Below are 55824 nucleotides of genomic sequence, written 5' to 3'. Positions count from 1 at the left end.
CGTCGAGCTCGCCGTCCCCCGCTTCTCGCAGATGATCCACACCGGCCACTACCCGCAGTGGGGTGGCGGCGGGGAGGCGTGGTGCTCCCCGACCTCCACCTCGATGGTGCTCGGCCTCTACGGCCGCCTGCCCGCCCCCGGCAGCTACGCCTGGGTGCCGGCCGGGCACCCCGACCCGTGGGTCGACGCCGCGGCGCGCTCGACGTACGACCACGCCTACGAGGGCACCGGGAACTGGCCCTTCAACACTGCGTACGCCGCCCGCCGGCTCGGCCCCGGCGGCGAGGCGTTCGTGACCCGGCTGCGCGACCTCACCGACGCCGAGCTGCTGGTGAGGGCCGGGATCGCGCCGGTCATCTCGATCGCCTTCGGCCGCGGCGAGCTCGGCGGCGCCCCGATCTCCGCGTCGAACGGGCACCTGCTCGTCGTCGTGGGCTTCACCGCCAGCGGCGACGTGGTCGTCAACGACCCCGCCGCGGCGAGCGCCGACGGGGTACGCCGGACCTACGCCCGCGCACAGCTGGAGAAGGTCTGGCTGCAGGCGTCCGGCGGGACGGCGTACGTGATCCACGACGCCGCCCACCCGCTGCCGGCCGCGCCGGGCGGAAACTGGTGAGGTTCAGCTCGACGCGGTGACGTCGATGGTGTGCCACCCGGTCGCGCCGTCGGGGACGACGTCGGCGACCGCGCCGGTCTGGGTGCGCGCGTCCCGGTCGATGGCGCGCACGCGCAGCTGGTGCTCGCCGGGCGTGACGTCGACGACCGCGCGCCACTGCACCCAGGTGTCGGCGTTGGGCGTCGTGGCGAGGGTCGCGGGCTGCCAGCGCCCGCCGTCGAGCTGGACCTCGACGCCCGAGATGCCGGTGTGCTGGAACCATGCGACGCCGGCGCAGACCAGCTCACCGGCCGGCACGTCGGCGCCGTCGGCGGGGACCTGGATCTTCGAGGCGATCTTGACCGGGCCCTGCTCGGACCAGCCCTTGTCGGTCCAGTAGGCGGTGATGTCCTCGAACCGGGTGACCTCCATGTCGACCACCCACTTGCAGGCCGACACGTAGCCGTAGAGGCCCGGCACGATCGTGCGCACCGGGAAGCCGTGCTCGATCGGCAGCGGCTCGCCGTTCATCGCCACCGCGAGCATCGCGTTGCGCTCGTCCATCAGCGCGGCCAACGGGGTCCCGCAGGTCCAACCGTCCTGCGAGGTCTGCAGCACGGCGTCGGCGCCGGGCAGGGGTTTCGCCTCGGCGAGGATCGCCGCCAGCCGCACGCCACTCCACCACGCGTTGCCGACCAGGTCGCCGCCGACCTCGTTGGACACGCAGTTGAGCGTGATCCAGTCCTGGGTGATCTCGCGGCGGACCAGGTCGGCGAAGGTCAGCCGGATCTCGCGCTCCACCTCCCCGTGGATGCGCAGCTCCCAGTCGACGGGCGCCACGGTCGGCTTGATGATGGCGGTGTCGATCAAGTAGAAGGCGTCGTTGGGCGTCTGCCACGGCGAGACGCCCTCGACGCCGACGGCCACGCCGTCGGGCACGGCGGGCGCGGTGACGCCCTCGATCCGCAGCAGCCGCCGGCTCTGCTCGGCCTTGCGCCGCGCGTTGCCGGCGATCCGCCCGGTCAAGCCGCCGAGCACGCTCACCGCGGCCATCGCACCGGTGATCGCGAAGAAGCGGCGCCGGGTCGGCAACGCGTCGTCGGCCGGACCGGGGACGTCCTCGGCCAGCTCCCAGCGGCGCAGCCACTCGGCGAGCAACGCGAGCGCGACCAGCCAGCCCAACAGGCCGACCACGACCGGCGCGAGGTCGGTCAGGCTGGGGGTCGGCTTGGCGAGGACCGCGACGACGGCGACACCCGCCAGGACGACGTACCCGGTGACGGCGGCCCACCACTGCCGGCGCGCGAGCAGCCCGAACCAGCCGAACAGCACAGCGAGGACGGCCAGGATCCCGACGACGAGCACCAGCTTGTCGGAGGTGTCGAAGGTGTCGATCGCCCATTTCGCGACCGGGCCGGGCGTCAGCGCGATGACGCCCTCGGCGACGGCGACCACCGGCGAGTCCCGCACGTGGAGCAGGGCCGCGGCGGCGTAGCTGAGCGCCAGGCCGACCGCTCCGGCGATCAGCCCGGCCAGCGGCCACCAGACACGGGTGCTCTTCACGGGTCCGATTGTTACTCAGGCATGATCGGAGCGTGCACTCACAGGGGTTACGGATCGGCATCGGCTCCGACGTCCACCGCTTGGTCCCCCGCGCCCCGCAGGACCCTCCGCTCGCCCTCGGCGGTCTGACCTGGCCCGACGAGGATGTCCGACTCGACGGCCACTCCGACGCCGACGTCGCCGCCCACGCGGCCTGCGACGCCCTGCTCTCGGCCGCCGGCCTCGGCGACCTCGGCAGCAACTTCGGTACGGCGGAGCCGGAGTGGGCCGGCGCCAGCGGTGCCGCGCTGCTCGGCGAGACCCGGCGCCGGGTCGAGGCGGCGGGCTTCGCGGTCGTCAACGTCGCGGTGCAGGTGATCGGCAACCGGCCCAAGGTCGGCCCCCGCCGGGCCGAGGCCGAGGCGGCGCTCAGCGGCGTGCTCGGCGCTCCGGTGTCGCTCTCGGCCACGACCACCGACGGGCTCGGCCTGACCGGGCGCGGCGAGGGGGTCGCGGCGATCGCGACCGCCCTGCTCTCCTCCTGACCCGGCACGCGCTCACTGGCTGGTGTCGACCGCGCCCCATGCGAATTGGTCGCAGATGGCGGCGAAGCACGACCAAACCGCATGGGGCGCCGTACTCACTAGGCTCAGCGGGGTGAGCACCGCTGCGACCGCCGCACCGACCGCCGCCGTCGTCGTCCTCGCTGCCGGCAGTGGCAGCCGCGTGGGCGCCGAGGTCAACAAGATCCTGCTGCCGCTGGCCGGGCGCCCGGTGCTGGCCTGGTCGGTGCTCACTGCGCTCGAGGTACCGGGCGTCGACCCGGTCGTCGTGGTGCACCGCCCCGGTGAGCGTGCGGACGTCGGCGCCGCCCTGCTGCCGGTGATCGGGGAGCGCGACGTGCTGCTCGTCGAGGGCGGCGCGACCCGGCAGGACTCGGAGCAGGCGGCGCTGGCCGCGCTCGCTCCACGGGTGGGCGACGGCAGCATCGACGTCATCGCTGTCCACGACGGTGCGCGTCCGCTCGCGAGCGTGGCGCTGTTCGAGGCGACGATCGCGACCGCACGCGAGCATGGGGGCGCCGTACCGACCCACGAACTGGCCGGCCTGCTCCCCCGCGACCCGACCGCGGCCCCGGCACCCGGTGGGACCGGCACCCGGCTGGTGGGCGTCGCCACCCCGCAGGCGTTCCGGGCCGCGCCCCTCCTCGAGGCCTACCGCGCCGCGGCAGCAGCAGGCTTCGACGGCACCGACACCGCGGCCGCCTTCGCGCTGTTCGCGCCCGCCGAGAACGAGGTGCGCGCCGTGCCCAGCGGCCCCGGCAACCTCAAGGTCACCTTCGCCGAGGACCTCCAGGTCGCCGAGCGTCTGCTCTCCTGAGCGGTCGCCGGCAGGCGCACCTCGCCTGCAGTCCGTCACCTGCAGTCCGCCGCGGGGAGGTGTCAACCCGGGCGAGGCGGCCCCGACCCACGATGCGCGGAACCGATGACCACCCCAGCGGGCTCAGCGAGGGTCGGTCAGCGCCTCGAGAAGGGGGAGGTCGGCCTCCGTGGCGACCCGGCGGGCCTCGGGCGGCGCCTCGACGAGGAGCACCCGCTCGGCGCCGTACCGGTGCCGGAGGGCGGCCACCAGCTCCACGAAGTCGGTCGACGGCAGCGCGCCACCGTCACCGAGCAGGTCGGCGACCAGCGACGCGGGCAGCACCACGGGCGAGCAGACGGCGACGAGGGCGTCGCGGTCGACGGTCGTCCCGACCGCCTCGCCGCCGGGGGCGGGGTGCAGCTCCTTGACGGTGTCGGTCACCGGGCGCACGCCGACGACGACCCGGTCCTCGACCGCAGCACGCTCGGCACAGCGGCGCAGGAACTCCGGCGGGGTCATCGGGCACAGCGGGTCGTGCAGGAGCAGCGGCTCCTCGCGCTCGACGACCGCCTCCCAGGGCACGGTCTGGTCGAGCAGGTCGACGCCGGCCTCGCCGGCCGCCCACGCGGCGGCGGCAACCAGCGACTCGCCGTGGACCAGGTGGAACGGGAGGGCGCCTCGGCCCTCCTCGACCACGATCCCGGCGACGGGGGCGAAAAGATCGACGGCGTCATACGGATGCGGGTTCATCGGAACCCACCGTATGACGCCGTCGGCGTGGATCTAGAGGCGCGTCAGGACGCGAGCACCTCGTCGAGGATGGTCTCGGCCTTGTCCTCGTTGGTGTTCTCGCAGAGCGCGAGCTCGGAGACCAGGATCTGGCGGGCCTTGGCGAGCATCCGCTTCTCGCCGGCCGACAGACCGCGGTCACGCTCGCGGCGCCACAGGTCGCGGACGACCTCCGCCACCTTCATGACGTCGCCACTGTGGAGCTTCTCGAGGTTCGCCTTGTAGCGCCTCGACCAGTTGGTCGGCTCCTCGACGTGCTCCGCGCGGAGCACTCCGAAGACCCGGTCCAGCCCGTCCTTGTCCACGACATCCCGAACACCCACGAGATCGAGGTTGTCGGCCGGAACGCGGACCACGAGGTCCTGCTGGGCGACAATCCGAAGCACGAGGTACTGCCGTTCCTGGCCCTTGATCGTCCGCATCTCGATGTTCTCGATGACAGCGGCCCCGTGATTGGGGTAGACGACCGTTTCGCCGACGGTGAAAGTCATATGAGCAAAACCCCTTCCTAGGTGACCTATCTTACCACGCCTTCAACGACTCTCCGAATGCGTTTGCGCAGGTCAGGGGCATAATCGACGGCTTGACAACGGGTCGGACGTATGGTCCGGCCGGGGGGCGCCGTTGTGGGGCACGTCACCCGGCGGGGCACGACGGCCGGTCCCGCCCGATCGGCGGGCCCGCGCCCATGCTGGTCGGCAGTGGTCAATACTGCTCGCCATGGCGAAGATGCAGCGCTGGCGGCGCGGCCGCTCTGCCGGGGAGGGAACCCTGGTCGAGGAGGCCCCGGAGCAGGCCGCGGAGGCGGTCCCCGAGGCGACCCCCGAGGTGGAGCTCGACGAGCTCGAGGCGACCCCCGAGGCGGAGCGCGACGGCGTCCCCGCAGACGTGGCTGCCGCGGAGGAGCTCGAGGCCGAGGATGCCGACGACGTCGAGGCGGATCAGCCCACCGACGAGGAGCTGGCCGCGGAGCTGGTCGAGGAGACCGACGCCGAGCGTGCCGAAGACGTCGACGACGCCGACGACGCGGATCCGGACGACGTCGAGCCCGAGGACGTCACCGAGGACGACACCGAGGACGACACCGAGCTCGAGCGTCCACCGCTGCCGCACGTGCCCGACCGGACCGGCTTCACCGGCTGGCTGTTCGGTGGCCGCAGCCCCGCCGAGATCGTCTCGATCCAGCTACTGCAGGCGGCCCACGCCAAGCAGGCGATCACCACCGCACTCGCCATGGGCCTGGTCGCCGCCGTCGCCGGGCGCCCGGCGCGCGAGGCGGGCGTGGTCCTGGTGACCGTGCTCGTCGGCCAGACCATCCTCGGCTGGCACAACGACATCGTCGACCGGCAGCGCGACCAGGCCCACGGCCTGACCGGCAAGCCGATCGGCGCCGGCCGGCTCGACGTCGGGACGGCCTGGTACGCCATCGTCGTCGCGTTCCTGCTGCTCGTGCCGCTGGCGACGACCACCGGGGTGCGCGCCGGGGCCTACTACCTCGGCTCCGTGGCGGTGGCCATGCTCGGCAACGTCGTGCTGCGCACCGGCTTCTTCTCCTGGTGGTCATGGGCGGCGTCGTACGCCCTGCTGCCGGCGTACCTGTCCTGGGGCGGCTGGGGCGGCAAGGCCGTCGGCAGCGCCCCCGAGCCCGCCATCGTCGCGCTCGCCGCGCTGCTCGGTGTCGGCATCCACTTCATGCGCGCCGTGTGGGGCCTGGTGGCCGACCACGAGGACGGCTGGACCTACCTGCCGCTCAAGCTCGGGCTCAAGCTCGGCGCGACCCGGTTGCTGGCGCTCTCGACCCTGTTCAGCGTGGGCGTCGTCGTCGCGCTGGTCGTCGTCGGTGCCCGGGTCGGCCTGAGCCGCTGAGCGACCCGCGGTTGCGCAGCGCTAGAGTGAGCCCGCTTCGACCCCACCTGACCCGGAGGCCTTCCGACATGCCCCACCTGCGCCGATCCGCGCTCGCCGGCCTGCTGCTGGCCGTCGTCCCCGCCACCGCCCTGAGCGCGTGCGGCTTCGACTACCCGACCGACCGGGTCAACACCATCTCCTCCGGCGTCAACGACCGCTCGGGCGACGTCGACGCGCTCGGTATCCGAGTGCTCGCGACCGCACAGGGCGAGGGCCGCCTGATCGGCTCGCTGTCCAACAACCTGCGCGAGGACGCCTCGCTCGAGGCCGTCTCGTCGACCGCGGGCGTGTCTGCCGGCAAGTTCGCGCCGGTCGAGGTCGCGGGCCGCGGCACCGTCAACCTGGCCACCGCGCCCGCCGTACCGCTGACCGGCAACTTCACCGCCGGCGACGTCATCCCGCTCGACCTGACCTTCAGCGACGGCACGACGCTCAGCCTGGACGTGCCGGTCGTCAAGCCGTGCTTCCAGTACACCCAGGTCCCGACCGAGGGCACGAGCGAGTCCGCCTCGGAGGAGGGCACCGACGGCGCGGCCGCCGAGGCCGCCGCCGAGGAGGAGGGCGGCGAGGCGCACGCCGAGGAGTCCGGCGACGCGACCTTCAACTGCGCCGACGACGCGCCCTCCCCCGAGGGCGAGCACTGATGACGTTCACGCTGGTCCTGCTCCGCCACGGCGAGAGCGAGTGGAACGCGAAGAACCTCTTCACCGGGTGGGTCGACGTCGCCCTGACCGAGAAGGGTCGCGGCGAGGCCGTCCGTGGCGGTGAGCTCCTCAAGGAGGCCGGCATCCTGCCGGACGTCGTGCACACCTCGCTGCAGCGCCGCGCGATCAACACCGCCGCGCTCGCGCTCGACGCCGCCGACCGCCACTGGATCCCCGTGCGCCGCTCCTGGCGCCTCAACGAGCGCCACTACGGCGCACTGCAGGGCAAGGACAAGGCGCAGATCCGCGAGGAGTACGGCCAGGAGCAGTTCATGCTCTGGCGCCGGTCCTTCGACACCCCGCCGCCGCCGCTGGCCGACGACGACGAGTTCTCCCAGGTCGGCGACCCGCGCTACGCCGACCTCGGCGACGAGCTGCCCCGCGCCGAGGCACTCAAGCAGGTCATCGAGCGGCTGCTCCCCTACTGGGACGCCGGGATCGTGCCGGACCTGCGCGCCGGCCACACCGTGCTCATCGCCGCCCACGGCAACAGCCTGCGCGCGATCGTGAAGCACCTCGACCAGATCAGCGACGCCGACATCACCGAGCTCAACATCCCCACCGGGATGCCGCTGGTCTACGAGCTCGACGAGGACACCCTCGCGCCGCTCGTGCGCGGTGGGCGCTACCTCGACCCGGAGGCCGCTGCCGCGGCCGCTGCGGCCGTCGCCAACCAGGGTCGCTGACCCCAACAGCCTCACGAGGTAACAAGTTTCACCGGCTGGCCGGTGAAACTGTCTTTTCAGCCCGCCAGCACCCCGTCAGCGACGACGGCCAGCATCGAGCGAGCGGCAGCCGCGTCGAGCTCGCTGTTGTCGACGACCGCGGCCACCCCGCCGACGAGGCGGCACAGCTGGAGTGCGTCGACGTCGCCGCGCAGCGCGCCCTCAGCGCTGAGCGCGTCGATGACGCGCTGGTTGGCGTTGAGGTAGGTGCGGCACTTCGCAGCGAAGGGGGAGCCTTCGTCACCGAGGGCGCTGGTGATCCGCCAGGCGGCGCCCTTGTGACGGGTGAGGAACTCGACGTAGGCGTCGAACCAGGCGAGCATCCGCTCACGGGGGCTGCCCTCCCCCGCGAGCGCGTTCTCGGCGGCCGCGTTCACGGTCTCGACCCACGCCTGGATGGCGGCGTCGTAGAGCGCCTCCTTGGTCGGGAAGTGGCGGTAGAGGGTCCCGATACCGACCCCGGCGGTCCGGGCGACCTCGTCCATCGAGACGGCGTCGTAGCCCTTCTCCCGGAACAGCTGGCGCGCGATGTCAGCGATGCGTTCACGGTTGCGTACGGCGTCGGCGCGCACCGGGATCACCTTTTCCCTTGCTAAACGGAGGGACCCTCCGTATCGTGGTGGATAACCGGAGTCATCCTCCGATAAGTGTACGTCGGCCCCCCCGGGCCAGAACAGGACGCCACCCTTGTCTTCCTCCGCACCCACCACTGCACCCACCTCCGCAGCCACCACGGCGGCACCGCAGGCGACCGCCCGCACGACCACGTCCGCCGGCATCTGGATCGTTCTCCTCGCCCAGCTGATGCTGGTCCTCGACTCCGCCGTGATGAACGTCGGACTGCCCCACATCGCCACCGACCTTCACTTCGGCCCCGCGTCGCTGTCCTGGGTCCTCAACGGCTACGCGCTCGCCTTCGGCGGCCTGCTGCTCCTCGGCGGCCGGCTCGGCGACGTGTTCGGGCGGCTGTCGGTCTTCTGGATCGGCCTGGCCGTGTTCACCGTCTTCTCGCTGCTCGGCGGCCTGGCCACCGAGCCGTGGATGCTCGTCACCGCCCGCGCGCTGCAGGGCGTCGGCGCCGCGATCGCCGCACCCTCCGTGCTGGCGCTGATCACCACGACCGCACGCGACGACGCGGCCCGCAACCGGGCGCTCGCGGCGTTCACCGCCGTCTCCTCCGGCGGTGCCGCGCTCGGCATGCTGCTGGGCGGGGTGCTCACCGACCTGCTGTCGTGGCGCTGGACGCTGTTCATCAACGTGCCGATCGGCATCGCCGTGCTGCTCACCGTGCGCCGCCACGTCGCCGACACGCCCCGCCGCCCCGGCCGCTTCGACGTCGTCGGTGCGGTGACCTCCACCGGCGCGGCCGCGACCCTGGTGTGGACCCTGATCAAGGCGCCCGAGCACGGTTGGACGTCCGCGCCGACCCTGGTCGGCCTGGCCGTGGCCGTCCTGCTCGCCGTCGCGCTGGTCGTCACCGAGGCCCGCCACCCCCACCCGCTGCTGCGCCTGGGGCTGCTGCGCAGCCGGACCCGGGTCGCCACGCTCGTCACCATGGCCGCGCTGTACGGCGGCATGCTGGCCACCTTCTTCGTGATGGTCCAGTACTTCGAGGAGGACCTCGGCTACGGCCCGCTGCAGACCGGGTTCGCGTTCCTCCCGATCCCGCTGAGCGTGTTCACGATGTCGCGGATCACCCCGCGACTGGTGGCGCGCTTCCGACAGCCGCCGATCATCGCGACCGGCGCAGTGGGCGTGCTCGCGGGCTTCCTGTACCTCCTGCAGATCGACGCGTCGACGAGCTACTGGACCGGCGTCTTCCCGGCCCTGCTGGCGCTGGGCCTGAGCATGGGCGGCAGCTTCATGCCGATCACCTCCCTGGCGCTCCAAGGCGTCGAGCCCGAGCACGCCGGGTCGGCGTCCGGCCTGCTGCAGACCATGCAGCAGCTCGGTGGCGCGGTCGGCCTGGCCGTGATCGCGTCGGTGTACGCCTCGCACGCCGTGCCGGGCGACTTCCTGGCCGGCGCGCACGCGGGCTTCGCCGCCGCGTCCGTCATCGCGGCCCTCGGGCTGGCCAGCGCGGCCTCGCTCCTCGCGCGGCCCCGCGCGCTCGTGGTACCGGCCGACGCGGCCGACCCGGCCTGACCCACGAAGAGACGGATCGGCCCGCCCCGGGAAACCGGGGCGGGCCGATCCGTGCGTCCGGGCGGGCTCAGGCGGCCGGCGCCGGGTTGTGGCCGGTGACCACGAAGATGACGCGGTTGGCGACGGAGACGGCGTGGTCGGCGATCCGCTCGTAGTAGCGGCCGAGCAGGGCGATGTCGACCGCGGCCTCGACGCCGTGGGCCCACTCGTCGCCGAGCAGCTCGGTGAAGCTGCGGCGGCGCAGCTGGTCCATCTCCTCGTCGTCGCGGCCCAGCGCGATGGCGGCCTCGACGTCACGCCCGGAGATCACCTCGGTGACTCGGCCGACCATGTCCTCGGCGACCTCGGCCATCCGGGCGACGGTCGGGCGGACCTCCTCGGGGACGGCGACGTCGGGGACGCGGAGGCGGGCGATCTTGGCGACGTGGACGGACAGGTCGCCCATCCGCTCGAGCTCGGCGACCATGCGGAGCGCGGCGACGACGGTGCGCAGGTCGCCGGCGACGGGCTGCTGCAGGGAGAGCAGGGCGAAACAGGAGTCCTCGACCTTCTCGCGCGCGCGGTCGATGTCGGCGTCCTGGCTGATCACCTTCTCGGCGACCGAGGAGTCTCCGGTCATCAGGGCCTGGGTGGCCTCGCCGACCGCGGTCTGGACGCGGCGGGAGATCCCGGCGAGGTCGTCGAAGATCGCGTCGAGCTGGTCGGTGTAGGCGTCACGCATGGACCTCAGCGTACGGAGCGGAGGTGTCCAGCAAGCGAGGCGCGGTGAACGGGGGGTGAACATCGCGAAGCATGCCCTCGGCGATGCGGAGCGCGGAGCGGCGCTCGCCGTACGATCGGGACGTGGATCCGACGACGCAGGCCTTCGTGGCCGCGCTCCTCGGCGCCCTCGTGGCGGGCGGGGCCATGTTCGCATGGCACCTGAGCGACCGCCAGCAGCGTGTCTTCCAGGCGCCGGACGAGCCGCTGCTGCCCGACGGGGTGGCCGCCGTGCTCTCCGTGCTGCGCAGCAGCGCGGTGGTCGTCGACGAGTCCGACGCCGTCGTCAAGGCGTCCGCGCCGGCGTACGCCATGGGCTTCGTGCGAGGGACGACGCTGCTCTCCGACGAGCTCGGGGGCCTGATCCGGCAGGTGCGCCGCGACGGCCAGATCCGCGAGACCGAGCTGATCGTGCCGCGGGCGGCCGGTACGCCGCGCCACGTCACCGCACGGGTGGCGCCCCTGGGCTCGCGCCTGGTCCTCGCCCTGGTCGAGGACCGCACCCGCGAGCGCCAGGTCGACGCGGTACGCCGCGACTTCGTGGCCAACGTGAGCCACGAGCTCAAGACCCCGGTCGGCGCGATGCGGCTGCTCGCCGAGGCGGTCCAGGACGCCGCCGACGACCCGGACGCGGTCTACCGGTTCGCCTCGCGCATGCTCACCGAGAGCGACCGCCTGTCCCGGCTGATCCAGCAGATCATCGAGCTCTCGAGGTTGCAGGGCGACGAGCCGCTCGACTCGCCGGTGCCGGTCTCGATCGACGACGTGGTCGCCTCCGCGGTCGACTTCGTCGACATGAACGCCAACGCCAAGGACATCCAGCTCATCGCCGAGGGCGAGGAGGGGCTCAAGGTCCTCGGCAGCGAGAAGCAGGTCGGCGCCGCCGTCGCCAACCTGGTGGCGAACGCCGTGGCCTACTCCGAGCCCAACTCCCGCGTCGTGGTGACCCGCAAGCGGGTCGGGCCCAACGTGGAGATCTCCGTCATCGACCAGGGCATCGGCATCCCCGAGGCCGAGGTCGAGCGCATCTTCGAGCGGTTCTACCGGGTCGACCCGGCCCGGCACCGCTCGACCGGCGGCACCGGTCTGGGGCTGTCGATCGTCAAGCACGTGGCCGCCACCCACGGCGGCGAGGTGCGCGTGTGGTCGGTGGAGGGCCAGGGCTCGACCTTCACCCTCACGCTGCCGCAGCACCCGGACCACGAGGCGGACGGGCCGTACCTGCGGCTCGCACCGCTCGCGTCCACCCCGGAAGCGCCGGGCGGACGCACGAAGGATCAGGAGGACGCATGACCCGGGTACTTGTCGTCGAGGACGAGGAGAGCTACAGCGACGCCCTCGCGTACCTGCTCCGCAAGGAGGGGTTCGAGGTCGCGATCGCGGCCGACGGGAACGAGGCGCTCAAGGAGTTCGACCGCAACGGCGCCGACATCGTGCTGCTCGACCTCATGCTGCCGGGCATTCCCGGCACCGAGGTGTGCCGCACCATCCGGCAGACGTCGAACGTCCCGGTGATCATGGTCAGCGCCAAGGACGACGAGGTCGACAAGGTGGTCGGGCTCGAGCTCGGCGCCGACGACTACGTCACCAAGCCGTACTCCCCCCGCGAGCTGGTCGCCCGGATCCGCGCCGTCCTGCGCCGCGGCATCGGCGACGAGCTGCTGCCCGACACCCTCGAGGCCGGGCCGGTGCGCATGGACGTCGAGCGCCACGTCGTGACCGTCGACGGCACCGAGCAGCGGCTGCCGCTCAAGGAGTTCGAGCTCCTCGAGATGTTCCTGCGCAACCCGGGCCGGGTGCTGACCCGCGGCCAGCTCATCGACCGGGTCTGGGGCTCCGACTACGTCGGCGACACCAAGACCCTCGACGTGCACGTCAAGCGGCTGCGCGCCAAGCTCGAGCCGGAGCCCAGCGAGCCGAAGTACCTGGTCACGGTGCGCGGCCTGGGCTACAAGTTCGACGTCTGAAATCCGCACGACCGCGGAGGCCCCAGCCCGTAGCGTCGTCACGTGCCCGCCTCCGACCTGCCCGTGAGCGCAGGCGTTCGCCTACCGAGCCGCGGCCGCGCGTCCGGGCGCAGCGGGCTGCTGCCGCTGGCCGCGGTCGCGGTGACCCTGCTGCTGTGGGCCAGTGCCTTCGTCGGCATCCGGCATCTGGCTCACGACTTCTCCGCGGGGGCGTTGTCGCTGGGCCGGCTGACGGTCGGCGCGCTGGCTCTCGCCCCGGTCGCGCTGGCCCAGGGACTGCCCCGCCCGACCCGGCGTCAGTGGGCCTCGATCGCGACGATCGGCGTGCTCTGGTTCGCGATCTACAACCTCTCCCTCAACGCCGGCGAGCAGCGGGTCGACGCGGGGACGGCGTCGATGCTGCTGCAGGTCTCCCCCGTCCTCATCGCGGTTCTGGCGGCCCTGTTCCTCGGCGAGCGGTTCACGGCCCCGCTCGCCGCCGGGTTGGCCCTGGCGTTCTCGGGCGTCGTCGTGATCGGCCTGTCCACCTCGGGCGGGGACAACACCGGCGACCTGCTGGGCATCGTGCTGTGCCTGGTGCCCGCGGCGGCCTACTCGGTGAGCGTGATCGTGCAGAAGCCGCTCGTCGCCGAGCTCTCCGCCGTGCACGTCACCTGGCTGGCCTGCACCGTCGGCGTCGTGACCTGCTTGCCCTGGGCCGGCCGGCTGGTCAGCGAGGTCGGCGCCGCACCGCTGTCGTCGACGCTGTGGCTGGCCTACCTCGGCGTCTTCCCGACCGCGATCGCGTTCACGACCTACGCCTACGCCCTGCGGCACATGAGCGCCTCGACCCTCGGCGTGACGACCTATCTGGTGCCGCCTCTGACGATCGTGCTCGGCCTGATCCTCCTCGACGAGGTCCCGCCCGTCGTGGCGTACGCCGGCGGCGTGCTCGCACTGCTCGGCGTCGGCGTGGCCCGCAGGGCGCCGGCCCGGAAGAAGCAGGGCGTCGCCGCGCCCGCGGCGCTCGGTCAGGAGCCGGAGGGCTGAGGGTCCGCCTCGACCGTAAGCACGACGTCGGCGCCCGGCTCGCTGCTGGCGACGGTCGTCGCGTCGGCCTCGGCGGCGCGTCCGCCTGCGGCCACGACGCAACCGATGAGGATCAGCGGGAACCCGACGAGCATGCCGGTGGTCAGCTCCTCGTCGAGGAGCAGCACGCCCAGCACGATCGCGACCGCCGGGTTGACGTAGGTGATGATCGTCGACCGGGTCGGGCCGGCGACCTTGATCAGCTCGAGGAACACCACGAACGCCAGCGCGGTGCAGACCAGGGCCAGCACGACGACGCTCAGCCACGCCTTCGCCGGGAGGTCGGTCGGCGGGTCGACGATCCCGAAGGGTGTGTAGACGACCGCGGTCAGGGTGAGCGCGCACGCCATCACGCCGAGCCCGGACACGTCGTGGAACGAGCGCGCGAGGATGATCGGGCCGGTGGCGTAGCAGACGGCGACGCCGAGCATCTCGACCACGGCGAGGACGTCGATGTGCCCGATGTCGAGACCGACCAGGCACGCCACGCCCGCGAACCCGAGCGCCAGCCCGCCGGTCTGCGCGACGGTGAACCGCTCGGCGTGACGGGTGACCAGGAACGCCAGCGCGCCGAACAGCGGCACGGCGGCGACCAGCAGGCCGGCCAGCGACGAGGAGATCCGCTGCTCGGCGTGGCCCAGCAGCACCCACGGGATCATGATCTCGATGACCGCGAACAGCACCAGCGGCCGCCACCGGGTGAGCACCGGAGCGACCTCGCGTCGTACGAGCGCCAGCGGGAGCAGCACCAGCGCGGCCAGCGCCGTGCGCAGGAACACCAGGCCCGCCGGCGACACGTGGTCGACCGCGATCCGGATGAACAGGTAGGGCAGCCCCCAGATCAGGCACATCGCAAGGAACAGCGACCATCCACGCTTCGTCACAGCAGAACCCTAGGGACCCGCACCGACATCGGCGCCCGGATTTCCTGCCGGTCGATGTCGAGATCACCCCGACGGCTCCGTCTCCGGGGTGAAGGCGGCACGATGGCCGTCTCGGACCAAGGAGAACACCATGGCGAAGTACCTCTTGCTCAAGCACTACCGCAGCAGCCACGCGATCGCGAAGGACGAGCTCGTCCCGATGGACCAGTGGACGCCCGACGAGGTCACCGCGCACATCGACTTCATGCGGAGGGTGGCCGACGAGCTGCGTGAGCGCGGCGAGTTCGTCGACGGCCAGGCCCTGTCCCCCGAGGGCACCTTCGTCCGGTACGACGGTGAGGGCCGCCCGCCGGTCACCGACGGCCCGTTCGCGGAGACCAAGGACCTGATCGCCGGTTGGATGATCGTCGACGTGGACAGCCAGGAGCGTGCCTACGAGGCCGCGGCCCGGCTCTCGGCCGCGCCCGGCGCCGGCGGGGAGCCGATCCACGAGTGGATCGAGGTGCGGCCCTTCCTCGGCGAGCCGCCGGTCGTCACGGAATGACCGACCAGCCCGACCAGCCCGGCCAGCCCGGCCAGCCCGACCAGCCCGGCCTGGGCGAGGTCCTGCGCGACCTGACACCGCAGGTCCTCGGCATCCTCGTGCGCCGCGGAGCCGACTTCGCGGCCGCCGAGGACGCCGTCCAGGAGGCCCTGGTCGAGGCGCTGCGGCACTGGCCGGAGCCCGGCGGCCGGCCGGACAACCCGCGGGCCTGGCTGGTCACCGTGGCCGGCCGGAAGCTGGTCGACGCCCAGCGCTCGGCGCACGCCCGCGCACGCCGCGAGCTGCGGGTCCACCTCGAGCCCGGGCCGGGGCCGGCCGCGCAGGCCGACGACACCCTGCTCCTGCTCAGCCGCTGCTGCCACCCGGCGCTCACCCCGGCGTCGGCGATCGCGCTGACGCTGCGGGCGGTCGGCGGCCTGACCACCGCTCAGATCGCGGAGGCGTTCTTGGTGCCGGAGGCGACGATGGCGCAGCGGATCACCCGGGCGAAGCGGACCGTGAGCGGCCAGCGGTTCGACCGGCCGGGCGAGGTCGGCGCGGTGCTGCGGGTGCTGTACCTGGTGTTCAACGAGGGGTTCAGCGGCACCGTCGACCTCGCCGAGGAGGCGATCCGGCTGACCCGGCAGCTCGCGGCCGCGACCGACGACCCGGAGGTCGACGGGCTGCTCGCGCTCATGCTGCTGCACCACGCCCGGCGCCGCGCCCGGCGTACGCCCGCGGGGGCGGTGGTGCCGCTGGCCGACCAGGACCGCTCGTCGTGGGACACCGCGATGGTCGCCGAGGGCGTCGAGGTGCTGCAGGCGGCGCTGGCCCGCGACGCGCTCGGCGAGTACCAGGCCCAGGCCGCGATCGCCGCGCTCCACGACGACGCCGCCACCGCCGAGGAGACCGACTGGCCCCAGGTCCTCGAGTGGTACGACGAGCTGATCCGCCTGGCCCCCAGCCCGGTGGTCGCGCTCAACCGCGCGGTCGCCGTCGGAGAGGTCGACGGCCCGCTCGCCGCCCTGCGCCTGGTCGAGGGCCTGCCCGCCGACCTGCCCCGCCGCGACGCCGTCGCGGCCTGGCTGCACGAGCGGGCCGGCGACCGCGACGAGGCCGCCCGGCGGTACCGGCTCGCGGCCGAGCGGGCGACCAACCTCGCCGAGCGGGACCACCTCACCCGGCAGGCGAGCCGGCTGAACCGCGGGCCGGGGCCGCGAGCCGGGTAGGGCCACCGGGTAAAGAAATAGGAGAAGGGTCTCCATTTCTGCCCCGGGCGGGCTTAGATGGAGTCGACCTTCTCGGGCCGCCCTTGGGTCGGGCCCGAGCCATCTCTGGAAGGACTCGGCCATCCGTCGCCTCGCGCTCGTGACCGCCTGCCTCATCGCCGCCAGTGGCCTCGCCACCCTTCCCCTCTCGACGCCGGCTCACGCCGACTCCCGCACGAAGAGCAACACCGCACCCATCGCGATCCCTGATGGGAACCACGCCTCCTCGGAGATGGAGGTGACGGGTCTCGGTGGGGTCGTGACCGATGTCAACGTCGTGGTGAACAACCTCTCCCACGCCTGGCCGGCCGACCTCGACCTCTACCTCCAGGGGCCGGAGGACGCCAACGCCATCGTGGCCCTCATGTCCGACGTGTGCGGCACGAGCTCGACCCCCCTCGTCGGCGCGACGCTGACCTTCGACGACGAGGCCGCTTCGCCGCTCCCCGGATCGGGCTGCGCGAGCGGCAGCTACCGGCCCGCCAACACGACCACGGTCGATGACGACCTGCCCAGCGCCGGCACGTGGCGGCCGACGCTCGCTGCCTTCGACGGGATCAACCCCAACGGGGAGTGGAGGCTGTGGGCCTACGACGACTCGGCGAACGTGGTCGGCACGATCCAGGGCGGCTTCACCGTGACCATCACGTCCAGCGGACCCACGCCCGCGATCAGCATCGGCCCCGATGACCACACGGTCGGGCCGGCCGGTCCCTACCCGTACCCGATCGCGATCGGTGACCGCCCCGGTGCCGTCACGGATGTCGACGTCGTGCTCAGCGGCGTCTCCCACACCTATCCCGACGACCTGGACGTCATGCTGGTCGGTCCGAGCGGGGCGTCGGTCGTCCTGACGTCCGAGGCCTGCGAGGACAAGGACGTCGTCGGCGTCACCTGGCGCTTCGACGACAGCGCCGCGGCTCCGCTGCCGAGCGACGGGCCCTGCGTCTCCGGGTCCTACCGCGTGGGGACCAATCCCGGTGCCCCGATGCCGGCTCCGGCCCCGACCGCGGCGAGTGGCATGTCGCTGGGTGTCTTCAACGGCGCCGCCGCCAACGGGACCTGGCGGCTGTTCGTCGCCGACCACTCGGGCGGCGACGCCGGCTACATCACCGGCGTCCAGCTCGAGGTCACGACGGACGCGCCGCCGGAGACCGCGATCACCGCCAAGCCGAAGAGGTCCACCGCCAAGCGCAAGGCCACCATCGCCTTCACCGCCACCGCGTTCGGTGCGGACAAGAGCCTCAGCTACCAGTGCAAGGTCGACAAGCGGAAGTGGAGGACCTGCGGCTCTCCGCTCAAGGTCCGCAAGCTCGCGGCTGGCAGGCACCAGGTGCAGGTCCGGGCCATCGACGGTGCCGGCAGGGTCGACCCGACGCCGGCCCTGGTGAAGTGGAAGGTGCGCCGCTGACGGGCGGCTGAGAACTCGACGTATCAGGGCCGGGGCTCCGCAGGTCTGGGGAAGGTCAGCTCCTCCCCCTCGGAAAGGTTCCAGCCATGCGCCGTCTCGCGCTGATGACCACAGGCGTCATCACCCTCGGAGGCCTCGCCGGCCTCGCCACCGCCACGCCCACCCAGGCGGCCGTCCGCACGGTCACCCACCCGCCGGCCGTCGTCGTGCCCGACGTCGGCAGCACCTCCGCGACGGTGGACGTCGCCAACCTGCCGGGCAGGATCACCGACGTCGACGTCGTGCTCACCAACGTCTTCCACACCTGGCCCGACGACCTCGACGTCTTCCTGCGCGCGCCGGGCTCCGACCGGGTGGTCCGCCTCATGTCGGACGTCTGTGGTTCGGGCGACCTGGTCGGAGTCACCTTGACCATCGACGACGACGCGGGGACGAGCCTGCCGGACAGCGCGGCCTGCCCGAGCGGTGCCTACCGCCCGAGCAACGTCGACGCGGTCGAGGTCGCACCTGCCGGGACGACCCTCGCCGACTCGCTGTCCGTCTTCGACGGCGGCAACGCCAACGGGACCTGGACGCTCATCGCGACCGACGACGCCGGCGGCGACACGGGCCAGCTCGCCGGCGGGTTCTCGGTGACGATCACCACCGACGACGCCCCGGGCATCACGACGATCACCAGCCGGCCGAAGAAGACCACCACGAAGCGCAAGGCGACCGTCGGCTTCGCGGCCGACAAGCCCAACGTCACCTTCCAGTGCAAGGTCGACGCCAAGGCTTGGAGGTCCTGCACCTCGCCGCTCACGCTCAAGCACCTCAAGCCCGGCAAGCACAAGGTCCGGGTCCGCTCGGTCGGCGAGTCCGGCCAGGTCGAGGCGACGCCGGCGCTGGTGAGGTGGCGGGTGCGCCGCTGAGTCAGCGTCGCACCGGTCCACCGGGGACACGGAGGCGGACCAGCCCGGCTGGTCCGCCTCCGGCCCGTCTGCGGCTCACGGCGTGGCGTCGGCCTCCAGCCAGCCCCGGAACGCCTCCAGGTTCGCGGTCGACTCGCCGCGCTCGATGCGCCACGCCCACTCCTTGCGAATGGACGACTCGAAGCCGAGCTCGAGGATCGTGTTGAACGCCTCGTCGGCGTAGGTCAGCACCGACCCGAGCAACCGGTCGAGGTCCTCAGGAGTGACCGACGACAGCGGCAGCCGGGCGTCGAGGTAGATGTCGCCGTGGTGGTCGATGCCGAACGCGACGGCGTACATCTTCATGTTGCGCTCGAGCAGCCAGCGGTAGACGCGCTCGAACTCCTCGTCGGGGCGCCGGCACACGAAGGCGTGCACGCCGAGCGCGTGGGGGCCGAGGTCGAGCCGGACCGGCGTCTGCAGCTTCTTCTCCCCCGGGAGCGAGAAGCTGAACGTGCCCTCCTCGGTCTCCTCGAACCCGATCTCGTTGTCCTCGAGCCAGGTACGTACGACGTCCGCAGGACTCATCCGACGCGGGCCTCCTGTCGCAGGAGCGCGTGGGCGCGCTCGTAGACCTCCACGGTGTGGGCGGCGGTCGCCTCCCACGAGAACTGACGGGCCTGCTCGAGCGCGCCGGCCGCGAGCCGGTCGCGGTAGCCGGCGTCGGCGACCACCCGCTCCAACGCGAGCGCCCAGTCGTGGGGCTCGTGGGTGTCGACGAGCAGTCCGCTGCGCCCGTCGCGGACGACGGTGGTGAGGCCGCCGACGGCCGCGGCGACGACGGGGGCGCCGGACGCCTGGGCCTCGGCGGCGACCAGGCCGAAGGACTCGTTGTAGGACGGGACGGCGACCAGGGTGGCGGCGGAGTACCAGCCGGCGAGCTCGTGCTGCGGCACCGGGGGCACGAACCGCACCACGTCGTCGATGCGCAGCTCGGCAGCCAGGTTGGCCAGCGCGGCCGGGCGCTCCAGGCCACTGCCGGACGGCCCGCCCACGACGGGTACGACGAGCCGCGGGCGCAGGTCCGGGCGCCGCACCAGCAGCTCGGCGACCGCACGCAACAGCACGTCGGGCGCCTTGAGCGGCTGGATCCGGCCCGCGAACAGCAGGACCAGGGCGTCGTCGGCGAGGTCGCGCTCACGTCGCGCACGGGCCCGGTCGGCCGGCGTGAGGGGCCGGAAGACCTCGGTGTCGACACCGGGGTGGACGACCTCGACCCGGCCCGGGTCGGCGTCGTACAGGTTGATCAGCTGCTTGGCCTCGAGGTCGGTGTTGGCGATGAGCACGTCGGCGGCCTCGACCACCTGCTCCTCCCCGATCAACCGGGCCTGCGGCTCGGGGGTGTCGCCGGCGGCGAGCGCCTCGTTCTTGACCTTGGCCATCGTGTGCATCGAGTGCACCAGCGGCACGCCCCACCGGTCACGCGCGAGGGCGCCGACCTGGCCGGAGAGCCAGTAGTGGGAGTGGACGACGTCGAAGTGGCCGGCCGGGTGGGCGGCCTCGGCACGCAGCACCTCGCGCGCGAACACGCACAGCTGGCCGGGCAGCTGGTCCTTCGTCAGCCCCTCGAACGGACCGGCGTGCACGTTGTGCACGGTGACGCCGTCGCGGACGTGGACCACCGGGTCGAGCCGGGAGCTGGTGGCGCGGGTGAAGATGTCGACCGCGGTGCCCTGCTCGGCCAGGCGCCGGGCCAGCTCGACGACGTAGACGTTCATGCCGCCCGCGTCCCCCGTGCCCGGCTGGTCGAGCGGCGAGGTGTGCAGGCTGATCATGGCGACGCGGCCGATCGCCGTCTCCCCCATCCGCGCCTCCTGCTGCTCGTCTGCTGCTCGTCTGCCGGTCCTCGGGACCTGTTCCCGGTCAGTCGGACAACCCTGCCAGTGTGCCCGGCATTCCCGATCCACCAAGATGGGGTCCATGACCTCCCGTCTCGCCGTCGTGACCGGTGCCTCCAGCGGCATCGGTGCCGCCACCGCGCGCCACCTGGCCCGGGAGGGCTTCGAGGTGATCTGCGCGGCCCGCCGCGCGGAGCGGATCGAGGCCCTCGCCGCCGAGATCGGCGGCCGGGCCGTCGTCTGCGACGTGACGTCCGCAGCGTCCGTGGCCGGGCTGGCCGAGGCGGTCGGCCCGCGGCTCGACGTGCTCGTCAACAACGCCGGCGGGGCCTTCGGCCTCGGGCCGGTCGCCGAGGCGGACGCCGACGAGTGGCGCCGGATGTACGAGGTCAACGTGCTCGGCCTGATGCAGGTGACCAAGGCGCTGCTGCCGGCCCTGGTGGCCAGCGGCGCCGGGGTGATCGTCAACGTGGGCTCGACGGCCGGCCGCATCGCCTACGAGGGCGGCGCGGGCTACACCGCCGCCAAGCACGGCACCAAGGTCGTCACCGAGACGCTGCGCCTCGAGCTGTTCGACCAGCCGGTCCGGGTCTGCGAGGTGGCGCCGGGGATGGTGCGCACCGAGGAGTTCGCCCTGACCCGCTTCGAAGGCGACCAGGCCCGCGCCGACGCGGTGTACGCCGGCGTCCCCGACCCGCTGGTGGCCGACGACGTCGCGGACGCGATCACCTGGGTCGCCACCCGGCCACCGCACGTCAACATCGACGAGCTGGTGATCAAGCCGCGCGCCCAGGCCGCACAGCACAAGGTGCACCGGGTCTGAGACCCGGCTCGCCGCCACCGGCCGGCGTCAGCGGCGCACCAGCCGCTGGGCGCGCAGCGCGAAGGCGCGCGGCACCCCGCCCCAGGCGGTGGCCGAGCGGACCGGCAGGGCCGCGTGCGGGGGCAGCACGAGCGTGACCGCCACCTGCTGGAGGTCGCGCGGGCGTCGTACGGCCGCCATGCCGTTGCGGACCTCCCGGGCGGTCCCGGCGCCACCGAAGACCGCGATCGGCAGCTCGTGGTGGGCGCGGGCGCGGGCCAGCGCGGCGTCGGGGATCCGGTCGATCGCGGCGAGCACCCGGTCCGGGACCGTGGCCGGCAGGCCGACCGTCGCGCGGGCAGCGGCCAGCGAGGTGAGCGCGGGGCCGGGCAGCTCCTGCGCGAACACCGCGGGGTCGCGAGCCAGACGGCGCAGGTCGACGAGGGTGCGCAGCCAGATCCAGCCCTCGCGGTGCCCGGCCAGGTGTCGGAACGCGTCAGCGGGCGCGAGGGTGGGGACCTGCGTGCCGCCCACCGCGACCGTCGTGGCGCGGGCCAGCAGGTCCGGCGTCTCCGGCTGCGCGCCGGGCATGGCGTCGAGGCGCCAGTGCAGGTCGACGTCGGCGCCCGCGCCGAGATAGGTCAGCGTGTGGCCCCAGCGCTGCACGTGACGCCACGCCCACATCTCCGGCTCGATCCGGCCCTGCTCGTGCAGCGCCCACCCGGATCCGGTGAGCAGCCGGTGCGCCTCGGCAGCGGCCTCGGGCCGGACCAGCAGGTCGACGTCACCGGCGCCCCGCGCGTCGGGGCGGCCGGTCGTCAGCACGGACAACGCGATCCCCTTGAACACCAGGGACTCGACGCCCGCGGCGTCGAGCAGCCGCCAGGCACGCACCGTCTCGAAGGTGTGCACCAGGTGGCGCTGCCGGGACCCGGCAAGCATCGCGTCCAGCACCCGGACCACCTCACCCGGCAGGCCCAGCTCGCCCGCACGGGAGCGGAGCAGCTCGGGGACCCGGTGCCGCCGTACCCCGTCGAGGAGGTCGCGGGCGGTGACGTCACCGAGCGGAACCGGATCGACGGCGTGCCCCTCCTCCGCCTCCAGCGCACCGCTCACCAGGCGGCAGAGCAGGTCGAGTGCGGCGCTCACAGCGCGAGGGTGGCACGCAGCGCCGTACCGGCGTCGGGGAACACCGGCGCACGGAAGGTTAAAATCGTGTGAACCGCCTGCGCGGTCGTGTCCTCCGGGCCCACAGTTGCGTTGCACCGCTGACGGAGCACTCCCTCCCTTCGTCCTGCACCCCTTTGGAGCTCACATGAAGCCGACCTATGTTGCACCCGTCCTGGAGACCCTGAGCGTCACGGCGACCCAGGGCATCGACATCGACATCGACATCTCCCTCGGGCTCGGCAGCTGACCTCTGCGAGGTTCGGTCTTGCCACGGCACTCGCGTGGTGCCTGCTGGGTGCCACGCGGCTGCTGACGGTCGTCCTGCCGTTCGCTGCGGTCCGTCGCCTGCTCGGCGAACCCACCGCACCGGACACAGCAGGGCCCCCGGCGCCTCCGGACGCGTCCGAACGAGAACTCGCACGCGCCCGGGCGGTCGGGCGGGCGGTCCGGTATGCCGCCACGCGGACGCCGTGGACGTCCGACTGCTACCCGCAGGCCCTGACCGCGCGCATCCTGCTGCGCGGCGCACGGGTGCCGCACACCGTCGTGTTCGGCCTGCTGCGCGATGACGCCGGCGAGCTCCTCGCGCACGCCTGGGTGAGGGTCGGCACCGTCACCGTCACCGGTGGCTCCGTGCGCAGCTGGACCCCGGTCGGCAGCTTCAGCTGGCATCCCTAGTCCCCCGATCCCCCATCCCCTATGTACGCCGGATACGGACTCCTCATCGACAGCGAGCTCGCGCTGCCCGACCTGGCGCCGGCGCCCGCTTCTCCGGGCGCCGCCATCCGTCCCGACGTCCGTCCCGACGTCCGTCCCGCCATCCGTCCCGATGTCCGACCCGACGTCCGGGTCCGGGTCGGAGCGGTCGCCCCACCGTCGGCCGACGCCGTCCCCCTCCCGCTCGGGCTGTGGGTCGACGGGGAGCGGATCGGGATCGACGTCCCCGACGTCGGGCGCTACGTCTGCGAGCACGGCTCGCAGATCACGGTCGAGCCCGCCCCTGCCGCCACCCCCGAGGCGCTGCGGCTGTTCCTGCTCGGCTCCGCGTTCGGCTGCCTGCTGACCCAGCGCGGCCTGCTCGTCCTGCACGGCAACGCCTTCGTCGTCGACGGCGCCTGCGCGGTGGTGCTGGGGCACTCCGGGGCCGGGAAGTCGACGCTGGCCGCCGAGATGCACCGCCGCGGTCACCTCGTCCTCAGCGACGACGTGGTGCCCGTCGACGCCGCCGGCCGCGCGTTGCCCGGCTGGCCGCGGATCAAGCTCTGGCAAGACGCCCTCGACCGGCTCGGCGTCCCGTCGTCCGGCCTGGACCGGGTCGATGGCCGGTTCGCCAAGTTCCACGTGCCGCTGGACCGTCCCGCTCCCGGGGGACCGGCGCCGATGCCGGTCCGGTGGATCTACGTCCTCGACCGGCACGACGGCCCGCTGCGCGTCGTACCCGTGACGGGGGCGGCAGCCTTCGCCAGCCTCCACGAGCACAGCTACCGCAACGAGATCCTCGTCGGCGACCTGCGGCGTACCCACCTCGCCCGCAGCGCCGACCTGGCCCGCACCGCCCGCCTGGCGCGGGTCGATCGCCCTCGCGGCGTCGACTCGGTCGCGTCGTCCGCCGACGCGATCCTCGCCGACATCGCCTCCACCAGCACCCCCGACGCGCCCACGGGTCGGCGCGCGCCCAACCGAGAGGAGCAGCAGCATGCGACGAGCAGCCCGGCCAGAGCGGTGGATGCGTGACCCCGCCCTCCACGCCGTCGAGATGGGCGAGGAGTTCGTGATGATGGGCCTCGCCCAGGGCGAGTACTACTCCGTCAAGGGGGTGGCCGCGACGCTGTGGCGCCACCTCGCCGAGCCCCACGACCTCGCCGAGCTGTGCACCGCCGTCGCCGAGGAGTACGACGTCACCGCCGAGGCCTGCCGCGGCGACGTCGAGGCCTTCCTCGCCCAGCTGCGCGACAAGCGGATGGTGCTCGCCGCGCCGTAGGGCGCCCCATCCGCACCAGCGGTCACACCGGGGACGCACTTCATGCGCTGGTCAGGGGTTGCACCCCTGACCAGCGCAGGGATCCCCGGATGTCCGGGGATCCCTGCAGCCGGCGCCGCTCAGGCCAGCGCGCGATCCAGCGCGGCCGTGACGTGCAGCGTGGTGCACGGGAACACGGGGATCTCGGAGTCCGCCTGGCGGATGAGCAGCTCGAGCTCGGAGCAGCCGAGGATGACGCCGCCGGCGCCGGCGTCCCACGCCTCGCTGATCATGCCGACCACGGCACGGCGGGAGTCGTCGACGACCTTCCCGTGCACCAGCTCGTCGTAGATGATCCGGTTCAGCTCGTCGTGGTGCGCGAGGTCGGGGACGAGGACCTCGAGGCCGTGGCTGGCGATCCGGTCGGTGAAGAAGGTGCGCGACATCGCGAACTTGGTTCCGAGGAGCGCGACGCTCTGCACACCCTCGGCCTTGCAGGCCTCCGCGACGACGTCGCCGAGGTGCAGCAGCGGGATCGAGACGGCGTCCTGGACCTGCTCGGCGACCCGGTGGAAGGTCGTGGTGCACAGCATCAGGAAGTCGGCGCCGGCCCGCTCGACCGACTGCGCAGCCTCGCGCAGGATGACGGCGACGCCGTCCCAGTCCTCGGCCTCCTGCAGCTCGGTGACCTCCGCGAAGTCGACAGACGCCATCACGGTCTTCGCCGAGTGGAAGCCGCCCAGACGCTCCTCGACGCCGCGGTTCAGCGCCTCGTAGTACGCCGCACTGCTCTCCCAGGACATGCCGCCGACGAGGCCGATGGTCTGCATGGGCAGAGTCTAGGGTCATCGCGACGATGCGAGGGGGACGGTCCGACGCCAGTAGGCTGAACCCTCGTGTCCCAGACTCGTCGTACCGATCTCCGCAACGTCGCCATCGTCGCCCACGTCGACCACGGCAAGACGACCCTCGTCGACGCGATGCTGCACCAGGCCGGTGCCTTCAGCGCCCACCAGGCCGAAGGCGTCGCCGAGCGCGTGATGGACTCGGGTGACCTCGAGCGCGAGAAGGGCATCACCATCCTCGCGAAGAACACCGCGGTGCACTACCGCGGCCCCTCCGCGCAGGAGATGGCCAACGGCGACATGGTCATCAACATCATCGACACCCCCGGCCACGCCGACTTCGGTGGCGAGGTCGAGCGCGGCCTGTCGATGGTCGACGGCATCGTGCTGCTGGTCGACGCGTCCGAGGGCCCGCTCCCCCAGACCCGCTTCGTGCTGCGCAAGGCGCTCAACGCCGACATGCCGGTGATCCTCGTGGTCAACAAGACCGACCGTGGCGACGCCCGGATCGACGAGGTCGTCGACGAGACCTACGAGCTGTTCATGGACCTGCTCGACGACTCGCACAGCCAGGACGCGCTCGACTTCCCGGTCGTCTTCGCCTCGGGCAAGGCCGGCATCGCCTCGCTCACCAAGCCGGAGAACGGCACGCTGCCCGAGGGCAGCGACCTCGAGCCGCTCTTCCGGACCATCCTGGAGACCATCCCGGCGCCGGAGTACGACGACGAGGCGCCCCTGCAGGCCCACGTCACCAACCTCGACGCCTCCCCCTTCCTGGGTCGCCTCGCGCTGCTGCGCATCAAGCAGGGCAACCTGCGCAAGGGCCAGAACGTCGCGTGGATCAACCGCGACGGCGTGACCAAGAACGTCAAGATCACCGAGCTCCTCATCACCGAGGGCCTCGAGCGCAAGCCCGGCGAGTCCGCCGGCCCCGGTGACATCGTCGCCGTCGCCGGCATCCCGGACATCACCATCGGCGAGACCCTCGCCGACCCGGAGAACCCGATCGCGCTGCCGCTCATCCACGTCGACGAGCCGGCCATCTCGATGACCATCGGCACCAACACCTCCCCGCTCGTGGGCAAGGGCGGCAAGGGCCACAAGGTCACCGCCCGCCTGGTCAAGGACCGCCTCGACTCCGAGCTGATCGGCAACGTGTCGCTCCGCGTCCTGCCCACCGAGCGTCCCGACGCCTGGGAGGTCCAGGGCCGTGGCGAGCTGGCGCTGGCGATCCTGGTCGAGCAGATGCGCCGCGAGGGCTACGAGCTGACCGTCGGCAAGCCGCAGGTGGTCACCCGCGAGATCGACGGCAAGGTGCACGAGCCGTTCGAGCGCCTCACCATCGACGCCCCCGAGGAGTTCCTCGGCACCATCACCGAGCTCCTCGCCAACCGCAAGGGCCGGATGGAAGGCATGACCAACCACGGCACCGGCTGGGTCCGCATGGAGTTCGTCGTCCCCGCCCGCGGCCTGATCGGCTTCCGCACCGACTTCCTCACCGAGACCCGCGGCACCGGCATCGCACACTCGATCTCCGAGGGCTACTTCCCGTGGGCCGGCGAGATCCGCAGCCGCCAGTCCGGCTCGCTGGTCGCCGACCGCTCGGGTGCCGCGACGGCGTACGCCATGACGTCGCTGCAGGAGCGCGGCGTGCTCTTCGTCGAGCCGTCGACCGAGGTCTACGAGGGCATGATCGTCGGCGAGAACTCCCGCGCCGACGACATGGACGTCAACATCACCAAGGAGAAGCAGCAGACCAACATCCGGTCCGCCACCTCCGACAACTTCGAGAAGCTCATCCCGCCGAAGAAGCTCTCGCTCGAGCAGTGCCTGGAGTTCTGCCGCGAGGACGAGTGCGTGGAGATCACGCCCGAGACCGTGCGCATCCGCAAGGTCAACCTCGACGCCAACGAGCGCGCCAAGGCCGCCAGCCGCGCGAAGAAGGCGAACCGGTAGGTCCCGGCTCGTCGTCGTACGGCGGCGAGAACGTTCCAGACCCCGCCCCGGGCTTCTCGGGCGGGGTCTGGCGTTTCGGTGGCCCCTGTTCGTTCGATCGAACGATCCGGGGGACCTACGTCCCGCCAACTCCCCCGATCCGTTCGATCGAACGATCCGGCGGGAAGAAGGCGGGGTCAGCCGAGCCGCTCGATCCCCATCGCCTCGCGCTCAGGCGTTGGGGGTGTGCTGGAGGAAGGCGGGCCACTCGCCGCCACCGTCGACGTTGAGGACGGCGCCGGTGATGTGGGTAGCCAGCGGCGAGGACAGGAACACGCAGGCCTGCCCGACCTCGAGCGGCGTGGCGAAGACGCCCCGCGGGATGGTGGCGGCGACGCGCGCGAACTGCTCCGCGTCGCCGTAGTGGTCGGCCGAGCCCGGGGTCTCGACGAGCCCGCAGCTGACCGCGTTCACGCGGACCTCCGGGGCCCATTCGACGCCGAGGCTGGCGGTGAGGCTCTCGAGGGCGGCCTTGGCGGCGCCGTACACCGCGGTGCCGGGGCTGGAGCGCCGGGCGGAGATCGAGGTGATGTTGACCATCGAGCCGCCGGCCTGCTTCAGGTGCGGGCGCACCGCGAGCCCGACGTAGACCGCGGACATGAAGTTGAGGTCGTTGATCTTGGCGTGGAAGCGCGGCGACGCGGCGTCGAACTGAGCGAAGGGCGCGCCGCCGGCGTTGTTCACCGCGACGTCGACGCGTCCGCGGCGGCGTACGACGTCCTCGACCCAGGCGGCGACCTCGTCGGCCTCGCGCACGTCGACGGGCGAGAAGTGCACCACGCGACCGTCGTGCTCGCGCAGCGACCCGGGCGTGCTCCGACCGCAGATCTCCACGGTCGCACCGGCCTCGAGGTAGGCCTGGACGATGCCGTCGCCCACACCTCGGCCGCCGCCGGTCACGAGGACCACCTGACCGGTCATGTCGATGCTGTACGCCACGGAATCCCTTTCGCCGTCCCCCGACCGGGGATCATAGAGCAGGGTACCAAGCAAGTGCTAGGTTGACCGAGCTCGGCGGGAACCCGCGGCGAGCCGAACGCGAGAGCGCCGCCGCGGTCCGTGTTGGCACGGACCACGGCGGCGCTCTCGCGTGGCTCAGCGGGCCCGGGTCAGGAGAGCTCCGCCTCGAGCTCGTGGAAGGGGTAGTCCTTCGGGCCGAGGTAGCGGGAGTTGCGGTCGGCGACGCCGCCGCGGGGACGCGGCGTCGGGTCGGGGTCGGCCGAGTTCACGTAGTTGCTCAGCGTCCGCGGGGCCTCGCGGTAGATCAGGTCGACATGGTCGACGTACTTCTGCGTCATGGCCGCGTCGTCGCGGATGATGATGTTCTCCTCGTCGGAGTGCCACCCGAGCCGGGTCCAGTTCTCGCTGCTCGACAGCACGACGTTGCCGTCGGGGCGGCCGTCGACGTTGCCCTGGACGGCGAGCCCCTTCATGTGGACGTAGCGGTCCTTGAACTTGTTGGCGGTCAGACCGGTGATGTAGACCATCTGCTTGGCCCGCATCCCGCGCAGGATGCCACGGATGTGGCGCTGCATCATCATGAAGACGATCTCCACGTCACAGCCCTGACGGTCGAGCTGACGGACCTTCCGGGCGATCCGGGCGCCGCGCTCCTCGCCCCACACCGCGTTGGCGACCCGCACCTTGGTGCGCCCGCTGGCCGTGTTGGTCGCGCCCGTGCACTGCACCTTGTTGAGCACGCTCAGCGCCGGGTCCACCTCGCCCTTGTGGGGCGCGAACATCGTGGTGATGTTCCCGGTGGTGAACCTCAGCGCCGGGAAGTTCCGGTCCTGGATCGCCTGGTTCCACATCTGCATCCAGCCGTCGTAGAGCGGCTGGTTCTCGGTGACGGTGGTCCAGTCGTTGAACTGCTGGACGGCGGCGGCGCCGGTGAGGTTGCCCGAGCCCTGCATCACGATCCAGTTGGTCGCGCCCGAGCGGCTGACCAGCATCAGCTTGGAGTGCATCGAGCCGCGCTTGCCGCGGCAGGTCTGCCGGCAGGTCCGGATCCAGCTCTTCAGCTCCTCCGGTCGCCCCTTGTTGCCGCGGGAGAAGGCGCGCTGCACCATCGGGTAGGAGCGAGCCAGGTTGCGGCCCTGCGAGCGCGCCAGGCCGCGCGACATGATGATCTGCACTGTGACACCGCGCTCGTGGGCCCGGATGAACCGATGGGCGAGGTAGGGCGAGTCGAAGTTCCAGGTGATCACCCGCACCGTCGCGCCGGCGGGGACGTTGCGCAGGGTCGCGGCGATCTTGTGGTGGATCTTGCCGCGTTGGCCGTTACGGAACGGGTGGTTGAAAGTGATGCCGGGCGTCACGACGTACGCCGGGTTCGGCTTGCGGCCCGCCGCCACCGACGGTGCCGCTGCGCGCGCAGCAGCCGGCGCGGCAGCCGGCGTCACGGCGGGTGCCGCCTGGGCCGGCGCCAGGACGCCCTGGCCGGCGACCAGCACGCTCGTCGCGAGCAGCAGGGCCAGACCCGCCGCGACCCGCGCCCGCGCCCCTCGCCCGCGCGCCGCGATCCCCCACGAATTCGCCACGATCACCCATTCCTCTACGTCGGCCAAGCTGTCGCAGGGACCCTACCCAAGGACAGGGAGGGGCGAACCCGGAAGCACGGGGATCCGTCGCAACCGCACGGTCGCGGCGCCCGCAACGGCCAGCAGGGTGAGAGCAAGGGCACACACCCCCGCCCAGCCGTACCACGACCAGGCGCTGCCCCCGAGGCTGCCGAACACCGAGGAACCGACGTAGTAGGCGCACAGGTAGAAGGCCGCCGCCTGGCTCGCACTGGCCCCCGCGAGGTGGGCCCGGACGGCGACCCAGCCGCTGGCGAGACCGTGCATGACGAAGAAGCCGGCGGTCAGGCAGGCGAGGCCGAGCACGACCGCGGTCAGGGACGGGAGCACGGTGAGCGCCACGCCGAGGACCGCGAGGGCGCACCCCGAGGGCAGCACTGCGCGCCGCCCGAGACGGTCGGCCAGCGCGCCGGACACGGTCGCGCTGACCGTGCCCAGCGGGTAGACCAGGTAGAGCAGGCTGATCGTGCCCAGGCCGAGATGGAACGGCGCGGCGGTCAGCCGGAAGCCGAGCGCGTTGAAGACGGCGACCAGGGTCCCGACCGCGCACGCTCCAAGCAGGTAGAGGCTGCGCAGCGCCGGGTCCGTGAGTGCCGCCCGGGCCATGCCACGCAGCCGGGTGGCGCCGCGCGGACGCGGGGTGAAGTTGCGAGAGGCGGGCAGTGCGAGGCTCACCGCGACGGCGCAGCCGAGCGCGAACACGGCCGCGCTGGCCATCGCCCAGCGCCAGTCGGCGAGGTCGGCCACGGGCGCGGTCAGCAGGCGTCCGGCCATGCCGCCGAGCGCCGTCCCCCCGATGTAGAGGCCGGTGGCCTTCGCGAGGGCGCTCGGGTGCAGCTCCTCGCGCAGGTACGCCGTCGCGACGGCCGGAAGCCCGGCGAGCACGACCCCCTCGAGCAGCCGCAGGCCCAGGAAGGCGTGCCAGGACGGGGCGAACGGCGTCAGGCAGGCCACGAGGGTCGCGGCCCAGGTCGAGCCGAGGATCAGCGGCGTGCGGCCGACGACCTCGGACGCCGGGCCGGCGACCAGCAGGCCGAGCGCGAGACCCGCGGTCGTCAGCGACATGCTCAGCGTCGCCTGGGTCGGGCTGACCCGGAAGGTCGCGTGAAGCGCCGGCAGCAGCGCCTGGGTGGCGTAGAGGAGGACGAACGTCGCCATGCCGGCGGCGAACATCGCCGCCATGATCCGCCGGTAGCCGGCGCTGCCGGGCGCGTGCCCTCCGGCCCCGGGTCGCTCACGGGCTGCCTGCGTGCTCACCGGGTCCAGGTTCCGCCGATCCCCTGGATACGTCCAATGTCTAGAACGTCGATCCTCGATACGTCTTGCGTATGATGCCGGGATGTTGGTGCGCGACCTGGAGTGGATCGTGGCGCTGGCCGACCACGAGCACCTCACCGAGACAGCGGCCGTGCTGCGCGTCAGCCAGCCGACGCTCTCGCGTGCACTGGCCCGGGTCGAGGAGGAGCTGGGCGTGCGCCTGTTCGAGCGGGTTCCCCACGGCCTGGTCACCACGCCCGACGGCGAGCTGGTCGTCACCACCGCCCGGGACCTGCTCACCCGCTACCAACAGCTGCGCCACGAGCTCGAGGCCCGCCACGACCCCGACCGCGGCACGGTCCGGCTGGCGTTCCTCGACTCGATGGCCACCTCCCTGGTCCCCCAGGTCCTGCGCGGCTTCCACGAGCAGGCTCCCCTGGTCCGCGTGGAGCTGACCCAGGAGCCGAGCCACGACATGATGCGCGACCTCGCCACCGGCGCGGCCGAGCTCGCGATCATGTCGGCGCGGCCGACCGGGGACTTCGCCTGGGCGCCGCTCCAGGAGGAGCGCCTGGTCGCGGTCGTCTCCCCGGGCCACCGGCTGCGGGAACGCAAGCAGGTCGACCTGGCCGAGCTGGCCGACGACGACCTGGTGACCACGCCGCCCGGGTTCGGCCACAGCTCCCTGGTCGACGGCCTGCTCAGCGACGCCGGCGCCGCGCCCGCCGTGTCCTTCGAGAGCGCCGACCTCGCCACCATCGAGGGCCTCGTCGCCGCGGGTCTCGGCTTCGCCATCGTCCCGGAGCACATCGCGGGCGTCTCCGGGACGATCGCGCTGCGGATCAGGAACCCGCGTGCCCGGCGGACCATCGGCCTCACCTGGCGCACGGACCGCCCGCTCGCCCCCGTTGCGGCGCGGTTGCGCGATCACGTCGTCGCGCACGCGCCGTACGGGAGACCGGGCGTCGGCGCTGCGACCTAGCGGATCGTCGCGGCGTCGATGACGAAGCGGTAGCGCACGTCGGAGGCCAGCACGCGCTCGTAGGCCTCGTTGACGGCGTCGGCGGCGATCACCTCGATCTCGGAGCCGATGCCGTGCTCGGCGCAGAAGTCGAGCATCTCCTGGGTCTCGGCGATGCCGCCGATCATCGAGCCGGCCAGCGTGTGCCGCCCGTAGATCAACGACATCGGCGCGACGTTGAACGCGCGCGGCGGGGCGCCGACGTTGACCAGGGCGCCGTCGACGGCGAGCAGGCGGAGGTAGGCGTTGACGTCGAGGCTCACGCTGACGGTGCTCAGCAGGAGGTCGAACTCCCCGGCCAGCCGGTCGAAGGTCGCCGGGTCGGACGTCGCGTAGTAGTGGTCGGCGCCGAGGCGCTCGGCGTCCTCCTGCTTCTTCAGCGACTGCGAGAGCACGCTCACCTCCGCGCCCATCGCGTGGGCGAGCTTGACCGCCATGTGCCCGAGGCCGCCGAGCCCGAGGACCGCCACCTTCTTGCCCGGGCCGGCCGCCCACCGCTTCAGCGGTGAGTACGTCGTGATGCCGGCGCACAGCAGCGGCGCGGCAGCCGCGGGGTCGAGGCCCTCGGGCACCGACAGCACGAAGTCGGCGTCGACGACGACGTGCGTCGAGTAGCCACCCTGGGTCGTGGAGCCGTCACGGTCGGTGGCGGCGTAGGTCCCCACGCTGCCGTTGAGGCAGAACTGCTCGTCGCCGCGCCGGCAGTTGACGCACTCGCGGCACGCGTTGACCAGGCAGCCGACCCCGACCCGGTCACCGACCTGATGGCGGGTGACGGCGTCGCCGACCTCGGCGACCGTGCCGACGATCTCGTGGCCGGGCACGACCGGGAACGGCTGCGGCCCCCAGTCGCCGCTGACGGTGTGGATGTCGGAGTGACAGATGCCGGCGTACTCGATCGTGATGAGGACGTCGTTGGCCCCGACCTCACGGCGCTCGATGGTGGTCCGGGCCAGCGGCTCGCCGCGGTCCGGGGCCGCCCAGGCGGCGACATGGGTGCGGTCGTAGGTCATGGTCTTCTCCTCGTCAGGGGGTCTTCTTGAGAGCGTCGGCGACCGCGAGCGCCTCGTCGGAGAGGGCGCGCGCCCGGTCCTGGTCGCCGTCGGCGACGGCCTGCCAGTAGTCGATCTTGAGCTGCACGTAGCGCCGTCGTACGGCGAGCAGCTCGGCCTCCATCGCCAGCCGGTCCCGCTGGGCCGCGAGCAGCTCGATCTGCTGTCCGGCAGCGGCCCGGCCGGCAGCGCCGTTCTCGACGTAGCGCCGCATGTCACTGATCGAGAGGCCGGTCGCGTTCAGGCAGGCCACCCAGGTCAGCACGTCGAGGTCGTCCTCGGTGTACACGCGGTGCCCGCTGCTCGCCGAGCGCCCCACCGGTGCGACCACGCCGACCGACTCGTAGTAGCGCAGCGTGCTGGCCGGGAGCCCGGTCAGGGCGGCCGCCTCCTTGATGGAGAAGGTCCGTCCTCCGGTTCGCGCGCTCACTTCGTCGAGGCTAGAAACTTCGAGTACTTGAAGTCAACGCGGCCGGCCGAGGCGTCCGCGGGACGCCGGCAGGTCCGGGCGGGCGCAGTCGAGCGCCCGGCCGGCCCGATCATGGGCGGACTGCGGCAGCGGTCCACGACATCGGCCACCGCCTACGCTGGCCCTGCTCCGACAGCGCGGCCGGACTCACCGGCGGCACCCACCGTCCAGGACGGGACCGGAGGGCTCCGGGCACTCCGGAGGCCTCGTCCCCAACGAACCGAACAGAGATGCAGATGATCGACACCATCGTCGTCGGCGCGGGTATCGCGGGTATCACCGCAGCACGGCTGCTGCAGCACGAGGGCCACCGCGTCGTCGTCCTGGAAGCACGCGACCGGGTCGGTGGGCGGATGTGGACCGACCGCAGCGCCGGGTTCCCGGTCGACCGCGGCGCGTCGTGGATCCACGGACTGGTCGACAACCCGCTGACGTCGCTGGTCGAGGACCTCGGCATCCGCACCCTCGAGTTCACCGTCGGCAGCTACCAGGCCGGCGGCCGGCCGATCACCAACTTCGACGAGACGCACCGCGCGCTCGACGAACAGCGGACGAGCGCCTGGCTCGACGACGTCGAGACCACCGATCGACACCTCACGGCCGCCATCGCGGCCGCCGACCCCGGCCGCACCTATGCCGATGTCGCCGAGCAGGCGGTCACCGCCTGCGTCGAGGACCCCACCCGGCGAACCCGGCTGCGGGAGTTCCTGCGGCACCGCACCGAGGAGCAGTGTGGCGCCGACTTCACCGCCGTCGACGCGCACGGCCTCGACGAGGACGCCATCGAGGGGGACGAGGTCGTCTTCCCCGACGGGTACGACGCCCTTCCCGGCGCGCTCTCGCATGGCCTCGACATCCGCCTCGAGGAGGTGGTCGACGCCGTCGAGTGGTCGCCTGGCGGAGTCCGCCTCACCGCGGGTCGCCAGGTCCACGAGGCACGCAGGGCGATCGTCACCGTGCCGCTCGGCGTGCTGAAGTCGGCGGCGATCACGTTCACTCCCCCACTGCCGGACGAGGTCCTCGGCCCCATCGAGCGCATCGGCATGGGCGTGTTCAACAAGGTCTTCCTGCGCTTCCCGGAGCGTTTCTGGTCCGAGTCCGCCTACGCCCTCCGACAGCTCGGCCCGGCCGGCACGCCGTGGCACACCTGGTACGACGTGTCGAGGGTCAGCGGCGAACCGGTGCTGCTGACCTTCGCCGGGGGAACGTGGGGCCGGCGGATCGAGGCCATGGCCGACGCCGAGGTCGTCGCGTCCGTGCTGTCGTCGCTGCGCCGGATGTACGGACCGAGCGTGCCGGAGCCGGTCGACCACTGGATCACCCGGTGGGGACAGGACGAGTTCTCCCGGGGGTCGTACTCGTACGTCGCGACCGGCGCGTCGCACCACGACCACGACGCCATGGCGACGCCGATCGCCGACGTCCTCCATCTCGCCGGTGAGGCCACCTGGAGCAGCGATCCGGCCACCGTCCACGGAGCGCTGCTCTCGGGCCACCGGGCCGCGACCCGGGTCCTGGGGCGACCTGTCGACCTGCGCGCGCTGCTCGCCCCGACGAGGCCGACGACCCGCGCCTGAGCGCCGCGCCTGCCCGACCAGGGCTCAGCGCGGGTCGGGCCCGGACTCGAGCGAGACCGCGACCACGTCGATCAGCTCACCCAGGGTCGCCGCGAGCGTGGTGGCGCGGGACGCCTCGGCGTCGAACACGGCACGCAGCTCGCGGACCTCCTCGCGCTCGGTCGGACCGAAGTGCGCCTCGCGGACCTCGACGCCGCGGGCGTGGATCGCGGCGAGAAGTGTGAGCAGCGACGAGCGGTCGGTTCCGGCCACCCTCGCCCGGACCTGGTGCCGGACCACGGCGCTCAAGGGCGCCCGTCCTGGCGACGGGCCTCAGCGAGGCGGGCGCGCACGAGCCGGTCGGCGGCGGCGCCGGTGGAGGTCCCCTCGGCCGCGGCGCCCACCACGATCTGCTCGGCGGTGTCGCCGACCCTGCGGACCTGGTCGGCCACCTCCTCCGGGGTGCGGTGCCACAGCTCGCCGCCGACCTGGATGAGCCCTCCGGCGTTCGCGACATAGTCGGGGACCCAGGTGATCCCACGCTCGGTCAGGAGATCGTCCACATCACTGGTGGCGAGCTGGTTGTTGGCCGCGCCGCACACCAGGCGGGCGCGCAGGCCGGCGACCGTGGCCGGCGTCAGGGTTGCGCCCAGCGCGCACGGGGCGTAGACGTCGACGGCGGCATTGACGACGGAGGCCAGCCGGCGAACGTCCGCCCCGTGGGCCACGCGCAGCCGCTCCACCGCCGTGTCGCAGGGATCGGCGACCGCCACCCGTGCGCCCTCCTCCACCAGCAGGCGCACCAGGTGGCTGCCCACCTTGCCGGCACCCTCCACCCCCACGGTCCGGCCGCGCAGTCCGTCGACACCCCACACGTGCCGGGCGGCGGCCCTCATGGCGTGGAAGACGCCGGTCGCGGTGGAGAGCCCGCTGTCGCCGGAGCCGCCCGTGTGCTCCCCGCGGCCGACGACGTGACGGGTGGTCTCCCCGATGACGTCGAGGTCGGCTGAGGTCGTTCCGACATCGGCCGCGGTCACGTACAGCCCGCCGAGCCGCTCGATGAACCGTCCGTAGGCGCGCAGCAGGTCCGGACTCTTCAGCTCGGCCGGGTCGCCGATGATCACCGCCTTGCCACCGCCCAGCGCCATCCCGGCGGCGGCCGCCTTGAAGGTCATGCCCTGAGCGAGGCGCAGACCGTCGGTGAGCGCCTCGTCCTCGCTGCGGTAGGGGTGGAACCGGGTGCCGCCCAGGGCAGGCCCGAGCGTGGTGTCGTGGATGCTGATGATGGCGCGCAGGCCGGTCGCGTCGTCCCGGCAGAACACCACCTGCTCGTGCCCAGCCTCGGCGAGCTCGTCGCTGCGGTCGAAGACGCCGTGGCGGGACACGGCCAGCTCGACGGTCATGGATGAACCTCGTTCTCTTCCTCGATGACGGTGGGCCGCGCACGGGTGAGCGCGCGGCCCGTCGGCCCCGCCGCGGATCGCGCAGCGGGGAGTCGTGGGGGGTGGGTGCCGCCTAGGCGGTGACGGCGAGCTGGCTCAGCCGGTGCTCGACGGCACCGCGCTCCAGCCCACCGGCGAGCGCCAGCACCAGCAGGATCCGGGCCTTGTGGGCGGGCAGCGCTCCTGCCCACAGCAGACCGCGCCGCAGCAGGTCGGTCTCGGACCCGGCGTAGCCGTACGTCGCGCGCAGCACGGGACCGGACGGGACGCGCGTGCACAGCACCACCGGGACGCTCTGCGCCAGGCTCGCGAGTGCGTCGACGAGTGCGTGGGGCACGTGGCCCGCACCGACCGCCTCGACGACGAGCCCGTCGGGGGGCGAGGCGAGCAGTCCGTCCAGGAGCATGCCGTCGTCGCCCAGGCCGGTGGGCAGCACCGGCACGCGCGGCCACCCACGCTCGGCGCGCGGCAACCCCACCCGCGGCCCGCGGGGTCCACCCCGCCAGATCACCCGACCCTCGACGACCAGGCCCTCGGGACCCCAGCTCGGGGACGTGAAGGCCTCGAGGCGGTGGGTGTGCGTCTTGCGCACCGAGCGCGCGGCATGGACCGTCTCGTTGGCCGCCACCAGCACCCCGCGCCCCCGGGCGCCGGGGTCGGCGGCGACGACCACGGCGTTGGCGAGGTTGGCCCCCGCGTCGGAGGAGACCGCGTCGCGGCCGCGCAGGGCTCCGGTGACGACGACCGGCAGGTCGTGGTCGAGCAGCAGGTCGAGTCCGAAGGCGACGTCCTCCAGCAGGTCGGTGCCCTGGGTGACCACGACGCCGTCGAGCGACTCGGGACCGCCCGTCCGCGCCAGGACGCCGATCCGGTCGGCGAGGTCGCGCAGGTGGCCCCATCCGAGGTGGGCGCTGGGCACCTGGGCGAGGTCCTGTCCGAGGACGTCGATCTCGTCCCAGGCCACGCCGAGCTCCTCGAGCTGGCGTCGCGCACCGGCAACGGGCACCAGTCCGTCCCCGCCCGAGGTCATCGCGATGGTGCCGCCGAGGGCGAGGACGGCGACCCGGCGGCGCCCGCTCGCGGGGCTCGCCCCTGTCGCGCCCGGCGAGGCGGGGTCGAAGAGCGCTCTCATCGCCGCTGTCGCGACCAGGCGTCGAGCGCGACGGCGGCCAGGATGATGGCGCCCTGCAGGATCTGCTGGTAGATCGGGTCGACCTGCAGCAGGTTGAAGCCGTTGTCGATGAGCGCCAGGAGCAGCACGCCGAGGACGGTGCGCCACACGGCTCCCTGGCCGCCCCAGATCGAGGTTCCTCCGACGACGATCGCGGCGATGACCTGCATCTCCATCCCGGTCCCGGCGTCGGCCTGGCCGGTCGAGACACGGGAGGCGACGAGGACACCGGCGACACCGGCGGCCAGTCCGGAGAGCGCGTACGTGCTGGCCCGGACCAGGTCGACCCGGATGCCGGAGAGTCGTGCCGCCTCGGGGTTCCCGCCGGCGGCGAACACCCGGCGTCCGTACGTCGTGAGGTTCAGCGCGGCACCGCACAGGACCGCGAACGCGCCCCACAGATAGGTCGCGTAGCTGATGCCGAACAGCTCTCCCTGCCCGAGCCGGTCGAAGCCGGGGGTGTCGACGGAGATCAGGAACCCCTCGGTCACGATGAGAGCCACGCCGGCGACCACGATCGACGAGGACAGGGTCGCGACGAGCGGGTTGATCCGGCCGACCGTGGCGAGCACGCCGTTGAGCAGGCCCACGGCCAGACCCGCGGCGATCCCGACCAACAGGGCCAACGGGGCCCCGAGAGGCTCGGCCATCTTGGCGGCCACCGCACCGGACAGCGCGAAGGTCGCGCCCACCGACAGGTCGAAGCCGCCGGAGATCAGCAGCAGCGTGCCGGCGCAGGCAATGATGCCGACGGCGGCCGACTGCTCCAGCACGTTGAGCAGGTTGCCCGAGGTCAAGAAGACCTCGCTGCGGATGCTCAGGAAGACGAAGACGGCGAGGAATGCCACGACGATGCCGTACTCCCGCACGGCGCTCAGCCGGACGACGCGCGGCCGGCCGGCCGCGGTCGGGACGGCCTGCTCGGGCTCGGTGACGAGGGTCATGATGCTGCTGCTCCTTCGGTCGAGGCGAACGCTGCGTGGAGCACCGCCTCCTGGTTCAGGCTGCTTCCGACGTGCTCGGACACGATGCGGCCCTCCCGCATCACCAGGACGCGATGGGCCAGCCCGAGCACCTCCTCGAGCTCGGAGGAGATCACCACCACCGACATCCCGTCGGCGGCCAGTGAGAGAAGCAGGTCGTAGATGACGCGCTTGGAGCCGACGTCGACTCCACGCGTGGGCTCGTCGGCGATCAGGACGGCCGGCCGTTTCAGCAGCCACTTGGCGAAGAGGGTCTTCTGCTGGTTGCCGCCCGAGAGGGTGGTGACCGCGACCCGCGCCTTGGCGGTGTCGACCCCGACCTCGGTCAGGACGTCCAGCGCGCGGCGCCGCTCCCGACGACGGTCGATGATCGAGCGGTTGCTCACCTCCCCGAGGTGGGCGAGCGTGACGTTGCCGAGGACGGTGGTGTCCATCAGCAGGCCTTGGTCCTTGCGGGACTCCGGGAGCATCGCGATGCCGGCCCGGACAGCGTCGCGGGGCCGCCGGATGCGCCGGGCGACGCCGTCGACCACGATCCGGCCGGCGTCGAGCCGGTCGGCCCCGAAGATGCCGCGGGCGACCTCGGTGCGGCCCGCGCCCACCAGCCCGGCGATGCCCAGGATCTCTCCGCTGCGCACCTCGAAGGAGATGTCGGAGAAGGAGCCGGCGCGACGCAGCCCCTGCACGGACAGACGCACCGGGGCGTCGGCAGCAGCAGGCTGCTTCCGGGGGAAGGCCGTGTCGGTGGGCCGCCCGAGCATCGCGGTGACGAGGGAGTCGACCGTCTCGCCGGTCGCCGGACCGGAGCGCACGAGCGCTCCGTCGCGCAGCACCGTGATGTCGTCCGCGACGGCCAGCACGTCCTCGAGGAAGTGCGAGACGAAGATGATCGTCGTCCCCCGGCTACGCAGGTCCCGCATGATCGCCAGCAGCTGCTGGGCCTCCTCGGTCGTGAGCGCCGCGGTGGGCTCGTCCATCACGATGAGCCGAGCCCGACGGGCCAGGGCCCGCAGGATCTCGACCTTCTGCTTGTCGGCGAGACGCAGCGTGGCGACCTCGGCGTCGGCGTCGACGGTGAACCCCGCCTCCTCGGAGAGCTGGCGGTAGCGTGCCCGCATCTCCCGGCGGCGCAGGACCGCGCCCGTGCGCTCCTCGACGCCGAGGAAGACGTTCTCGATGACCGAGCGCTGCTCCACCAGCGTCAGCTCCTGGGCGAGGATCGTGATCCCGTCGACCAGCGCCTCGCGCGGCGAGGAGTAGCGCACGGGGCGCCCGTCGACCTCGAGCACCCCGCCGTCCGCGGCGTGGACGCCGGCGATGAGCCTGCCGAGGGTCGACTTGCCCGCACCGTTCTCGCCCACGAGCGCATGGATGGTGGCGCGTCGCACCACCACGTCCACCGCCCGGAGGGCGGCGACTCCGGCGAAGCGCTTGTGGACGGAGCGGGCGACCACGTGGTCGGCTCCCCCGGCAGGCTCGCGCATCACCACTCCCCGGTGAACTTCTCGCCCTCGGGCGTGGACAGGGTCTCGACGGTCGCCCAGTCGCCGATCGGCGAGAGGGTGCGGGAGTCGACGTTCTCGACGTCCTCGCCACGGGCCGCGCGGACCGCGGTCTCGAAGGAGGTCGCGCCCTCCGAGGCGGGCATGGTGACCATGGTCGCCCAGAGCTTGCCGTCACGGATCTGCTTGACCGCGGTCTTGGAGGCACCCACGCTGACGGTCTTGACCTTCTCGAGCATGTCGGCGTCCTCGAGGGCCTGGATGATGCCGCCCACCATGACGTCGTCGGGCGTGGCGAACACGTCGAGGTCAGGCAGGGCGCGGATCACGTCGGAGGCGGCCTTCAGGGAGGTCTCGGAGCTGTAGCCGCCCTCGGCCGACATCTTGAGCTCGATGTTGTCGTGCTCGGCGATCAACGACTTGAGGGTGTCCATCCGCACCGCCTCGGAGGCCTGCTTGAAGTTGCCGGGCATGTAGACGGCCGTGCAGGGGTCGACGTTCTCGCAGGCCTCGATGATCTTCTCGCCGACCAGGCGCCCCTGGTCGGAGAGCTTGGAGGCCACGACCGCGGCGAGTCCGTCGATCTGGATGTCGATGGAGTCGATGTCGGGGCCGATGTTGTTCCAGTCGGCGACGACGGTGATGCCGGCCTCGATCGCCTCCTTGGTCGGCTGCACGAGCGCGGCGCCGTTGACCGGCATCACGACGAAGGCCTCGTAGATGCCGGTGGCGATGGCGTCCTGCATCTGGCTGAGCTGCTTGTTCTGGTCGAAGCCCGCATCGAAGACGGTCAGCTCGGCGTCCAGCTTCTTCTCGAGGGCACGCATGCCCTCCTGCTGCGCCGCGGTGACGGCATTGGCGCCGACCGGGCTGAAGAACGCCACCTGGATGGTGTCATCGCCGCTGTCGGAGGCTGCGTCGTTGCCGCAGGCACTCAGGGCGAGGGCCAGGACCGCACCCACACTGATCGCGAGGCCGGAGCGTCGCATAGGGACCACCTACTTCTCTCTCATCAAGGCCGGTGACTCGGTGTCCCGGCTCCACGATCGCGACCCGCCGCGTTCACCGAAAGGCTCGTGCACCGCGACCTCATTTGTCAACGGATCTAACCATTACGGTTATGTGAAATGACCAATTCGGTTAACGCCGCTCTCCACAGCGCGGTTCGGGGCGCCAGCGCGGGCAAACTCGCCCGGGCACAGCCCCCGGAGGTCCGCACGGACCCGCGGCAACGAGTCCGCCTCCACGCGGACCGAGGCGGGCGTCGTGGCGTTCAAGGCCGAGCGGCGGGCACGGGTGACCCGGACGCCGCCCGTCCCTGGCTCAGCAGGTCGGCCAGACGGACCGCCCCCACGTTGCCACCCGAGACGAGGACGCCGACGCGGGCACCGGCAAGGTCCAACGACGGCGACAGCGCGGCCGCGAGAGCGGCCGCGCCGCTCGGCTCGGTCGCCAGCTTGAGCCGATCGAGCAGTAGCGCCATGCTCGCCAGCAGCTCCGCGTCGGTGACGGCCGCCAGGTCGTCGACCACCTCGCACATCACCGGGAAGGTCCACTCCCCCGGCGTCGTGAGCATCTGGCCGTCGGCCAGGTGCGGACGCAGCTCGGCGCGCACCCGCTCCCCGGCGTCCATCGACATCCGGGTGATCGGCAGTGCCGCCGGCTCGACACCGATGATCCGCGTGCGCGGCGTCAGCTGCTTGAGGACCGATCCGATGCCGCTGATCGCTCCGCCGCCCCCGATCGGCACGAGGACCACGTCGAGGGCGCCGAGCTCGTCGAGCATCTCGAGCGCGACGGTACCGGCGCCCGCGGCGACCCGCGGATCGTCGAAGGGATGGACCAGCACGCTGCCGTGCTCGGCCGCCCACTCGCGCCCCGCCTCGGTCTGCTGGGTGGTGAACCGGTCGTAGGTGACGATGTCGGCGCCGTACTCGGCGACCGCTGCCAGCTTCACCTCCGGCGCGTCGCCCGGCATCAGGATCGTGGCCCTGGTGCCGGCCAGGCGTGCCGCGAGCGCGACCGCCTGGCCGTGGTTGCCCGCGCTCACCGCGCACACCCCGCTGCGGCGCTCGGCCTCGCTCAACGACGCGATCAGGTTGTAGGCGCCGCGGAACTTGAAGGACCCGGTGCGCTGCAGCGACTCGCACTTGAGGAAGAGCCGGGCTCCCGTCATCTCGTCGAGCGTGCGCGAGGTGAGGACGGGCGTGCGGTGCGCTGCGCCGGCGATGCGCTCCTGTGCGGCGACGACGTCGCTCAGCTCGAGCACGACAGCTCGTCCGCTCGGGTCGCCGGATGGAGCAGCTCGACCGGCCGGTAGTCGAGGTCGTAGCCGAAGGCACGCGGGCCGACCAGGGCAAGACCCGCCTCGGTCCGGAACCGCGGGTCGCACGCCGAGGCGACGACCACGACGCGCATGCCGTAGCGCATGCTCTCGGTCGTCACCGCCGTCCCGGTCTGGGCGTCGAGCACCATGATCAGGTCGGGCGTGGTCGCGGCGACCTCGCCGTCGCGACGGGCGACGAGGTGCTCGTTCTGACTGCTCAGCGTGAGCTCGGCACCGGCATCGCGACCCAGGCCCGCGACGCGGGCCTCGAGACGGGAGAAGCCGCCCTCGGTGCGCCGGGCCACGTCGACGAGCTTGCCGGAGATCAGGCGCCGTGCGTCGAGATGCTGCTCGACCGCGAGCACCGGGTCCTCGTGCCGTTCCCGGGCCAGCCGGACCGCGCGCCCCAGCGCCTCCGCGTGGGCCAGCGACCCGGTCACCGTCGCCTCGCGGGTCTGCGCCGCGTCCATCGCGTAGAGGGCGATCAGGGCCGAGGAGCCCATCTCGACACAGACCGTGCGCGCCAGTCGCTCGCACGCCGCGTTGGAGACGGCCTCGACGACCACGGCGTTGCCGTGCTCGTCGGCGAGGACCACCGGACTGGCGTCGATGCCGTACAGCGTGGGGACCGTCATCTGCAGCTCCGGGAACGCCCGGCCCATGGCGTCGGCGTCGACGAGAGCAAGACCGAGCTCGGCGGCCATCGCGATCGGGAGGAGAGCCGCGATGCCGCCGACCTCGATCGGCATGGTGTGCAGGACGCCCCCGGCCCGGGGCCCCTCGCCCTCGACCGCACGGCGGGCCAGGCGGAGCATCGCCGGGAGCGCCTCCAGGTTGGGGAGCTTCTCGTTGGCGACCGTCGGCGCACCGATCATCGACACGGGGACGACCAGGTCGTCCGTGCCGAGCTCGTCCACGGTGATGACACGCACGGGCCCGTGGGAGCGGATCGCCGCCCGGGCGAGCAGCTCGCCCAGCCGCGGGTCTCCGCCGCCGCCGGCTCCCAGGATGGCTGCGCCGACGGCGATGTCGGCCAGATGCTCCTCGGTGATCTCACGCATGGCTGCTCCCCACCGGCAGGTCGCCCACGACCCGCACCTTGAGTTGGACCGGATTGCCCGGGACGTAGGCGACGGCGACCTCGTCGACGTCGACGACCCGGATCGTCGCCGGGTCGGCCCCGGCCGCGACGGCGCGGGCGGTCGCCTCGTCGGCAACCTCGTCGATCACCTGGGCCCGGCTGTCGGTGGCGGGGGCATAGACCCGCTCCGCCGTCGTACCGACCTGGGCGATCGCGGCACCGACCGCGTTCGCGGCCTCGAAGTTCTCGGGTCGCACGACCTCGGGGGTCCCGGCCAGGTGCTCGCGCAGGAGCACGCTGCCTCCCCCGACGAGCACCACCGGCAGCGGCGCAGCCGCCAGACGCATCCGGTCGACGCCGTCGGCGATCTGCGCCTCCAGCCACCGTACGGCGGCGGCGACCTGGTCCCGGTCCAGGTGTGCGACCCGCGCGGGGTCGCCCACCTCGGCGCGTCCGTCGGCCACGGCGAGGTCCGTCGCGGTGAGGGTGGTGCCGCCGAAGACGAGTGCCTCCTCACGCAGCCGGTATCCGACACTGGCGGGACCGACCGGCGCGGGCGCATCGAGGGCCACGATGCTGCCGCCACCGATCCCCAGGGAGAGCACGTCGGGCAGCCGGAAGTTCGTGCGGACCTCGCCGATCAGCGCCTCGGTGGACGTCTCGCGAGGGAACCCGTTGACCAGCACGCCGATGTCGCTGGTCGTGCCGCCGATGTCGACCACGACGCAGTCGCCCACCTGGGACAGCAGCGCGGCGCCACGCATCGAGTTGGTCGGCCCGGAGGTGAAGGTGGCGACGGGCTCACGCTCACACTGCTCGAGCGAGCCGAGGGTGCCGTCGTTGCGGCTGAGGAAGATCGGGGCGGCGATGTCGAGCTCGGCGACCGCTCGCCGGAAGGACGCGACCGTCTCGCTCGCGACGCCGCGCAGCGAGGCGTTGATGATGGTGGCGTTCTCCCGGGCGAGCATGCCGACGCGGCCGATCTCGTGGGACAGGCTCAGGGGGACACCCGGCAGCTCGGCGGCCAGGATCTCCGCGGCGGCCAGCTCGTGGGAGGGGTCGACCGAGGAGAAGACCGCCGAGACGGCGACCGACTCGAAGCCGGCCTCGCCGATGCGCTGCGCCACGGCGCGGAGCTCGGCGCGGTCCAGCGTCGAGATCGGACGACCGTCGAACTCGTGGCCGCCGTGGCAGAGGTAGGCCTGCGCGCGCAGCATCGCCGCGCGGTCGGCCGGCCAGTCGATCATCGGCGGCACGGAGCGGGTGGCGGGCAGACCGAGCCGGACGACCGCGACCGAGGAGAGCCGGCGTCCCTCGACGAAGGCGTTGGTGAAGTGCGTCGTGCCGATCATGACCGCGGCGACGTCGGAGGCGGCGATACCGCCGGGTACGCCGGCCTCGCCCCCCTCGGCGAGCAGCCCGCGGATGGCGCCCACGATGCCGGTGGTCACGTCGGAGGTCGTGCTGTGCTTGGCCTTCGCGACGACCTTGGTGCCGTCGAGTGCCACCGCGTCGGTGTGCGTGCCCCCGACGTCGACGCCGATCCTCACCATCACGGGGCGACCAGGTCCGTCAACGACGATGCAGGCGGCGTCGGGTAGGTGCGCAGGGACGGCCGCAGGCCCATGCCGGCGATCGCCTCGGCCAACCGGAGGGCGGCCGTGATCGGGTCGACGACCGGGATGCCGGGGTGACCGCGGTCGGCGAGCGCAGCGGAGAGCTCCGCGGCGAAGCCGGCCATGCCCGTGCAGCCGAGCACCAGGACGTGCGCCCCGTCCTGCACGACGGCGTCGAGAGCCGCGTCCAGCAACGCGCCGCGCAGGCGAGCGGCGTCCTCGAGCTCGAGGACGGGGATGTCGACCGCGCGGATGGAGCACAGCCGCTCGGCGACGCCGTAGCGTCGGGCGAGGTCGTGCAGCATCGGGACGACGGCCTCCTGGGTGGCGAGCACGGAGAAGGAGTGGCCGAGCATGGCGGCGACGTGCATGGCCGCCTGGGCGGGCCCCATCACGGGAACGGTGACGAGCTCACGTGCAGCCTCGACGCCGGGATCGCCCATGCAGTCGATGACGACGGCGTCCGCGCCGTCGGCCTCCGCCGCGGCGACCCCGCGCAGGGTGCCGGGGACAGCCAAGGCCTCGTCGACGTGGGACTCGATGGTCGCGGGGCCCTGCTCGATCAGGGAATGGGTGACCTCGGTGCCGTGACCGACGAGAGGACGCAGGTCCTCCACGTCACGTAGTCCGACGGTGGTCACGGGCGTCACCACATGGATGCGCACGGCGGGCTCCTCTCGGGTTGGGGTGGCAGGAGCGTAGGGAGAGATTCCCGAGACGGGCAAGCACTTTGCCGTTTTTGGTCAAACGAAGTTACCATCGCGGTCCGCAGGAAATCCCGTAGTAACCTCGAGCACCTGCCATTCCGGGACGCCACCAACGACGTCCGCAACGACGCGCGACGACGAAGGATGAACACATGGAGATCCGGCCGGTCACCGCTGCCCGGGCGTTCGAGCAGGTCGTGGACCAGATCGCGAACATGATCCGCCTCGGTGAGCTCGAGGTCGGCGACCGCATGCCCTCCGAGCGGGAACTCGCCGCCGCGGTCGGCCTGAGCCGTCCCTCCCTGCGGGAGGCGATCAGCCTGCTCGTCGACGTCGGCGTCCTGGAGGTGCGACGGGGCTCCGCCGGCGGCATCTTCGTCGTCTCCACCGACGTGCCGCGCGAGCTGATGCGCTCGCGCGTGGCGATGAAGATCGACGAGATCCGCGGCGTCCTGGAGGCCCGCCGACTCTTCGAGCCGCGAGTCGCCCATCTGGCCGCCGCCTACGCCCGGGCCGAGGACCTCGAGCGCATGCAGGCGACCATCGACGCGCAGAAGCGGATGCTCGAGGACGGCCTCGACGAGGACGGCCAGGACCGCTTCCACGTCCAGGACGGTCACTTCCACATGCGGATGGCGGCAGCCACCCACAACTCCACGATCGTGGCCCTGATGCAGGTGCTCATGGCGCGCCTGGACTTCGCCCAGGAGTCCGTGCAGCAGCAGCCCGAGAACCCCGCCTGGGTGATCGACATCCACCAGCGCACCCTCGCCGCGATCCGCAAGGCCAACCATGACGAGATCGACGTCGTCATGGAGGAGCACATCCGCGGCCTCGAGATCGCGTGGGAGCGCAGCACCGACAACTCCCTGGTCCGCCCGCTGCCCTCCTTCATGATCCCGCTCGACGAGCGGGACCACGGCTGACCCCGCTCCGCCCACCGACCGTCCCCGCCACGCCTGACCGCGTCGGCGGCCGGTCGGCCCTACCCACCGACCGCCCCTCACGAACCAGGAGTCCCCGTGCTCACCGTCTTCCCTGCCGACGAGGTCCTGCGCCTCGTCGACCTGGACCTGATGCGCGCCGCCATCCGCGAGGTGCACATCGCGCATGCCCGCGGCGAGGTCGCCGCCCCCGGTCGCATCGACGCCGGCACCCCCGGCGAGGAGTTCCACGTCAAGACCGGCCAGGGCGCCCGCGCGTACGCCGTCAAGGCCAACAGCGGCTTCTTCGCCAACCCACCGGCCCGACCCGCGATCCAGGGCGCGATCCTCGTCTTCGACGCGGCGGACGGGACACCCCGCGCCGTGGTGCACTCGGCCACCGTCACCCGACTGCGCACCGCGGCCGCGAGCTGCGTGGCCATCGAGGCGCTGCGGCCCCACGCCCGCCAGGTGGTCATCCTCGGTACCGGCGCCCAGGCACACGGCCACGAGCGGGCCCTGCGCCGCATCCTGCCCGACGCGGTGATCGAGCTGCTCGGCCGCGATCAGTGGGACCCGGAGCGAGCCGCACCCGCCGACGACGTACGCGCCCTGGTCCGCGCGGCCGACGTCGTCATCACCTGCACCCCGGCTCGCCATCCGCTCGTCGGCCTCCCCGACGTCGCCCCGGGCGCCCTGGTCGTGGCGGTCGGCGCCGACGGCCCGGGCAAGCAGGAGCTCGGCGAGGACCTGGTCGCCGCGGCGGTCGTCGTGTGCGACGTCGCCCAGCAGGCGGCCGACGTCGGTGAGGCGCAGCACTGCATCCGTCGCGGCAGCCTCACCACGGCCGACCTCGTGGAGATCGGTGCTGTGCTCGCCGGACAGGTCGCCCCACCCGGCGCCGACACCCTGACGGTCTACGACTCCACCGGCACCGGCTTCCAGGACGCCGCCGCAGCCGAGACCTTGCTGGAGTCCGCACACCTCCTGCCACCGCAGCTGCACCACGACTGGTGACACCCGGGGGTCGTAGCCTCCGCACCATGGAGTCGACACCTCGGGCAGGCCGGGGATCGGTCCGGCCGCGCCCGAGATCGACGACTACCTGCGGGAGTTCGGCCGCTCCCAGGGCAGTCCCGTGTCCCGAGTGCTCCGCTGCGTCTGCAGCACCTGCGAGGGCGACGTCTTCACCCTCCGCGTCGATGACGAGGAAGGCTGCGCGGAGCGGACGTGCACCGCCTGCGGCGCCGTGACACTGATGCTGGACTCCGTCGAGATCGTCGAGCAGGCCGAACTACGCGCCTGCGCCTGCCCGTGCGGCGGCGAGTCCTTCAACGTCGCGGTCGGCTACCTGGTGCGCGCCGACGGCGACGTCGGCTGGGTCTATGTCGGCGCGCGCTGTGCCGCCGATGGGCTCCTCGGCGTCTACGCCGACTGGAAGATCGACTACGGGCCCTCGGACCACCTGGTGAACCTGGCGTAGGCCGACGGCGAGCGTCGGGACGTTGTGCCCCCGAGACGATGACCGACTCCTCTGGGCGCCTCCCGGCCGATCCCCACTAGCGTGACGGCGTGAAGAGAAACGCACCGTGGGTGCTCGCCGCCGTGGTCGGCGCCATCGTCGTGGCGTCCCTGATCACCGCCGTGGCCTCGCGGCACCCGGCCCGGCTCGAGCCGGGCTCGCCGGAGGCGGCGGTCCAGGACTACCTCGACGCCGTCCTCGAGCGCGACGCCGAGGCGGCCGCACGCCACCTCGCGCCGGACAGCCCGTGCGGGGTGGAGGATCTCGACAAAGCCTACGTCGACGACGACGTCCGGGTCAGGCTCCGCGACACCGACGTCACCGGTGGGACGGCGCGGGTCGCCGTCGCCATCACCACCGGCTCCGGCGAGCTGATCCCCTCGGGGTGGACCGAGGAGCACACCTTCCGGCTGCGCCGGGTCGACGGCGCCTGGCTGATCACCGGCTCACCGTGGCCGCTCTTCGAGTGCGGGGGACTGAAGTGATCGGCGCCGTCATCCTGCTGCTCGTCGTCGGCGTGGTCGTCACCGCGATCGTGGCGGGGGCTCGCAGAGCCACCCATCGCGCCCCCGCGCCGGGAACCGGCGAGAGCCACGCCGTACGCCAGCTCTTCGAGTACCTCCTGCTGTTCGGCCTGCTGGTCGCCAGCGCGGTCGGCGTGTCCGGGCTGCTCGCTGCAGTGTTCGCCCAGGGCAGCACCGTCGCGGTCACCGACTCCGAGATCGCACGGAGCATCGCGTTCACCGTCGTCGGCGTCCCGCTGTGCGTCGCGCTCGCAGTGGCGGTGCGTCGCGGCTTCGCCCGGGACGAGACGGAGCGGGACGCCCTCCCCTGGGTGTTCTACCTGTCCGGGACCAGCCTGGTGTCGCTGGTCGGCGCCCTCTTCGCGCTGCACGACTCCATCGCCTGGGCCCTGGACCTGCGCCCGTTCGACCCCCAGCCGCTCGCGCAGGCACCCGTGTGGACCGCGGTGTGGGCCGGGCACTGGTGGCTCGGCACCCGCCAGCGCGACCGGCGTCCGCTACAGCTCCACCTCCTGGCCGGCTCCCTGGTGGGCCTGGCCCTCGGCCTCGTCGGCCTCGGCGGGATGCTCAGTGGCGCGCTCCGCATCTGGCTCGGCCTCGACGGCGACGTGCTCCTCGCCGGCGCGAACGAGCCGGTCCTCGCCGGCGCCATCACGTTCCTGCTCGGCGGTGCCACCTGGGTGCGCTACTGGCTCTTCGGCGCGCTGCGCAGCGAGCGCAACGCGCTGTGGCACGCCTACCAGCTGCTGGCAGGCGAGACCGCAGGCCTGGTCGTCAGCCTGGTCGCGGCGAGCATCGCCCTCGACCGCGCCCTGGTGTGGCTGGTCGGGGATCCCTGGTCCACCGATGCTCACCGCTACTTCCAGTCGATGCCGGCGACCCTCGCCTCGACCACGGTCGGCCTGCTCGCCCTGCTCTACCACCGGGCAGTGCTGACCACGACCGCGCAGCCGACGCGCACCGAGGTGGACCGGATCCGCGACTACCTGCTGGCCGCGGTCGGCCTGGGCGCCTCGAGCGCGGGCGCCACCATCGTCGTGGTCGCCCTGATCGAGGCGGTGACCGATCCGTCGGTCATCGCCGGCAGCGGAGCGCTCAACACCCTGATCGCGGCCCTGACCCTGCTCGGGGTCGGCGGCCCCGTGTGGTGGCTGCACTGGCGTCGCGGGCAGCGTGCGACGCCGGCGGAGGAGACCGTCTCCCCCACCCGCCGGCTCTACCTCTTCCTGCTGCTCGGCCTGGCCAGCCTCGCCTCGGTCGGCGCCCTCCTCGCCGGCGCCTGGATCCTGGTCGACCGCATCCTCCAGGAGGAGCCCGCGGCGGAGGTGATGCGCAGCGTCCGCTTCCCGATCGGCATCCTCGTCACCGCCGGTGCCGTCGCCGCCTACCACTGGGCCGCCTACCGCACGGACCGCGCCCACCTGCCGCCGCCCGCAGCCCCACAGGGCTGCACCTTCGCGCTGCTGCTGGGCGTCGCGGACGAGCAGACCGCCGCCGAGACCGCCCGCCGCACCGGGGCGGCCGTGTGGATCTGGGCCCGCGAGGACGTCGCACCGGTCGTCTGGGCGGTGGAGGACATCATCGCCGCCATCGAGGCTGCGAGCGTTCGTGAGGTCGTCGTCCTCGCCGAGGAGGGCGCGCTGCGGACGATCCCCGTCAACCGGCGCGGGGTGCGGCCGGCGGCCGCACCGTCCGTCGGCCCCCTCCCCTCGTCGCACGCGGCGCACAGCCCGGAGGCCACCGCCTGACCGAGCCCGCAGCCGGCTCAGATGTCGGTGATCCGCAGGCCGGCGTGGGCCCGGTAGCGCTGGTTGATCGCGATGAGGTTGGCCGTCAGCGCCTCGGCCTGGTGCGCATTGCGGAGACGGCCGCCGTAGACCCCGCGGACCCCGGGCAGCACGCCTGCCAGCTCGATGACGGTCTCGACAGCCTCGGTGACGTCGCCGAGCACCAGCACGTCGGTGGCGAGATCGGTGACCCGCGGGTCCTCGAGCAGCACCGCGCTGAGGTGGTGGAACGCCGCGACCACCATGCTGTCGGGGAGGACGGCCTGCGCCTGCTCCGCGGCGGATCCTTCGAGGACCGGCAGTGCGTAGGGGCCACGCCGGTCGAAGCCGAGGGGGTTCACGCAATCGACCACGACCTTGCCCGCCAGCTCCTCACGCAGGCTCGTCAACAGCTCCGCGTGGCCGGCCCAGGGCACGACGACGAGCACCACCTCGCCGGCCTTCGCAGCCAGGCGGTTGTCAGCGCCCGTGATGCTGCCGCTGACCGAGCTCCCCATGTCGGCCACCAGCTCGGCGGCGACGTCCTCCGCACGCTGCGAGCTGCGGCTGCCGAGCACGACATCGAGGCCACCCGTCGCGAACCGACGCGCCAGGCCCCGGCCCTGCGGGCCGGTTCCGCCCAGGATGGCCACGACCGTTCCCTCCGCGCTTCCTGAGGCACCGTCGTGATCTGCGCTGCGCAGGTGCATCGCCGACTCAGCTCTCGACGTCGTACCTGGTGAACGCCGGCGGGCCGGCGGCCACCCCGGACACGTAGGCCGACCACTGCTGGGTGTGGGCGGCCTCGGTGTGCGCGAGGTAGCTCGCTTCGTCCTCCCAGATCTCCAGCAGGCGCAGGCTCGCTGGCGGGCCGACCCGCCACGAGAGCTGGTACTCCGCGCAGCCGGCCTCAGCACGCGAGATGGTCTCGAAGTCGGCCGCGGCTCGGGCGACCTCGTCGACGCGGTCCGCGTCGATGAGGACTCCCCCGTGAATGATGATCATGGTCCTTCTCTCTGGTTTCGTAGGTGTTGCGAGGCCGCGCTCAGGCGTCGAACTGGGATCGGAGGGCAGGCAGGACCTTCTCCCCGATCAGGCGCAGGGATCCGAGCGGGTCGGTGCCCATCGGCGGGCCGAAGGAGATGTGGCGGACGCCCGAGTCGATCAGCTGACCGCACTGCTCGATCACCTCGTCGACCCCACCGACGATGCCGAGCCCCAGCATGGAGTCGGTCACCGAGTCGATCGCCTCCGCCACCCTGCCCTGGTCCATCAGCGACTGGGTGTGCTCGAACTCGGCAACATCCATCCCGTTGGCCGCGAGCGCAGCGGGGGCCAGGGAGCCGCTGTACTCGGCGATGTGTGCGGCCAGGATCCTTCGGGCGGCGGCACGATCGTCGGAGATCGACGCCCACACACACGCGGCGAGATCGAAGTCCTCCATCGTGCGCCCCGCGGCGGCGTTCGCCTCGGCGATCTGTCGGGTGACGGCGCGGACGTGTCGCGGCGGCAGGCACAACGACAGAGCGCCGTCCGCGAAGGCCCCGGCGACGGCCAGCATGCGTGGGCCGAGGCCGCCGACGTAGATCGGGGTGGGGTGCGCGACCCTCAGCATCGCCTGGTCGGACCAGCCCGCACCGGCGTACGGCGTCCCGAGCGGGCTGCGGCCGGCGAGCAGCTCCCGGATGGTCACGACCGCCTCCCGGGTCCGGGGAGCGGCTTTGAGGGCGGGGGTGATGCCGGCCCGGGAGAAGTAGACATCCGACCCGGCGCCGATGCCGAGCAGGAACCGTCCCCCTGAGATCTCCTGCAGGCCCGTCGCGATCTGTGCGATCTGGCCCGGGTGCAGGGTGACCGGGTCCAGGACCCCGCTCCCGAACTTGATGCGCGACGTCTTCATCGCGATGGCGGCGAGGGTGACGATGCCGGGCTCCCCCAGGAAGTCGTTGCCGGTCCAGACCTGGTCGAATCCGGCCGCCTCGGCGGCCATGGCCTTCTCCACGACTCCGCGCACCCCGTGCGCTCCGGGGTGTCCACCGACGCGGGCACTGAAGATGGGGGTCATGACGGTTCTCCTGTCGGTGGCAACGAGTCGATCACCTCGACCCGCATACGCAGGTCCTCCGGGGTGTCGGGACACATCACGAGGGGACGTGCCGCGAGGTAGGCGTCGGGGACGTCGGCGCCCAGGCTCGGCTGGACGGCCGCGATCGCGTTCGTGATGGCGAAGTAGCAGAAGGCGCGGCCCTCCGGGACGGTCACGCCGGTGACGGACAGCTCGAAGCTGTCGCCCACCGCCAGACCGCAGGCCGAGTAGTTGAAGCCCTCGACGGTGCAGCGCACCCGCAGCGTCATCGACACTCCTCCCGGAGCTCCTCGATCCGCAGCACCACACGGTCGTCGGCGTGGGGGCAGGACACGTAGGGCTTGCGCACCAGCCAGTCGTCGACCGGCAGCGGATACTGGCGAGCGGCGAGCACCGGGGCCACGGCAGCGAGCGCAGCCGAGCAGAACTCTCGGCCGTGCGTCACGATGGTGGATCCGTCGATGACGACGCCATCGCCCACCCGTAGCCCGCAGCGGGGACTCTCGGCACGGTCGACAACGACCCGCAGCCGCGGGGCGGGGGCGGTGAACCCCGGCGCCGCCTGCGGCTCGGTCACGATCCGGCGACCCGCAGCGAGCCGGCGCCGTAGGTCGTGTCGTCGGGGAGGGTGAGGCGGTGGTGCTCGTCGGCCAGTGCAGAGGCTGCCAGCGGAGCCAGCAGCATCCGCCTCGTGCCAGCGTGCGCCAAGGCGCCGTAGGCGTCCCGCAGCACACGCTGCACCGGGCTGCGGTCGAGGATCATCTGGCCGCCGAGGAGCTCGGTGGTCAGGTCGACGACCCGGCGCAGCGCCACGGCCGCCGCTGCGTTCGCCGCCGTCATGCGTGCCTCGTGCACAGGCGCCAGCGCGTCGCCGCCGAAGATGACCTCGTCGACGAGGTCGGCGACCGCACGCACGCCGGCGTAGGCGAAATCGACCTCGGCCATGGCCAGTCCGAGGGTCTGCAGCGCCGCAGAGTCGGGGTTGCCGGAGCCGCCCGAGCCCACCCGGCGGCCGACCACGGCCGCCGCCTCGTGCACGAGGTGCCGCGCGACACCCAGGGAGACGCCGGTCAGGGCGTAGTGCGCGAGCCGCACACTGCGGTTCAACGGGTCGCGCGACTGGTCGTACTCGGCCTCGCGATCGAAGGAATGGTGCTCCGGGACGAAGACCGGGTCGACGATCTCGTACGACGTGCTGCCGGATCCGCGCACCCCGAGGGTCTGCCAGTTGTGCAGCACCGTGAGCGCGTGCTTCGGCAACCACAGGCCGAGATGCATCTGCTTGCCACCCGAACCGAGGACCGGCGAGTCGCCGTCGAAGACCTCGGCACTGCCGACGACGTGCTCGGCGGTGTAGCTCCCGCTGCCCCAGTCCCAGTGTCCGGTCACGAGGAAGCCGCCGTCGACGCGCTGCGCCCGGCCGCGGGGATGGAAGGAGCCGCTCGTGGGCATGTCACGGGTCGGGTAGAGCTCGGCGTAGGCCTGGTCACCGAGCCGGGCGGCGTAGTAGCCCCCGGCGTTGAGGACCGCGACGTTCCACGCGGCGGATGCGTCCACGGCGGCGATCTCGGCGACCACCTCGGTCTGCTGGGCCAGCGTCATCTCCAGTCCGCCTCGGAAGGCGGGGAAGGCCATCTGGAAGACCCCGGAGGCGCGGAAGGCCGCTTCCAGCCGCGGGGTGAGCCGGGCCGCCGCCTCGACTGCGTCGGCCTCGGCGGCGACCAGGGGCAGCAGTGCGCGGGCGTTGGACAGCACCGCCTCGGCCGAGTCAGGCGCCCTGAGGTCGACCCCGAGGTCGCAGGCGGCGGAGGAGGAAGTGGTGGCGGTCAAGGGAAGGTCCTTTCGACAACGCGGCTCAGGCCGCGATCGGCTCTCCACCGGTGACCCAGATGGTCTGGCCGGTGAGAGCCGGGGAAGCGACGAGGAGGCACACAGCGCAGGCCACGTCGTCGGGGGAAGGGAAGGTGGGAAGGGTGATGCGCTGGGCGAGCTCCTGCCCCAGCGCGGCGGCGTGGGCGGACGGCTCTCTCGGGGACGCCGGGTCGACGACCCGACCGGGCGCCACCACGTTGGCGGTGATGCCGGCCGGGCCCTCCTCGAGAGCAAGGTGACGCGTGAGCACGGCACCGGCGGCCTTGGCCGCGGCGTACCCACCGCCCCCCGGGAGGGGGCGGGCCATCGACGCTCCGGCGACGTAGACCACCCGCCCTCGGCCGAGTAGACGCATCCCGGGCACGATCCGCGCGCAGAGGGCGGCATGGGCCGCGACGCCCGCGAGCTGGTCGGCCAGGACGCGGGCGCTCAGGTCGGCGACCGCCGTACCGAGCTCCGGCGGCGGGTGCGCCGCGTTGACCAGGACCTCGACCGGACCCCAGGTCGACTCGACCGTGCTCACCGCGTCGTCCAGGGCCGTCCGGTCGCCCAGGTCGCAGGCGAGTGCCTGGACGCAGCCGCGGACCTGATCGCCCGACCGGGACAGGGCGACGACGCGCGCCCCGTCGGACGCCAGTGCTCTCACGACCGCCCGCCCGATCGGCCCGGTCGCGCCTGCCACGAGGGCGACCGGCCCCGCTGGCGTCACCGCAGCACCGCCGAGAGGAAGCTGCGGGTGCGGTCGTGCTGGGGATCGTCGAGGACCTGTCCGGGCGGCCCCATCTCGACGATGACGCCCTGGTCCATGAACACGACACGATCGGCCACCTCGCGGGCGAATCCGATCTCGTGGGTCACCACCACCATCGTGATGCCACCGGTCCTGGCGAGATCCTGCATCACGGCGAGCACCTCGCCGACCAGCTCGGGATCGAGGGCCGAGGTCGGCTCGTCGAAGAGCATCACGTCCGGGCGCATCGCCATCGCCCGGGCGATGGCGACCCGCTGCTGCTGGCCCCCTGACAGCTTCGACGGATAGGAGCTCTCCTTGCCGGCGAGGCCGACCCGGCCGAGGAGCTCGGTCGCGTAGGCCCGGGCCTGTGCCGGCTTCTCCTTCTTGACCTTGATCGGCGCGAAGGCCACGTTCTCGAGGGCCGTC

At 72.6% G+C, this 55824-nt stretch carries 59 protein-coding genes (2 of these 59 only partly in view); 26 read left to right on the top strand and 33 right to left on the bottom strand.

From position 1 onward, the window contains the following. On the top strand, window positions 1–616 hold the 3' portion of the coding sequence (locus tag KU893_RS23560; protein ID WP_218234016.1) for a C39 family peptidase. 644 nt of this gene lie to the left of the window's left edge; 616 of the gene's 1260 nt are visible here — the last part of the coding sequence; the start codon falls outside the window, past its left edge; its stop codon occupies window positions 614–616. A 3-nt stretch (window positions 617–619) separates the two neighbouring features. Here KU893_RS23560 and KU893_RS09090 read toward each other — a convergent pair whose 3' ends face one another. Continuing rightward, window positions 620–2158 (bottom strand): molybdopterin-dependent oxidoreductase, encoded by a 1539-nt coding sequence (locus tag KU893_RS09090; protein ID WP_257440679.1) that lies wholly within the window; start codon window positions 2156–2158, stop codon window positions 620–622. Between the two features lie 32 nt (window positions 2159–2190). On the opposite strand from KU893_RS09090, the gene ispF reads away from it, so the two are divergent. Both ispF and KU893_RS09080 read left to right on the top strand, forming a co-directional pair. Next, complete coding sequence (ispF, locus tag KU893_RS09085) at window positions 2191–2682, top strand: 2-C-methyl-D-erythritol 2,4-cyclodiphosphate synthase (RefSeq protein ID WP_218234015.1); 492 nt, start codon at window positions 2191–2193, stop codon at window positions 2680–2682. A gap of 112 nt (window positions 2683–2794) precedes the next feature. Further along, window positions 2795–3517 carry an IspD/TarI family cytidylyltransferase gene (locus KU893_RS09080; protein ID WP_257440678.1) on the top strand — a complete coding sequence of 241 codons (723 nt, stop codon included), beginning with the start codon at window positions 2795–2797 and terminating at the stop codon, window positions 3515–3517. 123 nt (window positions 3518–3640) lie between these two features. On the opposite strand, the gene KU893_RS09075 is transcribed toward KU893_RS09080, so the two are convergent. Continuing rightward, window positions 3641–4249 (bottom strand): 2-C-methyl-D-erythritol 4-phosphate cytidylyltransferase, encoded by a 609-nt coding sequence (locus KU893_RS09075; RefSeq protein ID WP_218234013.1) that lies wholly within the window; start codon window positions 4247–4249, stop codon window positions 3641–3643. Between the two features lie 44 nt (window positions 4250–4293). Next, window positions 4294–4779: a CarD family transcriptional regulator gene (locus tag KU893_RS09070; RefSeq protein WP_028654642.1), complete on the bottom strand. Its 486-nt coding sequence runs from the start codon at window positions 4777–4779 to the stop codon at window positions 4294–4296. A gap of 229 nt (window positions 4780–5008) precedes the next feature. Between KU893_RS09070 and KU893_RS09065 the strand changes: the two genes are divergently transcribed. From KU893_RS09065 to KU893_RS09055, 3 genes are all read left to right on the top strand, one after another. After that, window positions 5009–6154, top strand: coding sequence for a UbiA prenyltransferase family protein (locus KU893_RS09065; RefSeq protein WP_218234012.1), 1146 nt, complete (start codon window positions 5009–5011; stop codon window positions 6152–6154). A gap of 68 nt (window positions 6155–6222) precedes the next feature. Beyond that, window positions 6223–6840, top strand: a complete 618-nt coding sequence (locus KU893_RS09060; RefSeq protein WP_218234011.1) for a copper chaperone PCu(A)C — start codon at window positions 6223–6225, stop codon at window positions 6838–6840. Then, complete coding sequence (locus KU893_RS09055; protein WP_218234010.1) at window positions 6840–7586, top strand: phosphoglyceromutase; 747 nt, start codon at window positions 6840–6842, stop codon at window positions 7584–7586. Before KU893_RS09060 ends, KU893_RS09055 begins: the two co-directional genes overlap by 1 nt. Before the next feature lie 56 nt (window positions 7587–7642). Here the strand turns inward: KU893_RS09055 and KU893_RS09050 are convergent, their stop codons facing one another. Then, window positions 7643–8206, bottom strand: a complete 564-nt coding sequence (locus KU893_RS09050) for a TetR/AcrR family transcriptional regulator (protein WP_257440676.1) — start codon at window positions 8204–8206, stop codon at window positions 7643–7645. A 106-nt stretch (window positions 8207–8312) separates the two neighbouring features. Here KU893_RS09050 and KU893_RS09045 point away from each other — a divergent pair, with 106 nt between their 5' ends. Then, a complete protein-coding gene (locus KU893_RS09045) occupies window positions 8313–9770 on the top strand; it encodes an MFS transporter (protein WP_246592260.1) in 1458 nt (485 codons plus the stop codon). A gap of 67 nt (window positions 9771–9837) precedes the next feature. Here the strand turns inward: KU893_RS09045 and phoU are convergent, their stop codons facing one another. Beyond that, a complete protein-coding gene (gene phoU / locus KU893_RS09040; RefSeq protein ID WP_218234009.1) occupies window positions 9838–10491 on the bottom strand; it encodes a phosphate signaling complex protein PhoU in 654 nt (217 codons plus the stop codon). Window positions 10492–10613: 122 nt separating this feature from the next. On the opposite strand from phoU, the gene KU893_RS22675 reads away from it, so the two are divergent. The 3 genes from KU893_RS22675 to KU893_RS09025 are packed head-to-tail and all read left to right on the top strand — an operon-like array spanning window position 10614 to window position 13525. Next, window positions 10614–11822, top strand: a complete 1209-nt coding sequence (locus KU893_RS22675; protein WP_218234008.1) for a sensor histidine kinase — start codon at window positions 10614–10616, stop codon at window positions 11820–11822. Then, a complete protein-coding gene (locus KU893_RS09030; protein WP_218234007.1) occupies window positions 11819–12496 on the top strand; it encodes a response regulator in 678 nt (225 codons plus the stop codon). The genes KU893_RS22675 and KU893_RS09030 overlap by 4 nt, the downstream gene beginning before the upstream one ends. Window positions 12497–12538: 42 nt before the next feature. Then, window positions 12539–13525, top strand: coding sequence for a DMT family transporter (locus tag KU893_RS09025; protein WP_257440675.1), 987 nt, complete (start codon window positions 12539–12541; stop codon window positions 13523–13525). Here KU893_RS09025 and KU893_RS09020 read toward each other — a convergent pair. Then, window positions 13507–14448: a DMT family transporter gene (locus KU893_RS09020; protein WP_218234006.1), complete on the bottom strand. Its 942-nt coding sequence runs from the start codon at window positions 14446–14448 to the stop codon at window positions 13507–13509. The two genes, KU893_RS09025 and KU893_RS09020, sit on opposite strands and share 19 nt — an antisense overlap. A 130-nt stretch (window positions 14449–14578) precedes the next feature. Between KU893_RS09020 and KU893_RS09015 the strand changes: the two genes are divergently transcribed. The 4 genes from KU893_RS09015 (at window position 14579) to KU893_RS09000 (ending at window position 18561) form a co-directional block, all read left to right on the top strand. Next, the gene (locus tag KU893_RS09015) at window positions 14579–14992 is read left to right on the top strand and encodes a YciI family protein (protein WP_218234005.1); all 414 of its coding nucleotides are present in this window, start codon (window positions 14579–14581) and stop codon (window positions 14990–14992) included. Continuing rightward, complete coding sequence (locus KU893_RS09010; protein WP_218234004.1) at window positions 14989–16200, top strand: RNA polymerase sigma factor; 1212 nt, start codon at window positions 14989–14991, stop codon at window positions 16198–16200. The genes KU893_RS09015 and KU893_RS09010 overlap by 4 nt, the downstream gene beginning before the upstream one ends. A gap of 139 nt (window positions 16201–16339) precedes the next feature. Beyond that, window positions 16340–17650, top strand: coding sequence for a hypothetical protein (locus tag KU893_RS09005; RefSeq protein ID WP_218234003.1), 1311 nt, complete (start codon window positions 16340–16342; stop codon window positions 17648–17650). Window positions 17651–17736: 86 nt separating this feature from the next. Then, on the top strand, window positions 17737–18561 hold the full coding sequence (locus tag KU893_RS09000; RefSeq protein ID WP_218234002.1) for a hypothetical protein: 825 nt from the start codon (window positions 17737–17739) through the stop codon (window positions 18559–18561). 75 nt (window positions 18562–18636) lie between these two features. Here the strand turns inward: KU893_RS09000 and KU893_RS08995 are convergent, their stop codons facing one another. Both KU893_RS08995 and mshA read right to left on the bottom strand, forming a co-directional pair. After that, the gene (locus KU893_RS08995) at window positions 18637–19128 is read right to left on the bottom strand and encodes a type III secretion system chaperone family protein (protein ID WP_218234001.1); all 492 of its coding nucleotides are present in this window, start codon (window positions 19126–19128) and stop codon (window positions 18637–18639) included. Beyond that, window positions 19125–20405, bottom strand: coding sequence for a D-inositol-3-phosphate glycosyltransferase (mshA, locus tag KU893_RS08990; protein ID WP_218234000.1), 1281 nt, complete (start codon window positions 20403–20405; stop codon window positions 19125–19127). The genes KU893_RS08995 and mshA overlap by 4 nt, the downstream gene beginning before the upstream one ends. A gap of 115 nt (window positions 20406–20520) precedes the next feature. Between mshA and KU893_RS08985 the strand changes: the two genes are divergently transcribed. Further along, complete coding sequence (locus KU893_RS08985; protein WP_246592258.1) at window positions 20521–21261, top strand: SDR family oxidoreductase; 741 nt, start codon at window positions 20521–20523, stop codon at window positions 21259–21261. A gap of 27 nt (window positions 21262–21288) precedes the next feature. On the opposite strand, the gene KU893_RS08980 is transcribed toward KU893_RS08985, so the two are convergent. Beyond that, on the bottom strand, window positions 21289–22389 hold the full coding sequence (locus tag KU893_RS08980; protein ID WP_218233998.1) for a nucleotidyltransferase family protein: 1101 nt from the start codon (window positions 22387–22389) through the stop codon (window positions 21289–21291). A gap of 264 nt (window positions 22390–22653) precedes the next feature. On the opposite strand from KU893_RS08980, the gene KU893_RS08975 reads away from it, so the two are divergent. Genes KU893_RS08975 through KU893_RS08965 form a run of 3 tightly spaced genes read left to right on the top strand, consistent with a single transcriptional unit; the run spans window position 22654 to window position 24391 of the window. Next, complete coding sequence (locus KU893_RS08975) at window positions 22654–23088, top strand: lasso peptide biosynthesis B2 protein (protein ID WP_218234090.1); 435 nt, start codon at window positions 22654–22656, stop codon at window positions 23086–23088. A gap of 21 nt (window positions 23089–23109) precedes the next feature. Next, complete coding sequence (locus tag KU893_RS08970) at window positions 23110–24144, top strand: phosphoenolpyruvate carboxykinase (ATP) (RefSeq protein WP_218233997.1); 1035 nt, start codon at window positions 23110–23112, stop codon at window positions 24142–24144. Further along, window positions 24137–24391 (top strand): PqqD family protein, encoded by a 255-nt coding sequence (locus KU893_RS08965; RefSeq protein WP_218233996.1) that lies wholly within the window; start codon window positions 24137–24139, stop codon window positions 24389–24391. Before KU893_RS08970 ends, KU893_RS08965 begins: the two co-directional genes overlap by 8 nt. Window positions 24392–24510: 119 nt before the next feature. On the opposite strand, the gene KU893_RS08960 is transcribed toward KU893_RS08965, so the two are convergent. Further along, a complete protein-coding gene (locus KU893_RS08960) occupies window positions 24511–25200 on the bottom strand; it encodes an aspartate/glutamate racemase family protein (protein WP_218233995.1) in 690 nt (229 codons plus the stop codon). A 66-nt stretch (window positions 25201–25266) separates the two neighbouring features. Here KU893_RS08960 and typA point away from each other — a divergent pair, with 66 nt between their 5' ends. Then, a complete protein-coding gene (gene typA / locus KU893_RS08955) occupies window positions 25267–27171 on the top strand; it encodes a translational GTPase TypA (protein ID WP_218233994.1) in 1905 nt (634 codons plus the stop codon). A gap of 210 nt (window positions 27172–27381) precedes the next feature. Here typA and KU893_RS08950 read toward each other — a convergent pair whose 3' ends face one another. From KU893_RS08950 to KU893_RS08940, 3 genes are all read right to left on the bottom strand, one after another. After that, complete coding sequence (locus KU893_RS08950; RefSeq protein WP_218233993.1) at window positions 27382–28149, bottom strand: SDR family oxidoreductase; 768 nt, start codon at window positions 28147–28149, stop codon at window positions 27382–27384. A gap of 170 nt (window positions 28150–28319) precedes the next feature. After that, complete coding sequence (locus KU893_RS08945; protein ID WP_218233992.1) at window positions 28320–29750, bottom strand: phospholipase D-like domain-containing protein; 1431 nt, start codon at window positions 29748–29750, stop codon at window positions 28320–28322. Window positions 29751–29792: 42 nt separating this feature from the next. After that, window positions 29793–31046, bottom strand: a complete 1254-nt coding sequence (locus tag KU893_RS08940; protein ID WP_257440670.1) for an MFS transporter — start codon at window positions 31044–31046, stop codon at window positions 29793–29795. Between the two features lie 82 nt (window positions 31047–31128). On the opposite strand from KU893_RS08940, the gene KU893_RS08935 reads away from it, so the two are divergent. Further along, window positions 31129–32028, top strand: coding sequence for a LysR family transcriptional regulator (locus tag KU893_RS08935; protein WP_218233991.1), 900 nt, complete (start codon window positions 31129–31131; stop codon window positions 32026–32028). On the opposite strand, the gene KU893_RS08930 is transcribed toward KU893_RS08935, so the two are convergent. Then, window positions 32025–33080: an NAD(P)-dependent alcohol dehydrogenase gene (locus tag KU893_RS08930; RefSeq protein WP_218233990.1), complete on the bottom strand. Its 1056-nt coding sequence runs from the start codon at window positions 33078–33080 to the stop codon at window positions 32025–32027. The two genes, KU893_RS08935 and KU893_RS08930, sit on opposite strands and share 4 nt — an antisense overlap. 13 nt (window positions 33081–33093) lie before the next feature. Then, window positions 33094–33549, bottom strand: coding sequence for a MerR family transcriptional regulator (locus KU893_RS08925; RefSeq protein ID WP_218233989.1), 456 nt, complete (start codon window positions 33547–33549; stop codon window positions 33094–33096). A gap of 269 nt (window positions 33550–33818) precedes the next feature. Here KU893_RS08925 and KU893_RS08920 point away from each other — a divergent pair, with 269 nt between their 5' ends. Beyond that, window positions 33819–35165 (top strand): flavin monoamine oxidase family protein, encoded by a 1347-nt coding sequence (locus KU893_RS08920; RefSeq protein WP_218233988.1) that lies wholly within the window; start codon window positions 33819–33821, stop codon window positions 35163–35165. 24 nt (window positions 35166–35189) lie between these two features. Here the strand turns inward: KU893_RS08920 and KU893_RS08915 are convergent, their stop codons facing one another. From KU893_RS08915 to KU893_RS08870, 10 genes are all read right to left on the bottom strand, one after another. Beyond that, window positions 35190–35453 carry a hypothetical protein gene (locus KU893_RS08915; RefSeq protein WP_218233987.1) on the bottom strand — a complete coding sequence of 88 codons (264 nt, stop codon included), beginning with the start codon at window positions 35451–35453 and terminating at the stop codon, window positions 35190–35192. Beyond that, complete coding sequence (locus tag KU893_RS08910; RefSeq protein ID WP_218233986.1) at window positions 35450–36547, bottom strand: Glu/Leu/Phe/Val family dehydrogenase; 1098 nt, start codon at window positions 36545–36547, stop codon at window positions 35450–35452. The genes KU893_RS08915 and KU893_RS08910 overlap by 4 nt, the downstream gene beginning before the upstream one ends. Window positions 36548–36659: 112 nt before the next feature. After that, window positions 36660–37718, bottom strand: a complete 1059-nt coding sequence (locus KU893_RS08905) for an asparaginase (RefSeq protein WP_218233985.1) — start codon at window positions 37716–37718, stop codon at window positions 36660–36662. Beyond that, entirely contained in the window at window positions 37715–38701 is a 987-nt protein-coding gene (locus KU893_RS08900) for an ABC transporter permease (protein WP_218233984.1), read from the bottom strand. Before KU893_RS08900 ends, KU893_RS08905 begins: the two co-directional genes overlap by 4 nt. Continuing rightward, the gene (locus KU893_RS08895; protein WP_218233983.1) at window positions 38698–40224 is read right to left on the bottom strand and encodes a sugar ABC transporter ATP-binding protein; all 1527 of its coding nucleotides are present in this window, start codon (window positions 40222–40224) and stop codon (window positions 38698–38700) included. Before KU893_RS08895 ends, KU893_RS08900 begins: the two co-directional genes overlap by 4 nt. Then, entirely contained in the window at window positions 40224–41231 is a 1008-nt protein-coding gene (locus KU893_RS08890; RefSeq protein WP_218233982.1) for a sugar ABC transporter substrate-binding protein, read from the bottom strand. The genes KU893_RS08895 and KU893_RS08890 overlap by 1 nt, the downstream gene beginning before the upstream one ends. A gap of 284 nt (window positions 41232–41515) precedes the next feature. Next, window positions 41516–42511 (bottom strand): pyridoxal-phosphate dependent enzyme, encoded by a 996-nt coding sequence (locus KU893_RS08885; protein WP_218233981.1) that lies wholly within the window; start codon window positions 42509–42511, stop codon window positions 41516–41518. Further along, entirely contained in the window at window positions 42499–43629 is a 1131-nt protein-coding gene (locus KU893_RS08880) for an S-methyl thiohydantoin desulfurase family protein (RefSeq protein WP_218233980.1), read from the bottom strand. The genes KU893_RS08885 and KU893_RS08880 overlap by 13 nt, the downstream gene beginning before the upstream one ends. Beyond that, window positions 43622–45202 (bottom strand): hydantoinase/oxoprolinase N-terminal domain-containing protein, encoded by a 1581-nt coding sequence (locus KU893_RS08875; RefSeq protein ID WP_218234088.1) that lies wholly within the window; start codon window positions 45200–45202, stop codon window positions 43622–43624. Before KU893_RS08875 ends, KU893_RS08880 begins: the two co-directional genes overlap by 8 nt. Further along, a complete protein-coding gene (locus KU893_RS08870) occupies window positions 45202–45930 on the bottom strand; it encodes an aspartate/glutamate racemase family protein (RefSeq protein ID WP_218233979.1) in 729 nt (242 codons plus the stop codon). Before KU893_RS08870 ends, KU893_RS08875 begins: the two co-directional genes overlap by 1 nt. A gap of 194 nt (window positions 45931–46124) precedes the next feature. Here KU893_RS08870 and KU893_RS08865 point away from each other — a divergent pair, with 194 nt between their 5' ends. The 5 genes from KU893_RS08865 (at window position 46125) to KU893_RS08845 (ending at window position 50689) form a co-directional block, all read left to right on the top strand. Next, on the top strand, window positions 46125–46898 hold the full coding sequence (locus KU893_RS08865; protein ID WP_218233978.1) for a FadR/GntR family transcriptional regulator: 774 nt from the start codon (window positions 46125–46127) through the stop codon (window positions 46896–46898). Window positions 46899–46994: 96 nt separating this feature from the next. After that, window positions 46995–47912 (top strand): ornithine cyclodeaminase family protein, encoded by a 918-nt coding sequence (locus tag KU893_RS08860; RefSeq protein WP_218233977.1) that lies wholly within the window; start codon window positions 46995–46997, stop codon window positions 47910–47912. A 121-nt stretch (window positions 47913–48033) separates the two neighbouring features. Then, window positions 48034–48378 carry a hypothetical protein gene (locus tag KU893_RS08855; protein WP_218233976.1) on the top strand — a complete coding sequence of 115 codons (345 nt, stop codon included), beginning with the start codon at window positions 48034–48036 and terminating at the stop codon, window positions 48376–48378. 89 nt (window positions 48379–48467) lie between these two features. After that, the gene (locus tag KU893_RS08850; protein ID WP_218233975.1) at window positions 48468–48902 is read left to right on the top strand and encodes a hypothetical protein; all 435 of its coding nucleotides are present in this window, start codon (window positions 48468–48470) and stop codon (window positions 48900–48902) included. Further along, a complete protein-coding gene (locus tag KU893_RS08845; RefSeq protein ID WP_218233974.1) occupies window positions 48884–50689 on the top strand; it encodes a DUF5671 domain-containing protein in 1806 nt (601 codons plus the stop codon). The genes KU893_RS08850 and KU893_RS08845 overlap by 19 nt, the downstream gene beginning before the upstream one ends. 17 nt (window positions 50690–50706) lie before the next feature. On the opposite strand, the gene npdG is transcribed toward KU893_RS08845, so the two are convergent. The 8 genes from npdG to KU893_RS08805 all read right to left on the bottom strand — a co-directional run. Continuing rightward, window positions 50707–51360, bottom strand: a complete 654-nt coding sequence (gene npdG / locus KU893_RS08840; protein ID WP_257440667.1) for an NADPH-dependent F420 reductase — start codon at window positions 51358–51360, stop codon at window positions 50707–50709. Window positions 51361–51424: 64 nt separating this feature from the next. Continuing rightward, the gene (locus KU893_RS08835) at window positions 51425–51712 is read right to left on the bottom strand and encodes a putative quinol monooxygenase (RefSeq protein WP_218233972.1); all 288 of its coding nucleotides are present in this window, start codon (window positions 51710–51712) and stop codon (window positions 51425–51427) included. 40 nt (window positions 51713–51752) lie between these two features. Then, the gene (locus KU893_RS08830; RefSeq protein ID WP_218233971.1) at window positions 51753–52772 is read right to left on the bottom strand and encodes an LLM class flavin-dependent oxidoreductase; all 1020 of its coding nucleotides are present in this window, start codon (window positions 52770–52772) and stop codon (window positions 51753–51755) included. Continuing rightward, entirely contained in the window at window positions 52769–53062 is a 294-nt protein-coding gene (locus tag KU893_RS08825) for a hypothetical protein (RefSeq protein ID WP_218233970.1), read from the bottom strand. Before KU893_RS08825 ends, KU893_RS08830 begins: the two co-directional genes overlap by 4 nt. Continuing rightward, a complete protein-coding gene (locus tag KU893_RS08820; RefSeq protein WP_218233969.1) occupies window positions 53059–53370 on the bottom strand; it encodes a TIGR04076 family protein in 312 nt (103 codons plus the stop codon). Before KU893_RS08820 ends, KU893_RS08825 begins: the two co-directional genes overlap by 4 nt. Further along, on the bottom strand, window positions 53367–54623 hold the full coding sequence (locus KU893_RS08815; protein WP_218233968.1) for an acyl-CoA dehydrogenase family protein: 1257 nt from the start codon (window positions 54621–54623) through the stop codon (window positions 53367–53369). Before KU893_RS08815 ends, KU893_RS08820 begins: the two co-directional genes overlap by 4 nt. 25 nt (window positions 54624–54648) lie before the next feature. Then, window positions 54649–55347, bottom strand: a complete 699-nt coding sequence (locus KU893_RS08810; RefSeq protein WP_257440666.1) for an SDR family NAD(P)-dependent oxidoreductase — start codon at window positions 55345–55347, stop codon at window positions 54649–54651. Window positions 55348–55370: 23 nt separating this feature from the next. Beyond that, window positions 55371–55824 carry the 3' portion of an amino acid ABC transporter ATP-binding protein gene (locus KU893_RS08805; RefSeq protein WP_218233966.1) on the bottom strand. Its footprint extends 305 nt past the window's final position, so 454 of the gene's 759 nt are visible here — the last part of the coding sequence; its start codon lies beyond the right edge, outside the window; the stop codon is at window positions 55371–55373.

Origin of the sequence: Nocardioides daeguensis, from assembly GCF_019192965.1 — a bacterium.
Taxonomy (GTDB): Bacteria; Actinomycetota; Actinomycetes; order Propionibacteriales; family Nocardioidaceae; genus Nocardioides; species Nocardioides daeguensis.
The sequence above is the reverse complement of the archived record's forward strand: the minus strand, read 5'-3'. Positions and strand labels throughout refer to the sequence as shown.

Bases quoted from the DNA above. Each gene is read 5' to 3' on its own strand.
- KU893_RS08905 (WP_218233985.1), bottom strand. From the start codon at position 37,718: ATGAGAGCGCTCTTCGACCCCGCCTCGCCGGGCGCGACAGGGGCGAGC.
- KU893_RS09065 (WP_218234012.1), top strand. From the start codon at position 5,009: ATGGCGAAGATGCAGCGCTGGCGGCGCGGCCGCTCTGCCGGGGAGGGA.
- phoU (WP_218234009.1), bottom strand. From the start codon at position 10,491: ATGCGTGACGCCTACACCGACCAGCTCGACGCGATCTTCGACGACCTC.
- KU893_RS09075 (WP_218234013.1), bottom strand. From the start codon at position 4,249: ATGAACCCGCATCCGTATGACGCCGTCGATCTTTTCGCCCCCGTCGCC.
- KU893_RS08825 (WP_218233970.1), bottom strand. From the start codon at position 53,062: ATGACGCTGCGGGTGCGCTGCACCGTCGAGGGCTTCAACTACTCGGCC.
- KU893_RS09030 (WP_218234007.1), top strand. From the start codon at position 11,819: ATGACCCGGGTACTTGTCGTCGAGGACGAGGAGAGCTACAGCGACGCC.
- KU893_RS08965 (WP_218233996.1), top strand. From the start codon at position 24,137: ATGCGTGACCCCGCCCTCCACGCCGTCGAGATGGGCGAGGAGTTCGTG.
- mshA (WP_218234000.1), bottom strand. From the start codon at position 20,405: ATGGGGGAGACGGCGATCGGCCGCGTCGCCATGATCAGCCTGCACACC.
- KU893_RS08970 (WP_218233997.1), top strand. From the start codon at position 23,110: ATGTACGCCGGATACGGACTCCTCATCGACAGCGAGCTCGCGCTGCCC.
- KU893_RS08920 (WP_218233988.1), top strand. From the start codon at position 33,819: ATGCAGATGATCGACACCATCGTCGTCGGCGCGGGTATCGCGGGTATC.
- KU893_RS08995 (WP_218234001.1), bottom strand. From the start codon at position 19,128: ATGAGTCCTGCGGACGTCGTACGTACCTGGCTCGAGGACAACGAGATC.
- KU893_RS08985 (WP_246592258.1), top strand. From the start codon at position 20,521: ATGACCTCCCGTCTCGCCGTCGTGACCGGTGCCTCCAGCGGCATCGGT.
- KU893_RS08880 (WP_218233980.1), bottom strand. From the start codon at position 43,629: ATGCGTGAGATCACCGAGGAGCATCTGGCCGACATCGCCGTCGGCGCA.
- KU893_RS09070 (WP_028654642.1), bottom strand. From the start codon at position 4,779: ATGACTTTCACCGTCGGCGAAACGGTCGTCTACCCCAATCACGGGGCC.
- KU893_RS09015 (WP_218234005.1), top strand. From the start codon at position 14,579: ATGGCGAAGTACCTCTTGCTCAAGCACTACCGCAGCAGCCACGCGATC.
- KU893_RS08890 (WP_218233982.1), bottom strand. From the start codon at position 41,231: ATGCGACGCTCCGGCCTCGCGATCAGTGTGGGTGCGGTCCTGGCCCTC.
- KU893_RS08935 (WP_218233991.1), top strand. From the start codon at position 31,129: ATGTTGGTGCGCGACCTGGAGTGGATCGTGGCGCTGGCCGACCACGAG.
- KU893_RS09000 (WP_218234002.1), top strand. From the start codon at position 17,737: ATGCGCCGTCTCGCGCTGATGACCACAGGCGTCATCACCCTCGGAGGC.
- KU893_RS08960 (WP_218233995.1), bottom strand. From the start codon at position 25,200: ATGCAGACCATCGGCCTCGTCGGCGGCATGTCCTGGGAGAGCAGTGCG.
- KU893_RS09060 (WP_218234011.1), top strand. From the start codon at position 6,223: ATGCCCCACCTGCGCCGATCCGCGCTCGCCGGCCTGCTGCTGGCCGTC.
- KU893_RS08835 (WP_218233972.1), bottom strand. From the start codon at position 51,712: ATGATCATCATTCACGGGGGAGTCCTCATCGACGCGGACCGCGTCGAC.
- KU893_RS08930 (WP_218233990.1), bottom strand. From the start codon at position 33,080: ATGACCTACGACCGCACCCATGTCGCCGCCTGGGCGGCCCCGGACCGC.
- KU893_RS08895 (WP_218233983.1), bottom strand. From the start codon at position 40,224: ATGCGCGAGCCTGCCGGGGGAGCCGACCACGTGGTCGCCCGCTCCGTC.
- KU893_RS08830 (WP_218233971.1), bottom strand. From the start codon at position 52,772: ATGACCCCCATCTTCAGTGCCCGCGTCGGTGGACACCCCGGAGCGCAC.
- KU893_RS09010 (WP_218234004.1), top strand. From the start codon at position 14,989: ATGACCGACCAGCCCGACCAGCCCGGCCAGCCCGGCCAGCCCGACCAG.
- KU893_RS08865 (WP_218233978.1), top strand. From the start codon at position 46,125: ATGGAGATCCGGCCGGTCACCGCTGCCCGGGCGTTCGAGCAGGTCGTG.
- KU893_RS08900 (WP_218233984.1), bottom strand. From the start codon at position 38,701: ATGACCCTCGTCACCGAGCCCGAGCAGGCCGTCCCGACCGCGGCCGGC.
- KU893_RS08910 (WP_218233986.1), bottom strand. From the start codon at position 36,547: ATGACCGTCGAGCTGGCCGTGTCCCGCCACGGCGTCTTCGACCGCAGC.
- KU893_RS09055 (WP_218234010.1), top strand. From the start codon at position 6,840: ATGACGTTCACGCTGGTCCTGCTCCGCCACGGCGAGAGCGAGTGGAAC.
- KU893_RS08875 (WP_218234088.1), bottom strand. From the start codon at position 45,202: ATGGTGAGGATCGGCGTCGACGTCGGGGGCACGCACACCGACGCGGTG.